This is a genomic window from Lunatimonas salinarum, from assembly GCF_017811155.1.
Classification (GTDB): domain Bacteria; phylum Bacteroidota; class Bacteroidia; order Cytophagales; family Cyclobacteriaceae; genus Lunatimonas; species Lunatimonas salinarum.
In genome coordinates, this window is sequence record NZ_JACVCV010000026.1 from 1 (window position 1) to 40,458 (window position 40,458).

General features: G+C 46.1%; 41 protein-coding genes. 17 read left to right on the forward strand and 24 right to left on the reverse strand.

Annotated features, from left to right (window positions below; all coding sequences use genetic code 11):
* Positions 1 to 166: 166 nt before the first annotated feature.
* The 6 genes from IAQ59_RS20365 to IAQ59_RS20390 all read right to left on the reverse strand — a co-directional run bounded on the left by IAQ59_RS20365 (position 167) and on the right by IAQ59_RS20390 (position 4,594).
* Complete coding sequence (locus IAQ59_RS20365) at positions 167 to 1,126, reverse strand: hypothetical protein (RefSeq protein ID WP_209332705.1); 960 nt, start codon at positions 1,124 to 1,126, stop codon at positions 167 to 169.
* Positions 1,119 to 2,183, reverse strand: a complete 1,065-nt coding sequence (locus tag IAQ59_RS20370) for a cytochrome-c peroxidase (protein ID WP_245189744.1) — start codon at positions 2,181 to 2,183, stop codon at positions 1,119 to 1,121. Before IAQ59_RS20370 ends, IAQ59_RS20365 begins: the two co-directional genes overlap by 8 nt.
* A 5-nt stretch (positions 2,184 to 2,188) precedes the next feature.
* Complete coding sequence (locus IAQ59_RS20375; RefSeq protein ID WP_245189745.1) at positions 2,189 to 3,025, reverse strand: MbnP family protein; 837 nt, start codon at positions 3,023 to 3,025, stop codon at positions 2,189 to 2,191.
* Between the two features lie 126 nt (positions 3,026 to 3,151).
* Complete coding sequence (locus IAQ59_RS20380) at positions 3,152 to 3,496, reverse strand: hypothetical protein (RefSeq protein ID WP_209332706.1); 345 nt, start codon at positions 3,494 to 3,496, stop codon at positions 3,152 to 3,154.
* A gap of 152 nt (positions 3,497 to 3,648) precedes the next feature.
* Positions 3,649 to 4,023, reverse strand: coding sequence for a hypothetical protein (locus tag IAQ59_RS20385; RefSeq protein WP_209332707.1), 375 nt, complete (start codon positions 4,021 to 4,023; stop codon positions 3,649 to 3,651).
* Between the two features lie 133 nt (positions 4,024 to 4,156).
* Positions 4,157 to 4,594 (reverse strand): DinB family protein, encoded by a 438-nt coding sequence (locus tag IAQ59_RS20390; protein WP_209332708.1) that lies wholly within the window; start codon positions 4,592 to 4,594, stop codon positions 4,157 to 4,159.
* A 322-nt stretch (positions 4,595 to 4,916) separates the two neighbouring features.
* On the opposite strand from IAQ59_RS20390, the gene IAQ59_RS20395 reads away from it, so the two are divergent.
* The 5 genes from IAQ59_RS20395 to IAQ59_RS22810 all read left to right on the forward strand — a co-directional run bounded on the left by IAQ59_RS20395 (position 4,917) and on the right by IAQ59_RS22810 (position 8,388).
* Positions 4,917 to 5,246 carry an ArsR/SmtB family transcription factor gene (locus IAQ59_RS20395; RefSeq protein ID WP_209332709.1) on the forward strand — a complete coding sequence of 110 codons (330 nt, stop codon included), beginning with the start codon at positions 4,917 to 4,919 and terminating at the stop codon, positions 5,244 to 5,246.
* A 174-nt stretch (positions 5,247 to 5,420) separates the two neighbouring features.
* Positions 5,421 to 5,963 carry a DUF6428 family protein gene (locus IAQ59_RS20400; protein ID WP_209332710.1) on the forward strand — a complete coding sequence of 181 codons (543 nt, stop codon included), beginning with the start codon at positions 5,421 to 5,423 and terminating at the stop codon, positions 5,961 to 5,963.
* Between the two features lie 145 nt (positions 5,964 to 6,108).
* The gene (locus IAQ59_RS20405) at positions 6,109 to 6,729 is read left to right on the forward strand and encodes a low molecular weight phosphatase family protein (protein ID WP_209332711.1); all 621 of its coding nucleotides are present in this window, start codon (positions 6,109 to 6,111) and stop codon (positions 6,727 to 6,729) included.
* 141 nt (positions 6,730 to 6,870) lie between these two features.
* Positions 6,871 to 7,902, forward strand: a complete 1,032-nt coding sequence (arsB, locus tag IAQ59_RS20410; RefSeq protein WP_209332712.1) for an ACR3 family arsenite efflux transporter — start codon at positions 6,871 to 6,873, stop codon at positions 7,900 to 7,902.
* A gap of 261 nt (positions 7,903 to 8,163) precedes the next feature.
* Positions 8,164 to 8,388 carry a hypothetical protein gene (locus tag IAQ59_RS22810; protein WP_425342626.1) on the forward strand — a complete coding sequence of 75 codons (225 nt, stop codon included), beginning with the start codon at positions 8,164 to 8,166 and terminating at the stop codon, positions 8,386 to 8,388.
* Positions 8,389 to 8,631: 243 nt separating this feature from the next.
* Here the strand turns inward: IAQ59_RS22810 and IAQ59_RS20415 are convergent, their stop codons facing one another.
* Together IAQ59_RS20415 and IAQ59_RS20420 are read right to left on the reverse strand one after the other, a co-directional pair.
* Positions 8,632 to 9,654 carry a hypothetical protein gene (locus tag IAQ59_RS20415; RefSeq protein WP_209332713.1) on the reverse strand — a complete coding sequence of 341 codons (1,023 nt, stop codon included), beginning with the start codon at positions 9,652 to 9,654 and terminating at the stop codon, positions 8,632 to 8,634.
* A gap of 599 nt (positions 9,655 to 10,253) precedes the next feature.
* Entirely contained in the window at positions 10,254 to 10,727 is a 474-nt protein-coding gene (locus IAQ59_RS20420) for a very short patch repair endonuclease (protein WP_209332714.1), read from the reverse strand.
* Between the two features lie 361 nt (positions 10,728 to 11,088).
* Here IAQ59_RS20420 and IAQ59_RS20425 point away from each other — a divergent pair, with 361 nt between their 5' ends.
* On the forward strand, positions 11,089 to 12,321 hold the full coding sequence (locus IAQ59_RS20425) for a hypothetical protein (RefSeq protein WP_209332715.1): 1,233 nt from the start codon (positions 11,089 to 11,091) through the stop codon (positions 12,319 to 12,321).
* Complete coding sequence (locus IAQ59_RS20430; protein ID WP_209332716.1) at positions 12,318 to 14,408, forward strand: Kelch repeat-containing protein; 2,091 nt, start codon at positions 12,318 to 12,320, stop codon at positions 14,406 to 14,408. The genes IAQ59_RS20425 and IAQ59_RS20430 overlap by 4 nt, the downstream gene beginning before the upstream one ends.
* On the opposite strand, the gene IAQ59_RS20435 is transcribed toward IAQ59_RS20430, so the two are convergent.
* The 3 genes from IAQ59_RS20435 to IAQ59_RS20445 form a co-directional block, all read right to left on the reverse strand.
* Entirely contained in the window at positions 14,405 to 15,058 is a 654-nt protein-coding gene (locus IAQ59_RS20435; RefSeq protein WP_209332717.1) for a hypothetical protein, read from the reverse strand. The two genes, IAQ59_RS20430 and IAQ59_RS20435, sit on opposite strands and share 4 nt — an antisense overlap.
* A gap of 174 nt (positions 15,059 to 15,232) precedes the next feature.
* Positions 15,233 to 15,661, reverse strand: a complete 429-nt coding sequence (locus IAQ59_RS20440) for a DoxX family protein (protein ID WP_209332718.1) — start codon at positions 15,659 to 15,661, stop codon at positions 15,233 to 15,235.
* Positions 15,662 to 15,736: 75 nt separating this feature from the next.
* Positions 15,737 to 16,057 carry a hypothetical protein gene (locus tag IAQ59_RS20445; RefSeq protein ID WP_209332719.1) on the reverse strand — a complete coding sequence of 107 codons (321 nt, stop codon included), beginning with the start codon at positions 16,055 to 16,057 and terminating at the stop codon, positions 15,737 to 15,739.
* Between the two features lie 67 nt (positions 16,058 to 16,124).
* Here IAQ59_RS20445 and IAQ59_RS20450 point away from each other — a divergent pair, with 67 nt between their 5' ends.
* On the forward strand, positions 16,125 to 16,868 hold the full coding sequence (locus tag IAQ59_RS20450; RefSeq protein WP_209332720.1) for a hypothetical protein: 744 nt from the start codon (positions 16,125 to 16,127) through the stop codon (positions 16,866 to 16,868).
* 61 nt (positions 16,869 to 16,929) lie between these two features.
* Positions 16,930 to 17,442 (forward strand): FKBP-type peptidyl-prolyl cis-trans isomerase, encoded by a 513-nt coding sequence (locus IAQ59_RS20455; RefSeq protein ID WP_209332721.1) that lies wholly within the window; start codon positions 16,930 to 16,932, stop codon positions 17,440 to 17,442.
* A gap of 118 nt (positions 17,443 to 17,560) precedes the next feature.
* Here IAQ59_RS20455 and IAQ59_RS20460 read toward each other — a convergent pair whose 3' ends face one another.
* A complete protein-coding gene (locus IAQ59_RS20460) occupies positions 17,561 to 19,258 on the reverse strand; it encodes a GMC oxidoreductase (protein WP_209332722.1) in 1,698 nt (565 codons plus the stop codon).
* Positions 19,251 to 19,805, reverse strand: a complete 555-nt coding sequence (locus IAQ59_RS20465; RefSeq protein ID WP_209332723.1) for a gluconate 2-dehydrogenase subunit 3 family protein — start codon at positions 19,803 to 19,805, stop codon at positions 19,251 to 19,253. The genes IAQ59_RS20460 and IAQ59_RS20465 overlap by 8 nt, the downstream gene beginning before the upstream one ends.
* Before the next feature lie 266 nt (positions 19,806 to 20,071).
* On the opposite strand from IAQ59_RS20465, the gene IAQ59_RS20470 reads away from it, so the two are divergent.
* Both IAQ59_RS20470 and IAQ59_RS20475 read left to right on the forward strand, forming a co-directional pair.
* Positions 20,072 to 22,321, forward strand: a complete 2,250-nt coding sequence (locus IAQ59_RS20470; protein ID WP_209332724.1) for a TonB-dependent receptor domain-containing protein — start codon at positions 20,072 to 20,074, stop codon at positions 22,319 to 22,321.
* A 62-nt stretch (positions 22,322 to 22,383) separates the two neighbouring features.
* Entirely contained in the window at positions 22,384 to 22,986 is a 603-nt protein-coding gene (locus IAQ59_RS20475; RefSeq protein WP_209332743.1) for a nitroreductase family protein, read from the forward strand.
* Positions 22,987 to 23,042: 56 nt separating this feature from the next.
* On the opposite strand, the gene IAQ59_RS20480 is transcribed toward IAQ59_RS20475, so the two are convergent.
* From IAQ59_RS20480 to IAQ59_RS20495, 4 genes are all read right to left on the reverse strand, one after another.
* Entirely contained in the window at positions 23,043 to 23,609 is a 567-nt protein-coding gene (locus tag IAQ59_RS20480; RefSeq protein WP_209332725.1) for an FKBP-type peptidyl-prolyl cis-trans isomerase, read from the reverse strand.
* Positions 23,610 to 23,831: 222 nt separating this feature from the next.
* Positions 23,832 to 24,386: an FKBP-type peptidyl-prolyl cis-trans isomerase gene (locus IAQ59_RS20485; RefSeq protein WP_209332726.1), complete on the reverse strand. Its 555-nt coding sequence runs from the start codon at positions 24,384 to 24,386 to the stop codon at positions 23,832 to 23,834.
* A 67-nt stretch (positions 24,387 to 24,453) separates the two neighbouring features.
* Positions 24,454 to 25,380 carry an FKBP-type peptidyl-prolyl cis-trans isomerase gene (locus tag IAQ59_RS20490; protein WP_209332727.1) on the reverse strand — a complete coding sequence of 309 codons (927 nt, stop codon included), beginning with the start codon at positions 25,378 to 25,380 and terminating at the stop codon, positions 24,454 to 24,456.
* Entirely contained in the window at positions 25,364 to 26,413 is a 1,050-nt protein-coding gene (locus tag IAQ59_RS20495; RefSeq protein WP_209332728.1) for a DHH family phosphoesterase, read from the reverse strand. Before IAQ59_RS20495 ends, IAQ59_RS20490 begins: the two co-directional genes overlap by 17 nt.
* 186 nt (positions 26,414 to 26,599) lie before the next feature.
* On the opposite strand from IAQ59_RS20495, the gene IAQ59_RS20500 reads away from it, so the two are divergent.
* From IAQ59_RS20500 to IAQ59_RS20510, 3 genes are all read left to right on the forward strand, one after another.
* Positions 26,600 to 27,025 (forward strand): nucleoside-diphosphate kinase, encoded by a 426-nt coding sequence (locus tag IAQ59_RS20500; RefSeq protein ID WP_209332729.1) that lies wholly within the window; start codon positions 26,600 to 26,602, stop codon positions 27,023 to 27,025.
* 115 nt (positions 27,026 to 27,140) lie between these two features.
* A complete protein-coding gene (locus IAQ59_RS20505) occupies positions 27,141 to 28,829 on the forward strand; it encodes a DUF885 family protein (protein ID WP_209332730.1) in 1,689 nt (562 codons plus the stop codon).
* A gap of 41 nt (positions 28,830 to 28,870) precedes the next feature.
* Positions 28,871 to 30,253, forward strand: coding sequence for a glycoside hydrolase family 140 protein (locus tag IAQ59_RS20510; protein WP_209332731.1), 1,383 nt, complete (start codon positions 28,871 to 28,873; stop codon positions 30,251 to 30,253).
* Between the two features lie 80 nt (positions 30,254 to 30,333).
* On the opposite strand, the gene IAQ59_RS20515 is transcribed toward IAQ59_RS20510, so the two are convergent.
* The 7 genes from IAQ59_RS20515 to IAQ59_RS20545 all read right to left on the reverse strand — a co-directional run bounded on the left by IAQ59_RS20515 (position 30,334) and on the right by IAQ59_RS20545 (position 36,283).
* Positions 30,334 to 30,636: a Kazal-type serine protease inhibitor family protein gene (locus IAQ59_RS20515; protein ID WP_245189746.1), complete on the reverse strand. Its 303-nt coding sequence runs from the start codon at positions 30,634 to 30,636 to the stop codon at positions 30,334 to 30,336.
* 76 nt (positions 30,637 to 30,712) lie between these two features.
* Positions 30,713 to 30,898 carry a hypothetical protein gene (locus IAQ59_RS20520; RefSeq protein WP_209332732.1) on the reverse strand — a complete coding sequence of 62 codons (186 nt, stop codon included), beginning with the start codon at positions 30,896 to 30,898 and terminating at the stop codon, positions 30,713 to 30,715.
* Positions 30,895 to 31,482: a methyltransferase family protein gene (locus IAQ59_RS20525; protein ID WP_209332733.1), complete on the reverse strand. Its 588-nt coding sequence runs from the start codon at positions 31,480 to 31,482 to the stop codon at positions 30,895 to 30,897. The genes IAQ59_RS20520 and IAQ59_RS20525 overlap by 4 nt, the downstream gene beginning before the upstream one ends.
* Positions 31,483 to 31,541: 59 nt before the next feature.
* Positions 31,542 to 32,222, reverse strand: coding sequence for an ATP-binding cassette domain-containing protein (locus tag IAQ59_RS20530; protein WP_209332734.1), 681 nt, complete (start codon positions 32,220 to 32,222; stop codon positions 31,542 to 31,544).
* A complete protein-coding gene (gene modB / locus IAQ59_RS20535) occupies positions 32,215 to 32,892 on the reverse strand; it encodes a molybdate ABC transporter permease subunit (protein WP_209332735.1) in 678 nt (225 codons plus the stop codon). Before modB ends, IAQ59_RS20530 begins: the two co-directional genes overlap by 8 nt.
* 3 nt (positions 32,893 to 32,895) lie before the next feature.
* Positions 32,896 to 33,654, reverse strand: a complete 759-nt coding sequence (gene modA, locus IAQ59_RS20540) for a molybdate ABC transporter substrate-binding protein (RefSeq protein WP_209332736.1) — start codon at positions 33,652 to 33,654, stop codon at positions 32,896 to 32,898.
* A 100-nt stretch (positions 33,655 to 33,754) separates the two neighbouring features.
* Positions 33,755 to 36,283, reverse strand: a complete 2,529-nt coding sequence (locus IAQ59_RS20545) for a zinc-dependent metalloprotease (protein WP_209332737.1) — start codon at positions 36,281 to 36,283, stop codon at positions 33,755 to 33,757.
* Positions 36,284 to 36,950: 667 nt separating this feature from the next.
* Between IAQ59_RS20545 and IAQ59_RS20550 the strand changes: the two genes are divergently transcribed.
* Genes IAQ59_RS20550 through IAQ59_RS20560 form a run of 3 tightly spaced genes read left to right on the forward strand, consistent with a single transcriptional unit; the run spans position 36,951 to position 40,426 of the window.
* Positions 36,951 to 38,474 carry a TrkH family potassium uptake protein gene (locus IAQ59_RS20550; RefSeq protein ID WP_425342627.1) on the forward strand — a complete coding sequence of 508 codons (1,524 nt, stop codon included), beginning with the start codon at positions 36,951 to 36,953 and terminating at the stop codon, positions 38,472 to 38,474.
* A 13-nt stretch (positions 38,475 to 38,487) separates the two neighbouring features.
* Positions 38,488 to 39,177 carry a potassium channel family protein gene (locus tag IAQ59_RS20555; RefSeq protein WP_209332739.1) on the forward strand — a complete coding sequence of 230 codons (690 nt, stop codon included), beginning with the start codon at positions 38,488 to 38,490 and terminating at the stop codon, positions 39,175 to 39,177.
* Between the two features lie 16 nt (positions 39,178 to 39,193).
* Positions 39,194 to 40,426 (forward strand): sigma-54-dependent transcriptional regulator, encoded by a 1,233-nt coding sequence (locus IAQ59_RS20560; protein ID WP_209332740.1) that lies wholly within the window; start codon positions 39,194 to 39,196, stop codon positions 40,424 to 40,426.
* Positions 40,427 to 40,458 lie beyond the last annotated feature (32 nt).

Consider the following 40,458-nt stretch of genomic DNA (forward strand, 5'->3'; position numbering starts at 1 on the left):
CCCAAATTCAAAATCTGAGTCCTCCATTCAATTATTCTAATGCATAATGCGGGTTTAACCCATCAAGGGATCCTACTAGAATAGGGGTGTGTGTCGTAAATTCCCTTCCGAACCAAGAAAACCCACATCGCTTACCATCTATTTTCCGGGTAGAGGATCCATATGCCTACTTAAATTCAAAGATACTATTATTGGATTTGTTGCCGATGAATTTTACCAACGTAAACGAAAGCCTGCCTTTTGATTCGATATTAACGTGTAGATCACTATTAAAGTGTTGGGATAAGGGACTTTGATAGTTTCCATGCAACATCCAAGTTCCAGATTGCACCTGAAGTCCAATCTGGGCCATGGTGAGTTTTCCTCCGCTGTTGCTCTGGTAAAATCCCTCAAAGGTATGTTGTCCACCATACTCATGATAAATCCCGCCTATCGGAATAAATTGAGTGTTTCCCGCTCTGCTCATGTAAAAAGCACTCGCCTGCATATTGTATTGGTTACCAAATCGGTAATTCTGCGGATTGGCTGCATTTACTTTATATACGGCTTCCAGATTGATCCCCCATCTATTTCGCATGGAGGTGTAGTTGGCAGAGGCCAGGTAATCCCAAGACCCGCTCCCCAATTGGAAATTTGGATTGATTAATTGTTCGGTTTGTGAGTATTCAAAGTTAGCTAGGGGAGATTTGATACCTCCACCTATCCAAAGATTGTGCAGCCAGGCTTCCATGGGATTTCCTTTCTGATCTATTATCTTATAATTCAATATCGCCATAGGATCTCCCAACCCACTTAGTTGCGCTTTTTCGTGGCTTCCATCCATTTGATTATGCATATAAGGCAGCACGATGTTTAGCTGTAACCTTTCTTTCAATGCAATACGTCCCATGAAATCCATCCTTTGATATAGGTCATTGGAGTATTCCAAATTGCCTCCGTGCATCATATCTGCGTAAAAGTTGGCTCTGGAATATTTCAAACCAACAAAATGAGCTTCGTTTTGAGGGATGATCCCAAAATTGAAACCTCCCAATGCACAACCACAGGCGTCGCAAGCCGATGCGTTATGCTGTATTAAACCAAATAAGCCAAGAAAAACGATAAAATAGTTGAATAGTTTAGTCATGGGAATTAAAGAAAATGGGGTTGGAAATAAATGCTGGGTCTGTCAATGTTTTAAGGAACGCGACAATTTTGGCCTTTTCCTCTTCGGACAATTTAATCTTGGGCTTACCTTCATTGAAAACAAGCGGGTCAATAGTCACTTGATCTATCACACCTTCTGTATAGTGATCAAGAACTTGCTCTAGCGTCTCAAACCGCGCATTATGCATATAGGGACTAGTCAACTCAATATTCCGAAGAGAGGGAACTTTAAATTTCGCCCTATCTTGCGGTACCTCGGTCACTATCTCTCTGCCAAAGTCTGAGATTTTTACTTGTGCGCCGTTATTTCGGTAGCTCAAATCGGTAAATAATGGCTCCTGATGGCAGCCCTCGCAATGTTTTCTAAATAAGGCTAGACCCTCCAATTCAATGCTGTTAAGTGCACGGGCATTACCGTTTAAGTATTCATCGTATTTAGAATTTGCCGATACCATCATGACCATAAACTGGCTAAGGGCGTGAAGCACATAGGGGCCTGTTACCTCTTCCACACCAAAAGCATTTTTAAACTTTTCAGGGTACGTTGTATGCCTCCGAATACGGGAGACAACCTCTTCAAAACTCAGATCCATTTCTATTTCCGATTCGAATGCCAAAATGGGTGCAAAATCGAGGTGGGTGACTCCACCATCCCAGAAGAACTCCCTTTGAAACGCCAAATTAAACAAGGGAGGGGCATTTCGCTTCCCTTCTCTATCCTCCACACCAAAACTGAATGGATGCAGCCACGTATCCGCAAAGGCATGGCTTTGAACATGACAAGAGGAACAGGAAACAGACCCATCTCTTGAAAGCGCCGGATCAAAGAAAAGGGTTCTACCCAACTTAAATCCTTCCTCCGTAACGGCGTTGTTTCGAAAGGTATAAATAGGCTCCGGAAAATGGACGGGCTTTTCAAATTGAATTCGATCCTCTAGGGGCTCATGTCCAAAGGAATTACAGCCAGCCCAAATCATCCAAAGGAACAAGAGAACAGGCCAATAGAGCCTGTCTCTGTTGTTTGTAAGACCAATCATGCCATTTACTGATGGGTGTGATCGACGATAAATGCATTTCTGATCCGCTGAGCAAAGGGTACCCCATCACTCGGCGAGTGAATATTATTCTGAACGGTAAAGTCCGCATCCCCTATCACCTCTAGCAAATCCATATGAATATGCGGAGAGGGTCTCATAGTCTCGCTTACCTGTACCGTTGCATCAAATAGCAGGGATATTTCTACATTATTGTCAAAAAACCGCTGCGGATTCTCGTCTATGGCGGGAACATTCTTCCACCCGCCTATGTGCAATCTTAGGCGCTGCTCCTCCCTAGGTGATACGGGTGAATGTCCTTCGAAGAGGTAGTGGATAAAACCAGAGTTCCAATTCCAAAACCAACCTCCTGCTGCCCGATCTAAAATGCCTCCAACAGCGCCCTCTTGTATGCCATCTTCTCTGATGCCCAAGGTGAATGTAATCTTGTTATATTGACCAGCGGGAATATCTTTCAAATGGATCTGGTAAGTATCAGGATCTCCCTGAACCACCCTGTAGTAACCCTTCAATAGACTAGCATCTGCTGAGGCGTTCATTTCATCCAAATAGGTCTCCCCATTAGGACCTTCTAGCTTTACATGGCTGATGTAATAACCAAATTGAGTGATATTGAAAGATTGCCCCTTTGCATTGGAATACCGAAAGTTGGTGCTTCCCACTTCGTCCAGTACTAAGGTTTGATTTCCTACGTAATTGTCAAATTTGACTATCATCTCTCCCTGCTGCTCCAAAATAGGGTCTTCTGTTTCTTGGCAGGCAAAAAACACAACGGAGATAAGTACCAATGAGCACTTATAGTATAGTGATCTTAAATATTTCATGGTTTTAATGTAATTTTTTAAGCTTGAATGGCAGGCCATTTTTTTGAAAAGAGGGTATTTGCGCGGCTTTTTGACAAAGGGCGCTAAAGGCATCTAGTGTATCTGATGCCGGTAGGGACATTTGAATTACCCTTGATTTTTGTAGATGAAAGTGCCTTCTTTTGGGGGTTTGTCCTGAGTTAAAAAGTAGTCCTGTAAAAAAAATGTCTGCACGTTGGCACCGTGCTTGATCACTACAGTGGCCGGTATCCGGCAGATACGATACCCAACCTCTTCGAGTATGAACAAATTAAAATCAGCCCGAAAATCCATCCAGTCAGATGCCTGCTTTTCCGTGGCCTCATCTAATTGCTTGTTTAGGAAGCATTGCCCCTCACAAGTTGACATAGGGATGTCTCTATTTTCACAAAACATCTCCGAAATAAAGGAGCGGTTTAGCTGAAAATTGACACAAATAACGGAATAGACCATACAGTTTAGTACGACCATCCAAGCCATCGCAAGAATAAAAAGGGAACGAACCATCGAGTGTCCCAACATAAATAGAATAAGACGTTAACGGAGAAGTCAGTGAAAAGAAAAGATGCCTACCTCCTAAATGGGGAGACCATAGAAGAAAGAAACTAAATCTTGGGAGGGGTTTCTACCGAAGCAAAAAAGGAAGATACAAAATGAGTGGATTGCAGGCCCGGATGGGAATTGTCAATACACGCAAAAGAAATAACGTTCAGTGAAAATGGTGTATTAGCAATAAATTGCCCAAAATCAGCCGAGAACGTATGCTGGCTCTCTTGGTCTCGCTTGTCTCTTTCAGCCTTTAGCTGCTGTGCAAGGTAGCACTTCCCGTCACATTGAAGCTCTGTTTGTGCCTTGTTGATGCAAAAATTTTCAATGATGGATGCTTTATTCAATACGTAGGTACCCTGAATTACGGAATATACCATTCCGTTTAGCAGCAAAATTATCGCTAGGGCCACGTAAACAAGCATTTTCAACATAGTTGCAAAAGTAGTTGTCAGTGGAGGATTTTCCAAAACTTTTTTCAACAACGGCCAGTTAATTTTCTGCCTCGCTGATGATCAATATGGACAAACCGACCGGCTTGCCCATAAATTGGTTAGCATCTAATTTTTATGTGCCATATTTTACCATAATAGCCAACTGCCCCGCATGATAAGCTGTATGCGTGATAATCCTACCTAAGGCCTCGGCTTTGGTTTTTTTACCAAACTCTTTGGTTTCGATGACAGTATCCCAATCATCTTGGCCCTCAATGGCTTTTTCAAGTTGCATACCTGCTTCCTCCATCAGCGCCAATAAGGCTTCCAAATCGATCCATTCACCGGTATCTTTCCCAGCTTTTAAGGTTTGGGCATCTACTTTTACATCCATGTTCCCAAAAACATTCTTGGCAAAAAGCAATTCCACTTCTGCAATATGTCGGATCAGAAAACCTGCCGAGTTAGGTGAATCCCCCAGTTTTTTGGACAGATCTTCAGGTTTGATTTGGGCCAATTGATTGATAAACCGAGTACGGCCTTCTTTCCAGAGTTCAATGAGTGCTTTCATAACCCAAACAAGATAGCAAATCCGTTTCCAAAAAAAGCAGATCTACGTCATGCAGAAAAAAAAGCCAACAAATTTGGCCATTACCCTTTTTATATCGTAATATTGCGATGTAATATTTAAAGGAAATAAGGTTTGTTATATAAATGGATACCTGCCTTCGGCGATATATTGGCTTTCGTTAAGGAGGATAGGATCGCTTCGGGTTTTTGGTTTTCGATACGCTGTTGGATCCTAAAATTTCGCGAATCTCACATCTCAAATCTAACGTCTAATATCTCCAACATATACCTGCGAATACTCATCTCAAATCTCACAATCTAAAATGGGTGTTACCAAAACAGATCTATTCACAGAAAAGCAAAATGAACTGGCAAAAATAGCCAAAGTATTTGCGCATCCGGCTAGAATAGCCATCCTAGAATATTTGATTCAGTCCAACTCCTGCATTAATGGGGATTTGGTTCAGGAACTGGGTTTGGCACAGGCAACCATTTCCCAGCACCTGCGCGAACTCAAGGAAATCGGCTTGATCAAAGGCAGCATCGAAGGTGTATCCGTCAATTATTGCATAGATCCTATTCGCTGGGCTGAGGTTCAGAACTTATTCCAAGACTTATTCAGCGGCTTTCCAAAGACATCGGGATGCTGCTAATTGAAGACATAAGATGTAGGACACAAGACAGATTCGTAATAATAATCGTTTTGGTTTCTTAATCAAAAAGTCCCTCTAAAAATAAACAATAGTATTTCCATAATCATCAAGCCTGCAAAAGTCTAGTATCTAAAATATAAAAAAATAGCGCCTTTGCGCCTTTGCGAGAACCAAATGAAAACAAGAGAATTTACCCAAATCCTTCAAGAAAACCCCGGAAAGGCGCTTTTCTTCGAATACCAAACAGGTCAGTATGTACGTACCGACTACCATATTACTGAAATCAAGAATGTTAATTTTGATACGGTAGATTGTGGGGGTATCCGCAATCAGTGGTCCGAAGTGCATATCCAACTGTGGGAAAATGAAATTCCGGAGCCAGATCATGCGGTAGATACCAGCAAGGCCATGAAAATTTTCGAGGTAGTCAACCGTGTGCGGGAAACCTATTCAGAGGCAAGCATCAAATTCGAATATGGTAATTCGGTGTTCCCAACAGCCGTGCTTCCCGTTCACAATATCAAAGACACAGGCAATGCCCTGATTGTGCAGCTCACTCCTGATCAGACCACCTGCAAGGCTAAGGATCGGGCTACCAGTCCGGAAGAAAAAGCTGCCGCCTGCTGTGGACCTGTGGCTGAAAAGCCCAAGCTTACCCTCGTTTCCCTTCAGCAATCCGATTCAAATACCTGCGAACCCGGATCGGGATGTTGCTGAGATAGGGGATATTTGAGATAAGACGTAAGACATAAGATTTAAGAATCAAGACGTCAGACAAATTGTGAATGACAAGTCGAGATTTAGTTTGGGTAATCTGGGGTTAAATCGATCCATTTCTTCACCCTTTTTCTTCCATAGTACCATGAACCTATATCCAACACTCCAAGCACATATTAGAACAGCAAAATCGCTTGCCATCTCCGAGGAGCGAAAAGCGGTACTCCATGTGCTGATTGATTATATTCAACAAAAGGTCGATCAACATCAGGACATCAACCTGAACTTTATCTGTACGCACAATTCGCGCAGAAGCCAGTTTTCCCAGATTTGGGGAAAGGTCGCGGCAGTCTATCATGGCATTGACATGAACTCCTTCTCTGGCGGAGTAGAAGTCACCGCATTCAATGAACGCGCCGTAGCCTCCATCAAACGATTTGGATTTAAAATCAGCAGTGAGGGAGAGGGAAATCCCAAATACTTTGTGTTCTATTCGGATGATGAGGACCCCATAGTAGCTTTCAGCAAGGTCTATGATGATGCTGCCAATGCTCCAACAGGTTTTGCAGCGGTAATGACCTGCTCCCATGCGGACGAAAACTGTCCCTTTATCCCTGGAGCGGAAGCCCGAATACCCGTGCGCTACGAAGACCCTAAAGCTTTTGACGACACCGATCAGGAAGCGGAAATGTATGATACTAGATCTTTGCAAATCGCTTCGGAGATGTTGTATGTGTTTTCGAAGATTAATAAGGGCAAAAAATAGATATTGATTGTATAGGATATTGTTAGATATTTTTTCTCCCCCAGCGTAATGTCTATTCAATATCGCTGAGCTAATATCAATTAGTATCTACCCAAATATCCAGAATACAGCTTAAACACTTGAAGTTAAAAGCTTAGGATCATGTCAACAACCAAAAAGAAAATTGCCTTCTTCGAAAAATACCTGACCTTATGGGTTGGGCTGTGCATTGCTCTTGGGATACTTATCGGCCATTTGGCGGGAGATGATATCTCACTCCTTTCGGATTTGGAAATCTACCATGTTAATTTCCCTATAGCCATTCTGATCTGGCTGATGATTTATCCCATGATGCTTCAAATTGATTTTGGTAGTATCAAAGGAGTAGGGAGAGCACCGAAAGGTTTGATATGGACATTGGTAATCAACTGGCTGATCAAGCCGTTTACCATGGCATTTTTTGCTTGGATTTTCTTTGATCAATTGTACTCGGCTTACATAAAGTCGGAAATGGCTGGAGAGTATATTGCAGGTGCTATTTTACTGGGTGTGGCTCCTTGTACGGCCATGGTGTTTGTATGGTCCTATTTGACCGAAGGGGATCCCAATTACACCTTGGTGCAGGTTACTGTCAATGACCTGATTATTTTGGTGGCGTTTGTTCCTTTGGTGGGATTTCTTTTGGGCATTACCAATTTGACCGTACCTTACGAAACTTTGGTGGCTTCGGTAGTCATTTTTGTGGTCATTCCATTGATTGCGGGAGTGATTACCAATAAAAGTTTGATTGCCAAAAAAGGAGAAGATTGGTTCAAAAATGAGTTTTTGCCCAAGTTTAAGCCTGTCAGTATTATCGCCTTGTTACTAACTTTGATTTTGCTTTTCGCCTTTCAAGGTCCAAATATTCTGCATAATCCGCTGATCATTCTGCTCATCGCAGTTCCATTGATTATTCAAACGTACTTTATCTTCTTTTTGGCATGGTTTGGAGGAAGAAAGCTAAAGCTTAGACACGCAGTCTGTGCACCTGCCTCCATGATCGGTGCCAGCAATTTCTTCGAGTTGGCCGTTGCTGTAGCCATCGCCCTATTTGGTTTGGACAGCCCTGCAGCATTGGTGACAGTAGTCGGTGTTTTGGTGGAGGTGCCGGTGATGCTGCATTTGGTAGGGTTGGCGAATAAGTGGAAATATTAAAGCTGTTTACCGATACGATAAACAGCATTCTTAAAACCCATCTGTTAGTTAATTCCATAACTACCAAACATTTCGCATCCCTCAGGATCATCGAGTGAACAGGCGATGGCTTCCTGATTCTGCTTCTTAGCTTCTTCTGCGGCCACCTCGTTAGGGATTATCCAAGCTGGTAAGCAGAAACCGTGGATCCTTTACATGCTGGATGCTGTGGAACAAACAGCCCAACTTACCAATCAGCTAATTACAAACATATTGGAACAAATGGAATCCACACATGAGCATGGAAGGCAAACAATCAAATGGTACACAAAAGAAATTAACGAATTATTGTTTAGTCAACCCTACCTGAAACCAAAGCTGGTAGGTGACCGTCTGAAAATAGCCTCCAGAATAACTTTGAATAAATACTTCAGTGAATTACAAGCAGAGGCAGGTTGGCTCAAATCAAACACGGTAGTGAGGAGTATTATGTCAATCGTGATATAGTTAAAATTTTAGAAGGGTAGGGATCCATCCAAAATTCAACCACTCAATACATCCATCACGCACATCCCCGGTTCCTGCTTGCCCTCAAGATCCCAAAACCGCAGCAGGGTCCAGCTTTTTGATTGGTAATAGGAGTTGATCGATACTCCTCAATCGGTGGGAAGAAAAAAGATTTCCAAATGGCATAAATAAAAAATCCGGGGAGCCATCCCCGGTTTTTTATCTTGGTTGGTCAACAGACCTTTACTTGCGTCCTGCCACAAGCGCCTTGGCTAAATCCTGGGCATATTGCCTGAACAAATCCCTAGCTGCTTCTTTATAGATATCTTTGGACATTTCTACAATAAATGGATCGAAATCGATGGTAGGTACGCCAACAGCAAAAATTTCTTCCAGCAGGCCTTTACTCTTGGCAGCATCCTTATACACTTTGGCAGAATATTCGTTGTTGGAAACATACTCAGACACCAAAGTGACCGGAGCTGAACTTGGAGAACCCCCTTTTCCGATAAAATCAAATGTATTGCGGGAGATCCTCATTTTTGGAATCACCTTGGTGTCGGCAGTTGTGATAGATCTTCTCGTGCCCGCGTCTAAAGAGACATTCATTTCGACCGTAGAGAAATCCACATCGATATTGTTCAACATCACCACGGCACCCGTTTCCTTGTTGAAATTCCTCATCATGGTCACAAAAGCCACTCCCCCTCCCTTCATCAGGGATTTTTCATCAAAGAGAAACAGGCTGTTTTCCGGAAGCATTTTGATCTGTCCTACTCCCACACTTTCCTCTGAGTTCTTTTTACCTTTGTTTTCGGTCCTGGAAGAATATTTTTCCGCCAACTTGGCGTATCCCTCTGTCTTGGTGAGTTCCGTCAGAGTCACCACTGTTTTGCCCACTTTGGAGATTTCTTCCTCCAGGATCAACTGAAAATCATTGGCTAATTCCTGAAAATCGGCTAACGCTAACTCTGAACTGAGTACAGTGGTGGTTCTCGCAGACGATCTTTGATTGCCCGCATATTGCCCCCCCTTGCTTGATGCCTCGAATACATTCTGAAGCTTACTCAACTTCCCTTCCTGTACCACCACTTTGGTCTCGGTGAAGGTTTCAAAATTGATACTGAACTGGGGAATAGTGATTTTATCACTTTCGTCCACAATTTTCCGGTAAGGCCCTTTACTTAGGCCGTTAAAAATCTCTTGGGCCTGAACTTGGGTCAAGCACAACAAGGCAAAAAGGATGGTAAGAATTGATTTGTTCATAAGGTAAATGATTTAGGTTAAAACAATAATTTTAATGTTTAAAAGGTGATTTAATCAATGGTGTAGCGTTGAGCAATCCGATGTTTTTTTTACATAACTTATAATTGGGTCATTTCAGATCTAAAATTTAATCAAAATAGTAATATTTTAATACATTTTAGCTCTAATATGCCAAACTCAATTGCCAGTAATGCTCATTTATTCGCTTGGTATTATTCATCTCTCCGCAGTAACCCATCTCCTCCAAAACTTTTCTGATCTGACGAAAGGTAAATCCCTCATCAAACCGTATTATCCATCGGCAGATTGTAGGTGGTACGTTAATACATACAGCCCTTAGTCGCCTATGGATTACATTAATTAAACTGACTTTTCCTCATCACGAATTCCTAGACCTCTTTTTTTCCAAAATTGGAATTGCTCCGGGGAGAAATCGGTGATTTGGTATAGCCCATTCAAAAGTTTAGAACTTTAAAAAACCCCTGCAAAACGCACATGTAAACAGACGCTTGCAGCGAAGAAACAAACATACTATCTATGCGTATAAATATCAAAAGTAGGTAACTATTTTTGTAGCGATTTTTCAAAACAAAGGAAATTCACCCACTTAATACATCGACCACCCGTTTTACACACATTCCCAATTCCCTATTCACCTCAAAATCCCAAAACCGCAGCACCGTCCAGCCTTTAGCCTGATAGAAGTCATTGATTTCCCTATCCCGTTGCCTGTTCCGCTCAATCTTGGGAATCCAAAAATCCCGGTTGGTCTTGATCGCATTCTTCCGTTGTTGCCAGTCGTACCCATGCCAGAACGAACCGTCCACAAAGATCACTATCTTGTATTTGATCAGGCTGATATCGGGTTTGCCGGGGAGTTTTCGCTGGTTACTCCGGTACCGTACCCCGGCATGCCACAGCGCCTTTCGGAGTAGTTTTTCAGGCTGGGTATCCCTTCCCTTGATCTTCGACATGGTGAGGGAGCGCTGGGGCGTGGTATAAAACCCCTCCTCCTCACAAAAGCGGGGAACGGTGATTTTTGGTTCTCGGTAGGGCTTAGGGTGCTTTGCCAATGCTACTGGGATTTCACTAGGTAAAAATCGCGAAAAGAATCCACTTTACACAGGCTTGGTAGCAAGGTAATCGACTCCGAAGTGGTAGCTACATCGATTACGTTGGTCTGCTTCTACGAGAAATCATCTATTTTTTCTTATAGACGGGAACCATACAGTAGGAAAATCAAAAATTAATCGTACTTTTCGCCAACTTCTTTCCAAAGCGTCAAATAGGTTTTTTATGGCGTGGAGGGGGCATCGCTTTTTTTCAGGGATTCAGCCGGTTTTTTGCGGCTGCACCCAAAATGGTCGATCCTCCTACCTGCTTTTTGAAAGTACTTATCGGGATCTTTTTGGGATTAAACTACCTCGCTAATTTATGAACGCAACTACTTATGTCCTTTTTGGCATTTGCTGCTGGGGACTTATCGTTTTTTCTGCGCTAGGCCAAGAAGCCTCCTCAGATTACATCGAAACGCTCTCGGGAAATAAAGTCCCAGGCACGATCGTCCGGTCCTTTGATATCAACCAAACCGCCTCCATTACCTTTTTGGATTCGCAGGGGAAATCCCAAACGCTCTATCCCAAGGACGTGAAGGGCTTTGGTCTCTCCAATGGCCGAAGGTTTGAGAGCCGGCCCGTTCCTGGTCGGGAGGATAAGGGGCCGGAGTTCTTTCAGGTAATTTTGCGGGGAAAGGTAAGCCTCCTGAGTTACCGGGGGACTTTTTATGCGGAAAATGAAAAGGAAATATTGGAATTAACCAATGTAATGGTTACCAGTGAAATACGTGGAACGAAGGTAATGTCCCGGCGAAGGAAATACACGGGCATACTAAGCTACATGCTCTATGGCCCCTGTGGGGTGGAACTTCAGGAGCAAATTGCGAAAATCAGCTATTCGGAAAGTGGGTTTATCAAGCTCTTTATGCTCTATCACCAATGTGAACAATTGCCCTACGAGCTATTTGTGGAGCAGGTGCCGGTATTTCGGGCCTCAGTAGTAGGGATGCTGGGCGTTTCTTGGATGGAGTCACTCATGGAAAGTTCGCCGGATAGGTTGCTGCACCGCTTCGATGCCAAGCATCAGCCTTTTATTGCCTTGGGTCTCAAATTGGATCAATGGCGTAGGATGCCCCGGTTTGCGGTGGATCTGGGTGTAGGCTATAGCAGTGGGAACAACGCCGTTCACTTGGAACTAGATCGACAGAGTCACCGCTTCACCGCTACCCATGAATACGAATTCCGAAGCATCTTGGTACCGGCATTTTTAGATTATATGCTTTTCCGATCGCGTAGCAACGAATATTATGTAGGGTTGGGCGCAATGGTAAGAACACACCATTTAACCACCAACCTGAGCATTATCGACTATCGTACCACGTTTGAACCGATCAAAACAGAGCTGTATGAGGCCCCCGTATTGGGGCGTGAGCGCATTCAGTTTTCCCCTGCTATGAAACTTGGTGGACACCTGTTTTACCGAGAGCGATGGGGCATCATCACCGAGCTACAGGTGGAGTACGGTACCAACGGCTACACCCTTAACTTAGATAAGCGACAGACTGCTTACAAACAACTTATTGCCTCATTAATGGTAGGTTTTAGACTATGAAAAGGACGCTTCTTTTATTCGCCCCACTGCTGATTTTGATCATGGGTGCCTGTGAACAGGCTGAGCTAGCGCCACGTACCAATCCCCGCTTTAGCATGGCCTATGTGCAGGATCTAGATGCCACAGGTGCTGAGTTTGCCGCGAATATTTATGACTATGGCGATGAAGAAATCCTGGAATATGGATTTTTGTACAGTTCCCATGGGGAGCCGCGCCCGGCAAATTCAGAAGTGATTCGACAAAATGGAAGACCGGAAAAATCGTTCGTCCTAAAAGCGGATCACTCGATGGTAATGGGAACGACGTATTTTGTCGTGGCCTTCTTACGCACTGCGGTAGGCGAGATTTATTCGGCTCCACAGACGTTTGTGAGTCAGGGTACCGCTGGTTTTGTGTTTGATCGCTTGGAGTATACTACACCCATCTACTTTGGGGATACCATAACCGTGGTGGCGACCAAGTTGAGCAGCAGCTTGGCAAACTACCAGGTTACGTTTCAGGAGGAAGTGGCCGCTGTGATTGATCTAGAGCCGGGTTCGTTTAAATTTATTGTGCCGTATTTTGAAAACTTCCAATTAGGGACATTGGAACCCGATCATTTTGCGCTATCGTTGAAAGTAGTGGATAAAAAGATGGACATGAACGTTTTCATGCCGTTTCAGGAGCCGGTATTTGACAAAATGCCAATACAACGCATAGATTACGGCGGAGCGGTGGAAATTAAGGGCAACTACCTGGAGGATGCAAAACTAGTCATTGCCAGCTACGGACAACCGGTCGAATACCTTTTTTACAGCAATGTCACGGTAGACGTCGCCGAGGAGGAAAGGATTGTATTTAGGCCCGACGCAGAATATGCTAGAGGCTCGAATTACGTGGCGCTGAAAATCCGCGGCAAAGAATACCATTTGGGCCCTGAAGTATTTGCCTACAATCCCACAGAGATCGATCCGGACCAATCGGCTATAGTCGGTTTTGGAGATTACGTGACGATCACGGGTACCAATTTTAACGTGGAGGGGCCATACATCCACTATGGGGTGCTGAATGGGGTAAAGGTCGAGATAGACCGAACCGCTTCCGATAGCAAGACGCTCACCTTTCCGGTCGGGCAGATGGAGTTTGAGTTTAAGCGGGTGAATGAGTTTCGCATTCAGACCTTCGATCAGGTGTCCCAACATGCCTTTACCTTTGAGTTTACCAACCCGGATATACCCTACTTTCGTAATACCTACCGTGTGCCAAGGCTTGCGGACTACCTGCCTTATGGAAATATGGTGGGCTACGAGGGGAAGGGATTTGCGCTGGGAAACCGGGAGATCTTCGAGTTTGACGTAGCTACCCAAACCGTAAGCACCGTGCGTGCCCTGCAGATAGGTGCCAATAAGCTGGAGTTTACCTTCGGCGTGGCGGATGGGGAAAACTGGTACATTGGTGGTGGGCATACCAATAATCCAAACCCCATTAACCGGTCCTTTTTTGTCTTTAACCTGAGGACAAAGGAAATCCGCAGGCTTCCGGACCTGCCCATGGATCAATGGCGGCCCATGTTGGTACACGCTGTAAACGGGCAGGTGTATTTCGAAGGGGGCTTTGATGTAGAGACCCGGGTGGATCACCGTCTTCGGTATAAGTTTGACATTCGATCGGAAACCTGGACCCGTCTGCCCGACAAAACGGAGACACGGATATATGCAGGTAGAACCATCGCCTTTTCCTACAATGGAAGGCATTTGGCGATAGGTGAACCCGTCGGCACGGGAGATGAGGGAACAGGCCTGTTTGAATTTGATATAAATACCGAAACCTGGACCTTGGTAAAGCGGTTGGATGAACTCTACCGGATGGGGCCAAAGTCTGACAATATCTACGTGGTAGGTAACAAAGCCTATCTCCTTGGGACTTCGATGTATGAGCTAAACCTGGAGACCTTGAATCTGCGGCGGGTGACCAACCTGATCCACGTTGAATACCTAATCTGTGAAGTGTATCGGACGCTGTCCTTTATGGCGGAAGGAAAAATCTACGTGTGGGACTGCGGGGAACGGGTCTGGGAGATTGACTTGCAGCGATTGGCGTTTGATTAAGGAAGTGACGGATTTCCTCCCAGCCTTTTGGATACTCCCACTCCCAGACTCCAGAACTTTCCGGGTTGTCCCGGATGGATCAGGATACCGGTCTCGGGGCGAAACATCCAGCTACCTACAGGGCGAAGGGCAATGCCGAGATTAAAAGAAACCAGATTCGAATTTTCCGCATTCAACGTAATTAGGTAGCTGTTAGCCAAGTTGATTTCGGCCTGTTGCCCTATCGGAATCCCATAAATCAAGCCAGGAGAAAATACCCAGGTACGTTCAATGTGCTTTTCCAACGAAAAGTAAATTGGAAGCAGCAAGGCCAGCCGGTCTTTAACAATCCGAAATTTTGGAGTAAACATCATATAGCTAAATCCCTCTCCAATGGGCTCTTCACGGAACCACAAGCGGTCGTAGCGAATACGCAGCTCCAGTCCGTCTGCCACACTCGTTCCTAGCTGAAGTCCCAGGTCGTTTATCGTCCGGGTATAGTCGAAATTACGACCCAACCAAACCGGAGAATAGTGCAGCCCGAGCTCGCTTTCTCCCGGTCGGAGCAATCGGGCACTTTGGTACTCGGAAAATACTTGGGCCGGGGCGGAGATCGCCGCTACAAAGGCAACGTGAACGAGGAAAATAATACGATTGGCTTGACTTTTCATGGCGGGTTTGTCAGAGATTTACGTGCTGACGCCGCACGTCTTGAGGCCTCTGATAAAGGTAGTCAGACTGTGTAATCCTTAAAAATGGTAAATCAATATGGCTACGAGTATTATTTGCAAGATTTGCGAAAGAAATAACGCTTGTTATTGAAATTGACGAAAAATGCCAACGATTTATGCATTACCCGAAAATTTTGAATCCAAGGACCATGCTCCTCCTCCTCGGATAATAAGAAAGATGCTTCCCAGCAACATGCTCCAATCGGTCCGGGTGCCATGCATCATTTCCCAAAAACCCTGATCCTGCAGAATAGCGTACTTGGTGGTGGCGATGGCTACCAACATGATTATCAAAGTGGGAATGGCAGCCAATCGTGTGAAGAGACCCAGTAATATCAGGATGCCCGAAATTGCCTCAAAGGTACCCACGAAACTACCTAAAAACTCCGGATTGGGCAATCTGATTTTGGCAAATCGGCCGCCACCACGGGCAGCGGGAAACAGAAACTTTTGAATGCCTTCGGATAAAAATACAACGCCTACCATCATGCGAATCAACATCGTGGTTGTGGAAGTGTCTGTACTAAGCGTGGATCGAAGCATGGAGAAAACCCTCAATAGCAAAGAAAGTACCGAGTGCTAAGGTACAAAAAATCAGCAAATAGGCTAGCAACCTGTCTATTGTTTGCCAGTAGGCTTTCTCCGCTGTATGAAGTCTCCAATGGGAGCGGGGTTGTCTTTACGGTACTTTTTTCGCTTGGCGCGTCTTTTTTGGCGTCTCAGCTGATTTTGTTCAGAGCCTTTGACCAGCACAGATCTTACCGAAAGCCCCACTTGACCCTGATACCAGGGCTTCCTCCCAGCAATATTCACATTTGGCTTGTAATCCACGGATACGGTTAGCCCAAGCAGTGTCATTTCAACTCCGGCAAGGGCATCGAGTCCAAAGGTGGGGTTTCCATACAAGTGATTGACCCTTCGAGGGGATATTTGACCCAAAAGCAACTAAATTGTTTTTATCGCCGTTAATTTTTTAACTTTAAAAAAACAAATAAACCAAAATGATATGAAATACCTTGTGGCACTTATGATTGGATTGTTCACTTTTTCGTTGCATGCCCAAACCATCGAAGGGGCGTGGAAACTCACCCATCAAAACGGAAAGCCCATAACGAACCAAGAGTATATTAAAATTTACCAAGACGGGTATTTTGCTTATGGCGCCAAGGAGACTGGGACGAATAAATTTCTGCATGCCGGTGGCGGATTATTTACGATGGAGGGTAGTAACTACGTCGAGCACATGGATTTCTTTACTCCTGATCCGGATCAGGTGGGTACCAAAAATCAGTATAAGATCGACTTTGCAGATAATAAACTGGTGATTTCCGGTAAGGTAAAAGGCAAAGACCTCATTGAGATCTGGGAAAAAGTGGGCAGCCGAGAAGATGACCTGACCCAAAACTGGGTGATTACCGGCAGAAAGGTTGATGGAGAGACCCGTTCGATGACCCCTGGAGCACGAAGGACGGTAAAGATCCTCTCAGGTGGACGCTTCCAATGGATAGCCTTCAATTCCGAAACCAAGGAATTTAGCGGAACCGGTGGGGGTACGTACGAGGCGAAGGATGGCAAATATACCGAGCAGATTACCTTTTTCTCTCGGGACGATAGCCGCGTGGGCGCATCCCTTGGCTTCGACTACGAAGTGAAGGATAATCAATGGCACCACAGTGGGCTGAGCTCCACCGGCAATCCGATCTATGAAATCTGGTCTTCCTACCGAGAGGCATACCTGAACAAAAAATAGGCGTTTTGACATCCGAATGTTGGTTGTTATGCCGTAATTTCGGCAAAAAATAAGCGTGATTATGATTGCAGAGAAAGATAAAGTGGTCTCTATCACCTACGAATTGCACGTAGATGACGGAGAAAGCGGCAAGGAGTTTTTTGAGCGGGTAGATGAAACTCAGCCCTTTGCCTTCCTATTTGGAGCCCAGAACATCCTGCCCAAAATGGAGGAAGCCATTGCCGGCAAGGCGGTAGGTGATACCTTTGAGGTGGAAATAGACTTTGAAAACGGCTACGGGGATTACGATGAAAGCCGTAAGGTTATCGTGCCCAAGTCGTCGTTTAAAGAAAACGGTCAGAAACAACGGCACCTGATGAAGGTAGGTAATGTAGTGTCCATGCAGGACGACAAAGGGAACCCTCTTCGAGGCGAAATCCTGCGTATTGATTATCGAGGTGTATTGATGGATTTCAATCCTCCGCTCGCGGGTTTTGACTTGTATTTTTCGGGAAAGGTAGTAGCGATTCGGGAGGCGGACGCTTCTGAGTTGGAACACGGCCATGCCCACGAACCCGGAGGCCACGCACATTAACAGCGAGGCAGCAACTTCGCCATAGGATTCATACTAAGAGACCCCAAGCAACTATACCTGGTCGCTTGGGGTCTTTTCGTTGCTGACATCTCGGGCCTTTGTGCGGCAACTGTATGGACTATCCCTGTTTAACCGCATGATCTACCGCCCGTGCTGCCAGCGCCATATAGGTCAGAGATGGGTTTTGGGTGCTCGTCGAGGTCATACAAGCCCCATCTGTGACGTATACATTTTGACAGCTATGCAGCTGGTTCCATTTGTTTAGCAGGGATGTCTGAGGGTCATGGCCCATGCGTACACCGCCCATTTCATGGATATCCAAGCCCGGTGCCCGTTTGTCGTCGCGGGTTCTGATATTTTTGAATCCGGCCGCATCAAACATCTCCGAAACCTGCTCTATATAATCCTTGATCATGGCTTCGTCGTTTTGATCGTAATCTACGGATACCCGAAGCAAGGGCATGCCCCATTCATCCTTTTGGTTAGTATCCAATGCCACGTAGCTAGCTTCTTTGGGAATGGTTTCGCCCATCATGTGAGAACCCACTCGCCAAGGGCCCCACTGCGGGTTTAACAGGCTGTTCTCCAAATTTTCACCGATATCAGACTGGTCTGTGAGGATGGATCTGCTGCCGCTAAACCCGGCTGCATAGCCCCGGAGGAAGTCCGTTTCCTGCCGAAACACGTTGCGGAATCTCGGAATGTAGCCGCCGTTGGGCCGCTTTCCTTGGGTAGTGTATTCCTGTAGTCCCTCGTACTCCGCAGATACGCCTGCCCGGTAGTTGTGGAAAGCGATGTATTTGCCCAGCAGTCCGTTGTCATTGCCCAGCCCGTTTGGAAATCGGCTGGAGGTAGAATTGAGCAATACCAGGTTGGTGTTTAGGGCACTGGCATTCAGAAAGATCAAGTCAGCATAGTATTCGGTGGTCTCCTTTGTGAGGGAATCGATGACCAAAACCCCCTTGGCACGGCCTTTCGCCTCGTCGTACAGAATAGAATGAACCACGGCGTTGTTTTGAAGGGTCAGGTTACCGGTCTTCATAGCCCAAGGCAGGGTGGCAGAGTTGCTGCTAAAATACCCACCAAAAGGACAGCCACGTTGGCACAATACCCGGTGCTGGCACAGTGCACGGCCTTGCTTGGCATAATATTCGGCATTGCCGGTGATGTGCGCGCAGCGGCCAATGATGATATCTCTGCCCGGGTACTTTTCTGCCACAAAACCCTTGAAGTATTGCTCCACGGCAGACAACTCCATGGCAGGCAAAAACTCCCCATCAGGGAGGTTCGGAAGGCCGTCCCGGTTGCCGGAAACGCCCACAAACTTCTCTACATGGCTATACCAGGGAGCGAGGTCTTCGTAGCGGATAGGCCAATCCACCGCAAATCCGTCGCGGGCCGGTCCCTCAAAGTCAAAATTACTCCATCGCTGCACCTGACGGGCCCATAGCAGGGATTTCCCGCCGGTCTGATAGCCTCTGATCCAATCAAAGGGCTTGTCCTGCACATAAGGGTGCTCGGTATCCTTAACGAAAAAATGCTGGGCATCTTCCCGAAAGGCATAGCAACGGCTTACGATGGGGTTTTCTTTCTGTATATCCGCTGGGATGGTTCCTCGGTGTTCAAACTCCCAAGGTTTCAAGTTGGTAGTCGGGTAGTCCTTTAGGTGGTCTACCGCCCTTCCGCGTTCCAGCACGAGTGTTTTGAGACCCTTCTCGGTTAGCTCTTTGGCTGCCCAACCTCCACTCATGCCAGATCCTATGACGATCGCATCGAAGGTGTTGTCTTTCGCGTGTTGAATATTGAGATTAGCCATTGGTATTGATTCGTTCGATTTCGGAAACGGGTACACTGCCTCTATATCCCCCGGGGATCATGTTATAGGGCATTATTTCGGTCATGTAGTAGGAAGAGGTGAGGAACCCCTGCAAAGCGAATCGCTTGGTGGTTGTCAAAAATTCCTTCACCTTGGTCGCTTGGCCATCCTCTTTGGATATAAGCTGCCGGTAGGTATCGGCGGCCTCTTTGGATTCCATCATCCCAAGCGTCTTTCCGAAGCTTTTTTCGGTGAAAGCATCGATCGCTTTCAGTCCTGCTACAAAGTTGGCCTGGTCTTGGTCGGACAGGCAGTCGTTGGCCATGATGAGCACAAAGTCCGGCACGTCCACTTCTTCGGCTTTTTTTAGCTTCACGCCAGGAAGTATCGTATTAACTACACTGGTGAGTGTGGCTTTGTCTGATTCGGTGATCTGAAGCTTTTTATACGCGTCCAATACAGACTCTTGGCTAAAATCACAAGAGGGAATCCATACTGCCGCACCTGTCAGCAGCGCTAGTTGTTTAAGGGCTAACCTTCTATCCATTGGGTAACTGTTCGGTATCTTGATCCACCAAGTTAGCTTTTTTTGATAAATCTCCGAAGCTTTTTTTGATCGGTACCCTTAGCCGTTTAAAATACGGCTAAATTTGCTGCACAATGCCCTTTCGGTAGCGCTAGTCACTTGGAAAAATTATATCCGTCTCGCGCTTATGACACTGGCACATGGGTTATCATAAAAAGTATAGTTCCATGAGTCGGTAGCGAAACTTTCTGACGTGAAGAAACATTGATAAAGCAATCAATACATTTATGAAAAAATATTTACTTGCGATCATTCTATTCCTTCCCCTTGTGCTCCACGCACAAACCATCGTTCAGTTGGCGGATAGCAAGACCGGGGAACCCATTCCTTACGTGTTTGCCAAGCTAGGCAGTCAGCGTACCTTTGTATCGGATGAGCAGGGGAGGATCGAGGTATCCCTCACCCAACCGGAAGAGATGGTTTTCACCCACGTGGCTTTCCAAACTACCTCTGCTCAGGTACCCATTGCAGGGGAAATTACCATCCGACTAGAAAGAAGTGACAATACCCTCTCGGAGGTAGTGGTGTCCTCCTTTGAATCGGAGCGGCCGCTCTTGACGCAGGCTGCTGCGATCGTACGGGTGACAGAAAGCGAGCTTTCCCGATTTAACGAAACCTCGGTGGTCCATGCCTTTAATACCAAGCCGGGTGTTCGGGTGGAGGAACGTGCTCCTGCTTCCTATCGGATTTCCATCCGTGGTAGCTCCTTAAGGTCTCCTTTTGGCGTGAGAAACATTAAGGTTTACTGGAACGACATCCCGTTCACCGGAGCTGACGGAACCACGCCGCTAAACCTATTGGACCTATCCAATATAGAAAATACAGAAATCATCAAAGGCCCCGCTGGAAGTATCTACGGTGCAGGAAATGGGGGGGTGATCAGCTTTAGCAGCAAGCAGCAAATAGACGAAAATCGGATCAGTGCAGACTTTTCGGCCGGTGACTTTGGCCTGATACGATACCGGCTAGGCGTGCAGCAACAGCTTGAAAACGGAGGTATCAGCGTTTCCTATGCAAAGCAAAAGGCAGACGGCTACCGCGATCACACCGCGATGGATCGGGAAGTATTCCAAATGGCAGGCATCTTTCGTCCTTCCGAGAAACAACGCATCAACACCCAAGTGCTCTACTCCGATCTGTTTTACCAGCTTCCAGGGGCACTTACAGAGGCCCAACGCGCCGATAATCCACGGCAAGCAAGACCCGGATCCGCTGCACAAAATGCCTCCATTGCGCAAAAGTCCCTGTACGGTACGTTGGGTCATGAATACTTATTTAGCCCGAAGACCTCCAATAAGACCTCTTTATACGTCAATACTACCGATTTTGAAAATCCGTTTAACCTCGATTACAAGAAGGAGACGCAGTTTAGTTACGGAGGTAGGACCAGCTTTACCCATAATGGAACGCTAGGGAGTATTCCCATCAGGGTGATCGGTGGAGGGGAATACCAGTTTGCCAAAACCGCTGCCCAGAACTTTGGCAACCGCAACGGTTTGGCTGATACGATCCGATTCAGTGACGACCTGATCACCAGTACGGCATTTCTCTTTCAGCAAGTAGAAGCAGAACTGACCGATCGTTTATTGCTAACCTTGGGATTGAGTGAAAACTTTTCCAAAATTGACATTGCCCGAAATATAGATGCCGCCAGAGGGATTCCTTCTTCGGCACAGCGAACCTTTGACCCGGTTATCATTCCCCGTGTAGCGCTTTCTGCCCGACTTAGCGAAAGTTCAGCCCTGCATGGCAGTATTTCTTCGGGATTTTCTCCTCCCACCATTGATGAAGTAAGAACTAACGAAGGAAGTATCAATTTAGACTTGGAAGCGGAAAAGGGCATCAATTATGAACTGGGATACCGCTCCAGCTATGCAAATGGGCTGGTCAACCTGGATGTGACGGCGTTCTATTTTCGTCTGGACGAAGCGATCACCACTTTTACCAACGAACAGGGCGTCGTCCTCTTTCGAAATGCAGGGGCCACGGACCAAAAGGGCCTTGAGGGGCAGATTGATTATGCGCTGATACGCAATCAGCTGTCATTCGTGCAGGAGTTAAAGCTCACCCACGCCTATACCGGGCATTATTTTACATTCAGCAATTTTGTGTCCGGTGGAAATGATTTCAGTGGAAACCGCCTAACCGGAGTATCACCGCATACGCTGATCAATAAAGTCGATATTCGGACACGAATCGGCATCTATGCCAACCTGACCCATCAGTTTGTGGATGATATCCCCCTCAATGACGCCAATACGATCTATCAAGAGGCCTATCATCTGGTGAATTTTCGGATGGGCTGGCGGAGTAACCTCGGTGCCCGATGGGATCTTGAGGTTTTTGCCGGAGCGGAAAATCTCCTCAATGAATCTTATAGCTTGGGCAATGATCTAAATGCCTTTGGAGGAAGATTTTACCAGCCAGCAGCACCCCGAAATTACTACGGTGGCATCAAGATTGGTATGAAGTATTGAGCCCAAAGGGAACAAATTGGGTACGAAAAACCATTGGTATCCTTAAAAAGCGATAACTTATGATGAACAGACCCATATTCAATGTAGAGGAGGTAAACAAGGTGATCCGCAACAGGCGTTCCATGTTTGTCACGCAATTTAAGCAGAATGATCCGGTAGATGACAGTCTGATAGAGGAGATATTGGAAAATGCCAACTGGGCACCTACCCATAAGTTGACCGAACCCTGGCGCTTTGTGGTGTTTAGCGGGGAAGGGCTACGGAAGTTTGCGGATTTCCAGGCAGACTTGTACATGCAGCGCAGTGAAAAAAACGGCAACTTTATCGAGGCCACCTATCAGAAGTTAAAGGAGAATCCGCTCAAGGCTTCGCATATCATTGCCATCATCATGAAGCGGGACTTGAAGGCCAATCTACCAGAAATGGAAGAGGTAGCGGCAGTAGCGATGGCAGTGCAAAACATGTACCTCACCGCCGCAGCCCATGGGCTTGCAGCCTATTGGGGTACTGGCGGCCCCACTTTCTGGCCCGAAGCCAAGGAACACTTTGGTCTGGGGGAAGAAGACAAACTGATGGGCTTCTTTTACGTGGCCAAACCCGCTACCGACCGATGGCCACAAGGCAAGAGAAACCCAATAGCCGACAAGGTGTCTTGGGTAAAGTAACAAAAAAAAGGAGGCAATAAAACCTCCTTTTTTTTGGCGTTTGAAGATGCGGCTTCTTAATCCATTCCTAAAAAGTCCACCTCAAAAACCAAAATAGAATTGGCGGGAATGTTAGGAATGTTGGGATTATCCTGATAGCCCATAGGGGACGGAATCACTAATATGCCCTTTGAGCCACTTCGTAAGCGACGAAAACCGGTGGAAAAGCCCTCTATGGCCCCCCCTTGGTTGGTAGGTTGACCTACAAAAAAGGTGAAGATATCGTAATTCCTCTCCTCGTTAAAGATATCGTTTTCCTGGGCTACATCTTCCAAATTGGTGTCAAATACCGTTCCGTCGGTTAGCATGCCGATATAGTTTGTATAAACGACATTTCCGTTCATGGGCCGGGAGCCTTCGCCTTCTTCCTGCACGATCACCACCAACCCGGAGGGGTCGTGGATGCGGTAAAGGCTATCAAAAGCGGCAGTCCGCAGGTAGTCGTTGATTCGGCCTCGGTCGATTTCCAGATTTCCCTCCCGGTCATATACGGGGCCTCCAAATCCGGAGAAGTTACTTTCGCAGGATATCAGCAAAAACACACTTAAAATGCCCAGCCCATTGATCCATTTGGTTTTTTTCATGTGTCTATAATTGATTTTTCAAAGGTCACATGGAATCTCGCATGTTTGCCCCGATAGCTATCGGGGCATCCCACTGTGTGACGGGTACGTCATGCTCGATTTCATGTGTGTATATTTTTGTCAATCCAAATCAGTCTATATTTTTAGTTGCTGCTGATCGTAAGGTACTTTTTTGTCGAAGGAACCATACAACGGATAGCCTATGCGGTAATTTCAGTACAGCTATTCGACTGGTTCTGGCCCTCTGACACTCCTGAGATCCAAATCAAAAGCGATGACGGTATTGGGGCCAATTGTAGGAGGGCTCCCTTGGGTACCATAGGCGTAAAAGGACGGGATCAATGCAATTGCCTTTTCCCCTTCCCTCATCTGAGAAAGGGCGATGTGCCAGCCCCCAATTACGGAAGAAATCCCCAATTCTATTCGGAAAGGCATATAGGGTCTGTTTTGATTAAAGATTCCATTGTCCCTCGCTATTTGTTCCACCGACGTATCAAATACGGTTCCGTCTAACAGAAAGCCGGTGTAGTCTACATACAGGGTATCCCTCGCTACTCCCTGCCTTCCTTCCGGATTGCTTTCCAAGAATAACAGCGTTACCCCTGAATCACCTACATCCTCTCTGCGGACGTATTCTACATCGGTATTCTGTACGTAGGATTCTATGGCCTCTAGGTCACGTTGAAAGATTACTTCGAGGTTTTCTTCGTCAGAAACACAAGAAGATGCTAACACTAGGCCAAGGAAAGCCAGCAGGTGTATGCGTATGGTATTCATAGTCAGTTAGATTGTTTGGCAAGCTCCCGTGCTTGTTGCACCGCAGCCTGACATAGCTTTTGGTAAATTACTTTTCTACGTTGGTTACTTCTACGTCAAAAACGAGGATAGAGTTGGGGACAATGACTGCGCTGCGTTGACTCGGGCCATACGCCAAGGGGGAAGGAATGATGAATTTTGCTACCGATCCTTCTTTCAGCAACTGTAGTCCTTCATCCCAGCCTTTGATCACCTGGCCAACGCCCACTGAAATGGTAATGGGCGCATAAGAACGCCCTTCCTGATAGGTCCCATTTTCACGGGCATTTGCTTCCACGCTGGTATCAAACAAGGTTCCATCAAGCACATAGCCGGTGTAATCTACAGATACGCTATTTCCCTGTTCCACTTCCGGTCCGTTACCCTCTTTTTCTATGACGTAAAAAAGACCCGATTCCGTCCTATTGGCATCCAAATTATTTTCTGAAATGTATTTTTCGATCAGTTCAATATCCGTTACGAGCTGGGCTTCAGCCTTTTTGGCTTGCTTTTCTTGTTCAGCCGCCATCATATCGTTATAGTAATCCTGAAAAAGCTCTTCCTCGATCACGTTTACTACGCCGATGGTAATGGTGACATTTTCCTCACTCTTTAGGAAAGGAGGTACGCCGTTTTCTCCAAAAATCTTTTGGGCCGTAGCGTTTACCACGATGCTGTCCCCTCTTTTTAGGTTAAGGAATATTTCATCAATCCCGCTGGAAGTAGGGGTGTTGGAGTTTTTCTGCATGTACGCAGGTAGCGGTTGGCTATAGCTGGATATAAACAGGGAATCCTTTGCATTTTTCGCTTCAAAGTGATAGATCACATACTCGCCTTCCTTGGTAGCGTCCTTACCTTCCTTGATATAGGTGTATTCGATACCGTCGCTGGTAACCTCTGTCTTTTTGCAGCCTAGCACCCCTGCACTCACCAGTAGTACCAAGGCTGGCAAGATTAATTTATTCACATTTTTCATGGATAGTTTCTGGTTGATTGAGTAAGGAATTCCTGTTTTCTTTGATTAGTTGTTCAAATTTTTCTACTGTCTCTGTGAGACCCAGTTGTGAAATGCCACCGGCGGCATTCTTGTGGCCGCCTCCGTTGAAGTGGGTGGCTGCAAATTTGTTGATAGCAACTTCCTCTACTGATCGGAAGGAGATCTTTATCCCATCCTTTCGTTCGGTAAATAAGGCAGCGATCTTGATTCCGTCCAATGAAAGTGCATAGTTCACCAAGCCTTCTGTGTCGCCGGTTTGGGATTCGTACTTGCGTAGGTCTTTTTTGGTGATGGTAAAATAGGCCGTCTGATAGCCTTCCATGATCTCAAGTCTGCGTGTGAGTGCAAAACCCAAAAATTTGAGGCGGTTCAGCGAGTTGGTATCGTATATGAGTCGAGCAATTTTCGAATTATCAGCCCCTAGATCGATCAGTTCGGCGGTCACCAAGTGTACATTTTTGGTGGTATTGGGGTGCTTGAACCCACCTGTGTCTGTCATGATGCCAGCGTACAGGCAATCAGCGGTATCCTTGTCCAGCAGCTCCTTATCTCCCAGCATCACGATCAGGTCAAACACCATCTCACAGGTGGCGGCGGCCTTGGTGCTCAAGAAGCTGAAATCTGCGAAGTATTGGGGATTTTGATGATGGTCTATATTCACTAAAAACGCATTTGAGGTTTTCACGGCCTCCTCCATTTCCTGAAGCCTATTAAGGCAGGAAAAATCAAGGCAAAAAATAAGGTCTGCTTCCGCAATTAGGCCGTCAGCCCGCTCCCGCAGACGCTTGTCTTCGTAGTTGACTACCTCGTCGTTTCCCTTCATCCAAAAGAGAAAAGAAGGATAGTCCGAAGGGGTGATTACCGTCACGTGGTGATTCTTTTTCTTCAAGTATCTCGCCAGCCCCAACGAAGATCCCAAGGCATCTGCGTCTGGTTTATGATGGGTAGTGATGACGATTTTTTTGGGCGAAGCAGAAGAAATCTGTTCTTTAAATCGATCGAATTGCTGCATCGGTAATGTTATAACCTTCGTGTTTTAAAAAAACACAGAGCGCAAAGTTCTACATAATTTTCCGAAAATCCCAACTCCCTCGCAGAGATGCGTCAGGGCCCTGTAAACGGACATTTGAGGCAAATCCTTCGGCGTTTGTGATAAAAAACTTAATTTCGCTTCTCAAAACCATATCTAACAAACAACATGGCGACAAACAGAACCTTTACCATGATAAAACCCGATGCCTTTGGGGCAGGGAATGCTGGTGCAATTTTAAAAATGATCGAAGAGGCCGGATTTAAACTGGTAGCGATGAAAATTACCCGACTCACCTCTGAAGCTGCCGGCCAATTTTATGCAGTGCACAAGGAGCGGCCTTTCTATGCAGACCTATGTGCATACATGTCATCCGGACCCATCATTGCCGCTATTTTGGAAAAGGACAATGCAGTGGCAGATTTCCGTGCCCTGATCGGTGCTACTAACCCGGCCAATGCTGCCGAAGGTACCATTCGGAAGATTTTTGCGAAATCACTGGAAGAAAATGCCGTGCACGGTTCCGACTCAGACGAAAACGCCGCCCTCGAAGGAAGCTTCTTTTTTAGCGAGTTGGAAAAGGTAGGGGTGTAAAAAGGTTACCTTCTTTGTAAAAAAACCCATAAAGCCAGTGATTTTCATTGGCTTTCTTTTTTTTAGTTATTTTCGGTACTTTACAGGTTGTATTTATCAACCCTACCTGGTACCTATGAAAAAATCGCTGGTATGTATCGTCCTTTTTTTGTCGGTTAGCCCGCCCTTACTTGCCAACCGCATGTACCCGCTCGTAATGGAGTACCAAGCGGATAGGGCCGCCCTTTCCCGAACCTACGCCAACCCGCTGTCTGAAGAATTTTTCAAGCGAATGGATCGGCTTTACCAAGATTGGCAGGTCCGTTTGGAAGCCCTTCCTTACAATCAGTTTTCCGAAGACGAAAAGCTGGACTTCCTTCTGTTGAATAACCACCTGGAAAAATCCCGCTACTTTCACCAGCTGGAGCAGGAAGAGTTCAATGAGGTTAAATTCGTGTTGGACATCCTGTTACCTTTGGAGCCCTTTTACAAAGGCCGGCGAAGGGCAGAATCCCCTCAGCCCGAAAAGCTCTCCCTTTTGTTTTATGAAGTAGAACAGGCCATCGCTGCCACCGTAAAAACCCTCAAAGACCAAACACCCTTTGGCAGCTGGCAGCAAGCGGAACTGGCGGCAAGTGCGGTGGAGGCTTTCCGCACGCGCTTGACCGAAGCATACAGCTTCTACGTAGACTACGATCCCGATTTTACCTGGTGGATGAAATCCCCGATGAAAAAGATGGATAAAGCCCTATCCGACTATGCTGATTTCCTGAAGGATTTTTATGAAAATACCGATGTAAAGGACGATGGCTCGGGGATCGTCGGAAAACCTATGGGCAAAGAGGCCATCGAAAAGGAACTGCGGTTTAACTATATACCCTATTCAGTAGAGGAACTCATTCGCATTGGAGAAGAACAATACGCTTGGTGTGAAGCTGAAATGATCCAAGCCTCCACCGAGTTGGGTTTTGGCAATGATTGGAAAGCCGCATTGGAGATGGTAAAGGATACCTATGCCCCTCCCGGAAGGTGGCCTGAGATGGTAGTCGAACTAGCAAATGAAGCGACGCAGTTTGTCGAGGAACGGGATCTCATTACGGTGCCGGCACTGGCCAAAGAAACCTGGAGGACGACCATGATGACTGCCGAGGCACAGCGGGTGAACCCCTTTTTCTTGGGAGGAGAATCCATCATCATTTCGTACCCCACATCCGAAATGACTCACGAGGAAAAAATGATGAGCATGCGGGGCAATAATCCCCATTTTTCACGGTCCACCGTGCATCACGAGCTGATCCCTGGTCACCACCTACAGCAGTTTATGAATCAGCGGCACTTTCCCCACCGGCGGTTGTTCAACAATCCCTTTTGGGTGGAAGGATGGGCACTGTACTGGGAGTTTAACCTATGGGACAAGGATTTTCCCCGCAATGCGGAAGACCGGGTAGGGATGCTCTTTTGGCGTATGCACCGTGCAGCCCGGATTATCTTCTCCCTCAACTATCACTTAAATCAATGGACTCCTCAGCAATGTATTGACTTTTTGGTGGAAAGGGTAGGGCATGAGCGAAAGAATGCCGAGGCAGAGGTTCGCAGGTCTTTTGAAGGCAGGTATGGCCCCCTGTATCAACTGGCCTATATGATCGGAGGCTTGCAGTTTTATGCTTTGAAAGCCGAGGTTACCTCCACCGGATTATTGAGCGAAAAGGATTTTCACGACTTTGTGATGACTCAAAACTACGTCCCGGTGGAATTGCTACGCGCGAGAATCAAGGGAATGGTCCTGCCCAAAGATTTTGAAACCCAGTGGCGCTTTATGGACTAGTCTAGCAAACCGAATCCCCTAAACCAGAAATAGCCAATCCCATGAGCCTTATCCAGCAATTGCGTACCATTTTCCTATCGACTCTCTGCTTGCTTTTTACGACTCCCGCCCTCTACGGGCAGTTGCCACGTCTGAAAGTGTCAGACAATCAGCGTTACTTAATAACCGAGCAGGGTGATCCCTTTTTCTGGCTAGCGGATACGGCTTGGGAGCTCTTTCACCGATGCGATCGCAAAGAAGCCCTGTATTACTTGGACAAGCGCGCTTCCCAAGGATTTAACGTGGTGCAAGCGGTGGCCTTGGCTGAAATCGACGGACTGAGGGATCCCAACCCTTACGGACAAATACCCTTGGAAAATCTGGATCCACGAAAGCCCGTAGAGGCCTATTTTGAGCATGTGGACTTTGTGATACAAGAGGCCGCCAAGCGGGGTTTGTACATTGCGCTACTGCCGACCTGGGGAGACAAAGTATTCAAAAATTCGTGGGGCGTGGGGCCGGAGATTTTTACCACTGAAAACGCCTATTTCTTCGGAAAATGGATGGGGAACCGCTATCGGGCGTATACGAATATCATCTGGGTAATCGGCGGGGACCGGAATCCCAGGGAAAATACGACAGACCTAGAGGTATGGAATCAGCTGGCCCGAGGAGTGGAAGAAGGAGTGGGCGGAAAAGACCGGGCCCTGATGACCTTTCATCCCCAACCGGCCAAGCCGGGCGGATCCAGCAACTGGTTTCATGAAGCAGCTTGGCTGGATTTCAACATGCACCAAACCGGACATTGCCCCAACCAAGCCACCTACCGAATCATATCCCACGATTACGGATTAACGCCAGCTAAGCCCACGATCGACGGAGAGCCGCTATACGAAGATCACCCCAATTGCTTTAATGCCAAAGAGTTGGGTTATAGTATTCCCGATGATATACGTAGAATCATGTATTGGAACGTTTTTGCAGGTGCTTTTGGACAAACCTATGGATGCCACGCCGTGTGGCAGATGTATACCTCAGATCGAAAGCCCATCAATGCGCCGCTGCGTCCTTGGAAGGTAGCGCTTGATCTACCCATGGCACATCAAGTAAAGCACCTCAAAGAGCTCATGATCTCCCGGCCCTTTCTAAGCCGCATACCGGCGCAGGAGCTGGTCCTAACCAATCAGGACGATGACAAAACGTTTGTGGCCGCAACGAAGGATCTCTACGGGAGCTATGCCCTGTTCTATTTTCCAACAGGAAAGACGGTGCAGGTAGATCTATCTTCCTTGGCATCTTCAAAGCTGACATTGAGTTGGTTTGATCCACGCACCGGCAATAGCTACTCCGGAGGAACTTTCAGCCGAAATGCCAATCAGCGGCTGATTCCTCCCACTGAGGGTGAAATAGGGCATGACTGGGTGGCCATCGTTGATGCAAATTAAAAATCCCACCCGGAAGCTTAGGATAATACACGTAGAAGCCGCTTCCGGGTGGTAATAACTAAAAAACCATTCTCTTTTTGTCAGGAGCACTCCCCCTGAACCCAGTTCCGCAGGCCTGCATGTTCCGCTTCACATGCGTTTCCGTAGGTTCTTCCGTCACATCCGCAGACAGGATCATAGATTTGGTAACAAGCCGAATCAGTGTCCGGCCGAGGGTCTTTCAGGCAATCGTTAGACGCTTCTATCAATACCGGTCCATCACACTGCATTCCCGTAAGCAGGATTAACGCATAAGCAAAAACAAGTTTCTTCATGTGCTTATAATTTGGTATAAAGCGGTCAGATGGAATCCCTGCCTGTCCGGTAGGCAGGCTCAATTTCATACGATGCAGGATTTCCGTTGGTTTCGATGCCTAGACGGAGACCCCGATGAAAACGCTACAGGTGATGGGGATTTTTTTACTTTTTTTTCTGAAAGGCAAACCAAAAGTAGGCGGGAAAGATCAAGGCCCGCAGTCGCCATTGATTCTTCTCATGAAAGCTCAAAGAAGTATCGGCATTGATTTCCTTGTACATGATCGATGCAAGCACCAAGTGGGCGATTATTGCCAGTAAAAGGACGGAGTAAATGATCAGTTCGGTCATGGTCTTTTTGTTGGGAAGAGAGCGGGTACTTGCTGCTGATAGGTGCGGTACTTGCTCCCGTGTATTTCCAATAGTTTTTTTTCCTCATAATGAATACCAAAGGGCAAATAAGCAAATAGGGCCATTAGGTGTACAAATGAGCTCCAAGTGGGCAGAAATAGAAAATAGCCTAAAAAAATCAGTATCAATCCTGCATACAGCGGATGCCTTATCCAGCGGTATAAGCCGTCTACCTTCAAGGTTTCTTCTTCGGAGAGATCGTCCGTGGGAGTCAGTCCGATAAAACGGGAAACCGATATCCCTTTCATCGCTTTTACCGCTAGAATGGTACCAAAGGTAGCTAACATGTAGCCGAGGTACGTGGTAACCGGGCTTGCCGCCAATACGGGAACCGCAGGTATACCTCCGGCGTAGAGCATAATGATGAAAAGGAGCAGCATAGATAGGAGCGAATAGAGCAGACGGTACCAGCGATAGGCCCTTCCCATGGCTGATTTTATGGAACGTTTCACCGTCAATTTGGCCAGGTAGGTGTGGCTGGCGTAAAATACCCCCCAACCGAGGAAAAGTAGGAAATAGGGCATAGTCTCATGTTTGAACACGAAATTGCACAAATATGCCTGAATAAAAAAGCCTTTAGAGGCTATTCCAAGGTAGCGAAGAATTGAGCTGGATCTCCATCGTAGCCAATATTGCCCTGCTCCAATACCAGCAGGCGCTTTGTCATTTTCTTGATTTCCGCAGCATCGTGGCTTACCAGCATTGTGGTAAGTTCAAATTCCCGGTGAAATTGAAGGATGTATTGCTGTAGGTTCCGCCGCATTTGCATATCGAGGGCTGAGAGGGGTTCATCCAGCAGCAGCAATGCGGGTCGGCGAATCATCGCCCGTGCCAAAGCCACACGCTGCTTTTGGCCACCGGAAAGAATCCCAGGCTTCTGATGTGCAAGTTCGTGCATGCCAATAGAATTCAGAAGGGTGTCTACTAATTTCCGATCCCGGCGGTTATCCAAGGCAAACTCCAGGTTTTCACGCACGGTCATATTGGGAAAGAGTGAATATTCTTGAAACACCATCCCTATGTGACGGTACCTGGCGGCCAGGTGAATGGATGATTGGGAATCATACCAAGTTTCTCCATTGACCCGCACAAAGCCGGAATCAGGCTGCATCAATCCGGCCAACATGCGCAGAACACTGGACTTGCCGGCTCCAGATGGACCATATATCCCCACAAAATCTCCTTGCTGAAGGTGAATGTCCAGCTCGAGGGGAATAGGACCCGAAGCCCCCTTCAGTTTTTTATTGAGTAGAATGTCAATCATAGGTTAGGAGCAGGCTCTTTTGGCGATTGACATAGTAGGTTACTGCCAATACCAGGAAGGAAAATCCGACCAACAACAGGCTATATTGGTTGGCTTGGGCGTAATTCATGGCTTCCACTTCGTTATAGATAGCCACGGAGACCACACGGGTTTCTCCGGGAATATTACCTCCTACCATCAGGATCACACCAAACTCACCCACCGTATGGGCAAAGGTGAGTACGGATCCGGTAAGAAAGGCATTTTTCATATTGGGCAGCAAAACCCTGCGGAGAATGATCCAATGACTTTTGCCCAAGGTATGCGCTGCATCCAGCCAAGCTTGGGGTACCGAGGCAAACCCAGATTTCAGTGGTTGTACCATAAAAGGCAAGCTGTAGATTACCGAAGCAATTACCAATCCGGGAAAGGTAAACACCAATCGGATATCAAAATACTCGTCCAAAAACCGCCCAAAGGTATTTTCTGGACTCAACAGCAGCAGCAGGTAAAAGCCCAAGACAGTGGGTGGCAATACTAAGGGAAGACTCACAATGGCCTCCGCTATGAACTTGACCCGATAACGGCTAAAGGCCAACCAATACGCCAATGGGATACCGAGCAGCAACAGTAGCAAGGTCGTAAGGAACGCCAATTTGAAGGTCAGAACAAAAGGGGCTGTCTCCAACATAGGCTAAAGGGGCTTGGAAAATCCGAAATGCTGAAGGATGGCTACTGCTCTTTCTCCTTTCAAGTAATCAAAAAACTGCCGTGCTGCCTCTTTGTCCTTTCCGTAGCGGGTAATTACGCCTGCTTGGATCAGGGGCTGATGACTGTCTTCCGGAACCAGGAAATAACGAGGCTGCAACCTGCTCATGGTTGGTGATTTGGCCAAGGAAAGCGCAATCAAGCCTATATCGGCAGCGCCACTGGTAACAAACTGGGCTGCCTGGGAAATATTCTCACCATATACCAGCTTGGACGATAGCGTTTCATAAATCCCATAGTGCTTCAACGTCTGCACTGCCTTTTCGCCGTAAGGTGCATGCCGCGGATTGGCGATAGCTACCTTTTTGACGGTGGGGGATCTTAAGGCGTCCATTCCTAGCTCGTCAGTGCGCACACTTTTACTCCAAAGGACAAGCCTACCCACAGCGTAGATATAAGGCTCGCCTACAGCATGCCCAGCACTAACCAGCTCTTGGGGATACTTTACATCCGCCGACAAAAAAATATCAAACGGCGCACCGTTGGAAATCTGTTCAAATAGCTTACCCGAAGATCCGTAGATGGGATCTATACGAACACCCGTTACTTTGTACGTAGAAATGAGCGAATCCAATGCAAACTTGAGATCCGAAGCCGCTGCGACGCGTAGGGAGGCCGTACGCTGCGCGAAAAGTGGCAACGTCAGCAGCACCAAAAGCCCAAGCGTAAGAAGCGGTTGTTTCATACAGGTTACAGGAAAAAGGCTTGGAAGGAGAAAAAGGACTGTTGAGCTCTTACTAGTCCTTATTCTACTCCAAGCCTTGGGTTCATTAGTCTAAAGTTAGCTATTTTTTGTCTGCGTCCAAAATCTCTCGGATTCTTGCTTGCACATCTTCCAGGTGCAGCTTGGAAATCCGTTGGGAGGTACGAGGTACGGCAGCAGCTACCTGCTGCTGCAATGCCCTCAATTCACCTCTAGCCGCTGCCCGTATGTCCGATTGGGATGCATTGATCGAAACACCCAGCCTCGCCCGCAGCGCGGGAGGGATAGCGGGGGCATTTTCCCGCAGCAAATAGCCCAACCGCTCGACATGGGCCCGCTGTAGGGCTCTGCGGTGCACATCGATCGGTCTACCATTGGGAAGCTCCGACCAAACACCTCTACGGATGTCCTCCATCAGCTCCAGCAACCCATAAGCAGCAGTTCCGTTCAACGCCTCGTTTTCGATCACACGGCCCAATCTACCCCATTCCAACAGCCCATTTAGAGTGCTTACCTGTACATTGCGAATGCTCTCCAGATACCCAAAGTCTTGGGTTCGGCTGACTATCTCTGCATCTATCAGCCAAGTGGGGGACTGAAAGAGGTTATCGTTGAGAAACTTTACGGCTTCTTTCTGGGTGGTCTTATCCACATGGGTGTAAACGGGTTCTCCCTGACCTGCTGACTTGTAAATTTCGTAAACACCGCCTACGTTGGTTCTCACATGGCCCATATACCTGTTAAACTGTGTGACCACCTGCCCATAGAGTTCGTTTAGGTCATCGTAGTTTTTAAACGGTTTGTCTGATTCTGCCGACCATTCCATCAGGTTGGGCACAATGCGTTGCAGGTTTTTGATGCCGTAGGTGGAGGCCTTCATGGCATCATCTCCCAAATCCTCGCTTTGGGTGCTGGGATCGTACGCATTGCCTTGACGCCCGTAGCGGTACAAGGGATCTCCTTTTTTTTCCAGGATCCACTGATCCAAGATGGGTTGTTCTTCTTCAGGAGTCTTCGCCTCAACAATGGGGCGGTATCCCCAAGCAATGGAATACACATCATAGGGGCCAATATCCGGCATTAGGCTCACACCTTCATCTTCCGGCTGTGCGATGTAGTTGAAACGGGCGTAGTCCATGATAGATGGCGCGGTTCCATATTGATGGGTAAAGGTCGCAGAACGCAAGGAGTCAACTGGATAAGCAAAGGACGAAGCAAAGTTGTGGGGTAGCCCTAGCGTGTGGCCAACTTCATGCGCTGACACAAAGCGGATCAATCTTCCCATCACCTCGTCTCGAAACTTAGGCCCTCGGGCATCCGGATTGATGGCGGCCGTTTGGATAAAAAACCAGTTCCTCAATAGGTTCATCACATTGTGGTACCAGCCAATGTCCGATTCCAGGATTTCTCCGGATCGTGGATCCGATACGTGGGGACCGTAAGCGTTTTGTATATCGGACGCAAAATAACGTATCACGGAATAACGGGCATCTTCCGGACTCCAGTCAGGGTCTTCTTCCGGAGAAGGAGCCTCTTTTGCGGTGATGGCATTTTTAAAGCCTGCGGCTTCAAAAGCTTTGTTCCAATCCTCCACTCCCTGCTTTAAGTAGGGAACCCATTTTTCCGGAGTGGCAGGATCGATGTAGTACACTATTTGCTTTTTTGGCTCTACCAGATCGCCCCGTTTGAATTTCTCTATATCTTCTTCTTTCACCTCCAGTCTCCAACGATCCAAGTACGTACGTTTGGTCGCCTTTTGTTCGTCCAGCCCATAATCGGTTACGGTGGTGTTGAACCAGCCTACCCTTCTGTCGGCTAGGCGTTGCCTCATGGGCTCTTTGGGAAGCAATACCATGGAACTGTTCATCTCGACGGTGATCAGTCCAGTAGAAGAATTGGAAGGAGGATCCGAAGCAGCGTAGGTCATCACATACCGGGCTTCGATGTTGATGGGGAAGGACTTCACGCTTTCGATGTAGGAGCGCTCGCTATCAAGTCGGCTCACCTTATATTGCGTACGCCTGCTACGAGGCAGACCGAGCGGTTGTATGTCTTTGGTAAACAGGTCAGTGACTTCAATTACCAGCGTGCCGGCAGGATCATTGGCCGCTTTGATATCGAATTTATTCAGAATCGGTTCCAGATTGGAGCTGCGCACGGCTTGGAAGATCGGTAGGGAATCGGCGGCCGTATTGCTGTAGGAGACCACTTTTAATAAAATATGGTCCCCTTGGCGGTCCCAGCGCAGCATTTGGGTATTGGTGCGTTCCCCACCATAGCCGATCCCATCGGCTGTCTTGGCGATGGTGGTCACCATCAGCATTTCTCTGCCCAGGAGGGTGTCCGGAATTTCGTAGAAGTACTTGCCTTTGATTTCGTGCACTTTAAACAGGCCATCCCGGGAGTTAGCATCTTTGGTAATGACTTGGCTGTAGGGTTTAAAAGGGCTTTTGGTCTCGGTGGTATCCTTCTTGGGTGCCTCCACTACAGGGGCTTCCTTTTTGAGCCAATTTCTCCGCATTCGCTGTCCCAGCGCATCTGCTGATATCAGACTCAGCCCAAGCAGCAAAACTATGCTAAATCTCAAATAGCTACTAATGTTACGCTTCATGCACATGATTTTGTTTATTTTAGCCCAAAATAAAGGTAAAATTTCCAATAGTTTGGGTGTTGAGAAGTAATTTTCCCTGTATTAAGGCCTAACTTTTGGATTATGAAAGATATTTTTAGCTCTCTGTGAGGCCATGGATCCCACATTGATACTACTCTGGACATAATTGACTGACCTGCATCACCTTTTTACATGGAGATTAAAGTGAACGGCCATTTGGCAAAAGGATAATTTTGGTGTTGACTTTCCTGTAAATTACCAATCTGAAAATGTTCCTTTTCAAAATGTTAGCTTTTTTAGAAAGTTCACTAGCTTAGTGAAAAGTTCCGCGGTTCAAATAAAGCCCTCGGCTTTCAAAGGTATTTTAAGTATTATCATTGTGAGTAAGCATAAGTCAATTTTTAAAAGCCCTGACACAAAAATCCGTTTGATCAAAAAAATTTTTGATCAAAACAATGCCATTCTCCAAGTTTTAAGCTTTTTTGCCTTTGGCCTGCTTATCTATGACTTAGGGTTTAGAGATGAAGTTCAGACTGGCAATCTGGGCAATTTATTTTATATTATATTACTTTTTTTGTCAGTTGGTTTTTGCATTCGCCTTTTCTCCAAAGCAGAAAGGTATAGCGTTGGCAGGTATGTAGTGGAAGTCTTCATTATTTTGTTTTTGATGATTGTCTCATTGGCAAATTTTGGGTTGATCCAATTTGATGACAGCATTCAATTTGGCAACCTACCTATTAAAGCATTTTTGGTCAACCTCTTGATTTTAATTTTATTTCTCATAGAGCTAAGTAAATTAACCTTACAGGTCAATCAACTTAAAATCCACCCTGCCTTAGTTTTTATTTTAAGTTTCATCGTTGTAATTATCATTGGTACAGGCATGCTGCTTCTACCTAATGCCACCACAGACGGCATAAGCCTAGTGGACGCCTTATTCACTTCAACTTCTGCTGTATGCGTTACCGGGTTGATTGTATTGGATACCTCCTCCGACTTCACCTTCCTCGGCCAATTTATCATTCTAATTCTCTTTCAGGTAGGAGGACTTGGGATGATGACCTTCACTTCATTTTTTGGGTTTTTCTTCAAAGGCTCTTATTCTCTGCAAAACCAGCTGTTTTTAAAAGATTATATCAATGAAGATAACATTGGCGCCATCAATTCCACCTTGCTGAAAATTATTGTATTTACATTGATAACTGAAGGTATAGCTACTATATTGATTTTTAAGATAATCGATCAAGGGCTTTTTGATAGTACCGGTGACCAGTTGTTTTTCTCGGTTTTTCATGCCATTTCAGGGTTTTGTAATGCGGGTTTTTCCATTCTTGGAAATGGACTTTACGAGGTGGGTTTCAGAGAAGAATATACAATTCATTTGATTATTGCTTTCACGATAATCTTGGGAGGAATAGGGTTTCCTGTGGTACTTGGGTATTTCAATTACCTCAAGCATGTAGTGGTTGACTCCACCAAAATGATCACAAAAGAAAGGGCGTACCAACATGCACCGAGGGTAGTAAATGTCAATATACGTTTAATTGTATACACAACATCCATATTGTTTCTGATAGGTTTTGTCACCTTTTGGGTTTTTGAATCTAACCATGCACTGGCTGGACTAACAGGATATGGCAAATTTGTAACGGCTTTTTTTGGCTCGGTTACACCCAGAACCGCTGGTTTTAATACGGTGGATATGTCATCATTGGCGATGCCCACCATCTTGATTTACCTGATCCTAATGTGGATAGGTGCTTCGCCTGGATCAACAGGAGGCGGATTAAAGACAAGTACCATCGCAGTTGCAGTATTAAATGTCGTAAGTATAGCCAAAGGAAAAGATCGAGTGGAAATATTCAAAAGGCAAATAAGCAATGAAACACTCCAAAAAGCTTTTGCAGTCATCTTATTGTCCTTTTTGGTCATTGGCTTAGGGGTATTTTTGGTGCTTTTATTTGATCCTTGGCTTCCATTGGTCAGTGTGGCATTTGAAATATTCTCCGCTTTCTCTACTGTGGGCTTAAGTTTGGGAATTACAGGAGACTTTTCTACAGGAAGTAAAATCGTCGTTACAGTAATTATGTTTTTGGGAAGGGTAGGTACCCTGACAGTGTTGGTTGCATTTGTTCAAAAAGCCAGAACATTACGGTATAAATATCCAGAAGAAGGCGTATTCATTACTTAAACATCAATAAACTATGAAATATATCATCGTAGGATTGGGAAATTTTGGCGGACATCTAGCTGCACGTTTGACCAGTTACGGACATGAAGTTATTGGTATAGATGCAAGTGAGGATAAAGTAGAGGCCGTGAAAGACAAAATTACACACGCCATAGCAATGGATGCTACCGATATTCATGCTGTCAGAAATCTTCCTTGTAGAGAGGCGGATGCCGTCATCATTGCAATTGGGGAAGATTTTGGAGCATCCATCATGGTCACGGCACTTTTTAAACAATTGCAGATCAAACGGCTGATTTCCCGCTCTATCAATAAAGTACATGAAACAGTCATTCAAGCCATCGGTGTAGATGAAATCCTTCATCCGGAAGAAGACTCTGCCGAACGTATGGCCAAAAGTCTTCAAATGAAAGGTGTGATTGACTCATTGGATGTGTCTGATGACTATAATATAATTGAAGTAAAAGCACCTAGGCGATATGTAGGACTGACCATTGCAGAAACTAAAATCAGACAAGATTACCGCATCAATATTTTGACTCTGATCAAAATGGAAGAGAGACCTAATATTTTTGGAGTGAAATCCAAAAGCAAAAAAGTCACCGGTGTGGTCACGGCAAACACCAAAATAGAAGAGGATGATATTTTGCTTTTATTCGGTCATATTAAAGACATTAAGGAAATATTGAGTTTGGAGGATTAAGAAGGGGTTAAATGCCATGAAAGGAAAAATACTGATCATAGATGATGAAGAAAAACTCAGGAATCTTACAGCCAAACTGCTTGGATATGAAGGGTATGAAGTGGTTGGAGCCGAAAATATTCAACAGGCCAAACGAAAAATGGATCAGTTTTCCCCAGATGTGGTCGTCTGCGATGTCAAACTTCCTGATGGTAACGGTGTTGACTTCGTCATTCATTCCAAAGAAAAATATCCTGAAAAGGAATTTATCCTTTTGACAGCTTTCGGCAGAATCCAGGATGGTGTAAAAGCTGTAAAACATGGAATTTTTGATTACCTGGTCAAGGGTGATGACCATGAAAAACTGATTCCTCTGTTGGAAAAGGCCAGTCAAAAAGCTAGGCTCCAAAATGAACTTTTACAATTAAAAGAGCAACTGGTTAAAAAGTACAGTTTTGACAGCATCTTGGGAAAAAGCCCTGCGATAGCCCAAGCAAAAGAGCTGGCAAAAAAAGTTGCTAAAACAGATGCGACTGTCTTATTTACAGGGCCTACAGGCACTGGAAAAGAGGTTTTTGCTCAAGCAATTCACTATGAAGGAAATAGGAATACAAAGCCTTTTGTTGCCATCAATTGCAGTGCGATAAGTGGAGAAATCTTGGAAAGTGAACTGTTCGGTCACAAAGCTGGAGCGTTCACAGGAGCCACGAAAGACAAAAAAGGCTTATTTGAAGAAGCACATCAAGGTTCAATATTCCTGGATGAAATAGGCGAAATGCCCTTGGAATTACAGGCCAAATTCCTAAGGGTTTTAGAATCGGGAACCTTTATCCGGGTAGGTGATACCAAAGAAGTCAAAGTGGATGTTAGGATCATTGCTGCCACCAACCGAAGTTTAGAGGAAGAAGTGGCGATGGGCAATTTTAGAGAAGATTTATTATACAGACTTTCGGTCATTCAAATCCCCCTGCCTCCTCTTTCAGATAGAAGATCAGATATCCCTGAATTGACAGCCCACTTTACAAAAATTTTCTCAGCAAAAACCAACGCTAAAATCAAAAAAATAAGTCCAGAGTTTTTAAAGGAATTAAAAGCTTACCCTTTTAAAGGAAATATAAGAGAATTGAGAAATATTGTCGAAAGAGCTGTTATCTTATGTGATGGGGATACACTTACTCCGGATTTATTGGCTCTTCCCTTAACTTCTTCAGGATCTCAAGAACCAGAATCATACACGATGGCTGCTGCTGGATATTCCGGAGCATGCTGACCCCTCTGAACCGGAATGTTTTTGAGTTGTGA

What these genes read in the sequence shown, in the direction of transcription:
- arsB (WP_209332712.1), top strand. Translation starts at nt 6,871, where the DNA reads ATGTCAACAACCAAAAAGAAAATTGCCTTCTTCGAAAAATACCTGACC.
- IAQ59_RS20505 (WP_209332730.1), top strand. Translation starts at nt 27,141, where the DNA reads ATGAAAAAATCGCTGGTATGTATCGTCCTTTTTTTGTCGGTTAGCCCG.
- IAQ59_RS20545 (WP_209332737.1), bottom strand. Translation starts at nt 36,283, where the DNA reads ATGAAGCGTAACATTAGTAGCTATTTGAGATTTAGCATAGTTTTGCTG.
- IAQ59_RS20435 (WP_209332717.1), bottom strand. Translation starts at nt 15,058, where the DNA reads ATGAAAAGTCAAGCCAATCGTATTATTTTCCTCGTTCACGTTGCCTTT.
- IAQ59_RS20465 (WP_209332723.1), bottom strand. Translation starts at nt 19,805, where the DNA reads ATGGATAGAAGGTTAGCCCTTAAACAACTAGCGCTGCTGACAGGTGCG.
- IAQ59_RS20375 (WP_245189745.1), bottom strand. Translation starts at nt 3,025, where the DNA reads ATGAAATATTTAAGATCACTATACTATAAGTGCTCATTGGTACTTATC.
- IAQ59_RS20510 (WP_209332731.1), top strand. Translation starts at nt 28,871, where the DNA reads ATGAGCCTTATCCAGCAATTGCGTACCATTTTCCTATCGACTCTCTGC.
- IAQ59_RS20555 (WP_209332739.1), top strand. Translation starts at nt 38,488, where the DNA reads ATGAAATATATCATCGTAGGATTGGGAAATTTTGGCGGACATCTAGCT.
- IAQ59_RS20395 (WP_209332709.1), top strand. Translation starts at nt 4,917, where the DNA reads ATGGGTGTTACCAAAACAGATCTATTCACAGAAAAGCAAAATGAACTG.
- IAQ59_RS20455 (WP_209332721.1), top strand. Translation starts at nt 16,930, where the DNA reads ATGATTGCAGAGAAAGATAAAGTGGTCTCTATCACCTACGAATTGCAC.
- IAQ59_RS20500 (WP_209332729.1), top strand. Translation starts at nt 26,600, where the DNA reads ATGGCGACAAACAGAACCTTTACCATGATAAAACCCGATGCCTTTGGG.
- IAQ59_RS20430 (WP_209332716.1), top strand. Translation starts at nt 12,318, where the DNA reads ATGAAAAGGACGCTTCTTTTATTCGCCCCACTGCTGATTTTGATCATG.
- IAQ59_RS20470 (WP_209332724.1), top strand. Translation starts at nt 20,072, where the DNA reads ATGAAAAAATATTTACTTGCGATCATTCTATTCCTTCCCCTTGTGCTC.
- IAQ59_RS20475 (WP_209332743.1), top strand. Translation starts at nt 22,384, where the DNA reads ATGAACAGACCCATATTCAATGTAGAGGAGGTAAACAAGGTGATCCGC.
- IAQ59_RS20415 (WP_209332713.1), bottom strand. Translation starts at nt 9,654, where the DNA reads ATGAACAAATCAATTCTTACCATCCTTTTTGCCTTGTTGTGCTTGACC.
- IAQ59_RS20380 (WP_209332706.1), bottom strand. Translation starts at nt 3,496, where the DNA reads ATGGTCTATTCCGTTATTTGTGTCAATTTTCAGCTAAACCGCTCCTTT.
- IAQ59_RS20385 (WP_209332707.1), bottom strand. Translation starts at nt 4,023, where the DNA reads ATGTTGAAAATGCTTGTTTACGTGGCCCTAGCGATAATTTTGCTGCTA.
- IAQ59_RS20450 (WP_209332720.1), top strand. Translation starts at nt 16,125, where the DNA reads ATGAAATACCTTGTGGCACTTATGATTGGATTGTTCACTTTTTCGTTG.
- IAQ59_RS20495 (WP_209332728.1), bottom strand. Translation starts at nt 26,413, where the DNA reads ATGCAGCAATTCGATCGATTTAAAGAACAGATTTCTTCTGCTTCGCCC.
- modB (WP_209332735.1), bottom strand. Translation starts at nt 32,892, where the DNA reads ATGTTGGAGACAGCCCCTTTTGTTCTGACCTTCAAATTGGCGTTCCTT.
- IAQ59_RS20520 (WP_209332732.1), bottom strand. Translation starts at nt 30,898, where the DNA reads ATGACCGAACTGATCATTTACTCCGTCCTTTTACTGGCAATAATCGCC.
- IAQ59_RS20560 (WP_209332740.1), top strand. Translation starts at nt 39,194, where the DNA reads ATGAAAGGAAAAATACTGATCATAGATGATGAAGAAAAACTCAGGAAT.
- IAQ59_RS20370 (WP_245189744.1), bottom strand. Translation starts at nt 2,183, where the DNA reads ATGATTGGTCTTACAAACAACAGAGACAGGCTCTATTGGCCTGTTCTC.
- IAQ59_RS20515 (WP_245189746.1), bottom strand. Translation starts at nt 30,636, where the DNA reads ATGAAATTGAGCCTGCCTACCGGACAGGCAGGGATTCCATCTGACCGC.
- IAQ59_RS20405 (WP_209332711.1), top strand. Translation starts at nt 6,109, where the DNA reads ATGAACCTATATCCAACACTCCAAGCACATATTAGAACAGCAAAATCG.
- IAQ59_RS20440 (WP_209332718.1), bottom strand. Translation starts at nt 15,661, where the DNA reads ATGCTTCGATCCACGCTTAGTACAGACACTTCCACAACCACGATGTTG.
- IAQ59_RS20550 (WP_425342627.1), top strand. Translation starts at nt 36,951, where the DNA reads ATGATTGTCTCATTGGCAAATTTTGGGTTGATCCAATTTGATGACAGC.
- IAQ59_RS20425 (WP_209332715.1), top strand. Translation starts at nt 11,089, where the DNA reads ATGAACGCAACTACTTATGTCCTTTTTGGCATTTGCTGCTGGGGACTT.
- modA (WP_209332736.1), bottom strand. Translation starts at nt 33,654, where the DNA reads ATGAAACAACCGCTTCTTACGCTTGGGCTTTTGGTGCTGCTGACGTTG.
- IAQ59_RS20365 (WP_209332705.1), bottom strand. Translation starts at nt 1,126, where the DNA reads ATGACTAAACTATTCAACTATTTTATCGTTTTTCTTGGCTTATTTGGT.
- IAQ59_RS20400 (WP_209332710.1), top strand. Translation starts at nt 5,421, where the DNA reads ATGAAAACAAGAGAATTTACCCAAATCCTTCAAGAAAACCCCGGAAAG.
- IAQ59_RS20525 (WP_209332733.1), bottom strand. Translation starts at nt 31,482, where the DNA reads ATGCCCTATTTCCTACTTTTCCTCGGTTGGGGGGTATTTTACGCCAGC.
- IAQ59_RS22810 (WP_425342626.1), top strand. Translation starts at nt 8,164, where the DNA reads ATGGAATCCACACATGAGCATGGAAGGCAAACAATCAAATGGTACACA.
- IAQ59_RS20530 (WP_209332734.1), bottom strand. Translation starts at nt 32,222, where the DNA reads ATGATTGACATTCTACTCAATAAAAAACTGAAGGGGGCTTCGGGTCCT.
- IAQ59_RS20485 (WP_209332726.1), bottom strand. Translation starts at nt 24,386, where the DNA reads ATGAATACCATACGCATACACCTGCTGGCTTTCCTTGGCCTAGTGTTA.
- IAQ59_RS20480 (WP_209332725.1), bottom strand. Translation starts at nt 23,609, where the DNA reads ATGAAAAAAACCAAATGGATCAATGGGCTGGGCATTTTAAGTGTGTTT.
- IAQ59_RS20490 (WP_209332727.1), bottom strand. Translation starts at nt 25,380, where the DNA reads ATGAAAAATGTGAATAAATTAATCTTGCCAGCCTTGGTACTACTGGTG.
- IAQ59_RS20460 (WP_209332722.1), bottom strand. Translation starts at nt 19,258, where the DNA reads ATGGCTAATCTCAATATTCAACACGCGAAAGACAACACCTTCGATGCG.
- IAQ59_RS20390 (WP_209332708.1), bottom strand. Translation starts at nt 4,594, where the DNA reads ATGAAAGCACTCATTGAACTCTGGAAAGAAGGCCGTACTCGGTTTATC.